Here is a 54,586-nt window from a genome sequence, read left to right on the forward strand (position 1 = left end):
AATGCCATGGCGTCAGTGTATTTGACGAGCTTTTTCTGCCGGATCAGCGCATCGGCCCCCTCTTCGGAATACGCAGCCTGCTTGTGCATGGCCTCGAAGTAGTTGCTGATGAGCGTCGCGCTCTGCAATGCGTGGGCATTCTGGCCGGCATACTTCGTCTTGCGCTCCACCGCGCTGCTGACCAGGTAGTGCAACTCGCTGGCAATGCCGATGGGGTCGGGCAGGGCAACGGCCAGCGGCGTGATATCGCGGCGTCCGTAGAGTCCGGCATGGAGGCCCTGGATGATGGCGTTGTAGTCAGGTGCGCTGTTGGGAAACTGGATCTCGCTCCACTCGAAGTGCCTGGGCGTGCTGTAGCCCCTGGGAATCAGTTCCGGGGTGGCATTGCCGACCAGCACGGCATTGAAGGCATGGGGCTGCTCAGGCCCGGCCGCGGGGTCGAGCCTGACGGCGAGGGTGTCGCGCAAGCCATCCTGATTGGTTTCGATGGCCCATAGCGCACGGTGGCTGAGCAGCGTGTCGCTGATCATCACGTACACCTGCTCGGCGATATGGCTTTCCGGGGCTTGCAGGTAGGGCCTGGCTTGCTGGACTTCGGGCACGCCCTGGCGACCCGGGGTGGCGTCGACTTCGTCGCAGCGGTCCCACCAGATGCGGGCGAAGCGGATGTCCTCGGTGACCTGATAGTGCTGGGTCCACATGCGCCCGTCCTTGAAGTAGCACAGGTAGACGTAGCTGCCAGGGCGCAATAAGCGCAGGCCATAGGCTTTACCTGAGCCAAGGGCGGGATAGCCGTCGGTGCAGAGGGTGGGGAAGATGCTGGGTTCGAGCGGCGTGTCGACGATGCCGTAGCGCAACGGGTAGATCGGGATGCTGGGTTCGCACGGCGGGTGCATGATACCGATGCCGACTTCCTTCTGATTGGGCCGGTTGGTGCCGAGGGCGATCTTGTACAGGCTCTTCATGGCTGTACCTCAAGGGTCATTGCTGTGGACGATTTCAACGAGGCGGGTCTCCAGTAAGGACGGGCCCGAGCGGTCGTCCGTGGCGTCAAGTGGCAGTGACCCTATTTAGAAGCATCGTCCGAAGCTGGAAACTGAGAACGGTCTGAGAAGCGTGCAGGAAGCATCCTGTTCTGGCGTTGGGAGGTGAAGAAGTCCTGGAAATCGGGTGGCAAATGCCTTCCAGAGGAGGGTATGCCACGTGCAGCCAAAGTGCTGACCGTGCTAGCGGCAGAGGGGCACCCCAAGACCACCTTGCGACATCTGAGCAAAACAATCATGCGCGCAGGGAGTAGGCGGCCATCACGCGGATTTGAGGATCGGAACTTGAAGTGATTCCGTTTATCAATTAATAATGAATATCATTACCCAGCAACTGGCCGATGTCGTTCATGAAAACCGTCCTCCACGAATTGCCCTACCTGGAAAACTGGCGCTGGCTCAGTCGCCGCATTCGCTGTGCCATCGAGCCTGACGAGCCGCGCCTGATCGAGCATTACCTCGCCGAAGGCCGCTACCTGGTGTGCTGCACCGAAACCTCGCCGTGGACGGTGGCGCTGACCTCGTTCCGCCTGCTGCTCGATACCGCGTGCGACCGCATGTTGCCCTGGCACTGGCGTTCTCAGTGCCTGGATCAGGCCTGGCGGCCGCTGCTCGACCTGCGCAACCTCGATCGCCGCGAGGACAACCAGCGCTGGCAGCCCTACGCTCTGCAACTGGCCAGTTGCAAGTTGCTGCCGTCGATCTCCCACGAAGAACTGATGCAAGGATTCGAACATGAGTGATACCCGTATCGAGCGTGACAGCATGGGCGAACTGCAGGTGCCGAGTCAGGCCCTGTATGGCGCCCAGACCCAGCGCGCGGTCGATAACTTCCCGGTCAGCGGTCAGCGCATGCCGGTGCAGTTCATCCGCGCACTGCTGCTGGCCAAGGCCGCGGCAGCCAAGGCCAACGTCAAGCTCGAACAGATCAGCGCCGAGCAGGGCCAGGCGATCGTCAAGGCGGTCGAACAACTGCTTGAGGGCGATTTCATCCAGCACTTCCCGGTGGATGTGTACCAGACCGGCTCCGGCACCAGCTCGAACATGAACGCCAACGAGGTCATCGCCACCCTCGCCAGTCGCGTTCAGGGTGCGCCGGTCAATGCCAACGACCACGTCAACTGCGGGCAGAGCAGCAACGACATCATCCCCACCACCATCCACGTCAGTGCCGCCCTGGCGGTGCATGAGCAACTGCTGCCGGCCTTGCAGCACCTGACCGCGACCATCGACGCCAAGGCGCAGCAGGTCCATCAGCACATCAAGACTGGCCGCACCCACCTCATGGACGCCATGCCGGTGCGCATGAGCCAGGTGCTCGGTGGCTGGTCGGCGCAAATCAAGGCTGCCCAGGCACACATCGAAGCCCTGTTGCCGGCTCTGCAAGCCCTGGCCCAGGGCGGCACGGCCGTCGGTACCGGTATCAATGCCCACCCGCGTTTCGCTGCTGGTTTCGCAGCCGAGCTGAGCGCGCTCAGCGGCATCGAGTTCACGCCCGGTAACAACCTGTTCGCCCTGATCGGCTCGCAGGACACCGCCGTGGCCTTGTCCGGGCAACTGAAGACCGCCGCCGTGGCCTTGACCAAGATCGCCAACGACCTGCGCTGGATGAACTCGGGCCCCTTGGCCGGGCTTGGCGAAATCGAGCTCGAGGCGTTGCAGCCGGGTTCCTCGATCATGCCGGGCAAGGTCAATCCGGTGATTCCGGAAGCTACCGCCATGGTCGCCGCTCAGGTGATCGGCAACGACGCGACCATCGCCATCGCCGGGCAGTCGGGCAACTTCGAACTGAACGTGATGCTGCCGGTGATCGCCCGCAACCTGCTGGAAAGCATCGAGCTGATGGCCAACGTCAGCCGCCTGCTGGCCGACAAGGCCATCGCCAGCTTCAAGGTCAATGACGCCAAGCTCAAGGAAGCGCTGTCGCGCAACCCGATTCTGGTCACCGCGCTGAACCCGATCATTGGCTACCTCAAGGCTGCCGAAATCGCCAAGACCGCCTACAAGCAGGGCCGGCCGATCATCGATGTGGCGCTGGAACATACCGATTTGTCGCGCGACCAGCTGGAAACTTTGCTGGACCCGGAAAAACTGACGGCCGGCGGCATCTGAGCTGCCTCGCACCGAGGAGGATCGTCATGCAGCACTGGAAACGCACCACGCAACTGGCCAACCACCTGTTCGAACAGGGCGAGTTGGTCGATGCTCGGGAACACTATCTGCAAGCCCTGGCCCTGGCCCAGGTGCTGTTCGAGCGCTGGCATGACGTCGATGAGGCGGTGGCGGTGTTCGTCATCGCCCACCACAACCTGGCCGACCTTCACCTGCGGCTCAACCAGCCCCATGAAAGCGCCGACTACCTGTGCTCGGCACACCAACGCCTGCTCCAGGCCAGTCAGGAAGCGCGCCTGCCACAAGCATTGCGCGAAGCGGCGCTGCGCCACAGCGCGCGGACCTACACCGAACTGCTGAATTTCATCGCCGAATATGGCCAATACCCACGCACCGAGCGGCTGCTCAACCGCAACGCCGCTGCAGCCAGCGAACTGGCAGCACAGCTCGACGTGACCTCCGCACACCCTGCCTACGGAATTCATTGAAATGTCCCATACCTTGCCTGCATTGCCTTACGCCTACGATGCCCTGGAACCGCACATCGATGCGCAAACCATGGAAATCCACCACACCAAGCACCACCAGACCTACGTCAACGGCCTCAACGCGGCGGTCGAGGGCACCGAGTGGGCTGACTGGCCGGTGGAAAAACTGGTCGGCGCGGTCAAGCAACTGCCGCAGAACCTGCAAGGTCCCGTGACCAACCACGGCGGCGGTCACGCCAACCACAGCCTGTTCTGGAAAGTCATGTCGCCCAAGGGCGGTGGTGCACCGCAAGGTCAGTCGGCTGAAGCCATCGATAAGCAATTGGGTGGCTTCGAAGCGTTCAAAGAGGCGTTCACCAAGGCCGCACTGACCCGTTTCGGCAGCGGCTGGGCCTGGCTCAGTGTCACCCCTGAGAAAAAGCTGGTCGTGGAGAGCAGCGGCAACCAGGACAGCCCGCTGATGCATGGCAACACGCCGATCCTGGGCCTGGACGTGTGGGAGCACGCTTACTACCTCAAGTACCAGAACCGCCGTCCGGAATACATCGGTGCCTTCTACAACGTCATCGACTGGGCTGAAGTCGAGCGTCGCTACCTCGACGCCCAGAAGTGAGCTGATTGCCTATGCGCTCACAGGTGATGTCAGTCAGCAGCGTGCGCCTGTTCAGGCAGGCGCTGGGTACGCTACTGGTGCTGGTCGGTACAGCGTTGTTGCTGGCACGTGGCATTGCCTGGCTCGACCTCGAGCCGCGCATGATGCGCGCGCTGGAGGGCGGGGCATTGTGCGCATTGGGCACGGCGCTTGGTGCAGTGCCGGTGCTGGTGATCCGCAACATGCCGGTTGCCGTGGCCGACACGCTGCTCGGCTTCGGTGCCGGAGTGATGCTCGCAGCCACGGCCTTCTCATTGATCATCCCGGGGCTCGGTGCCGCTCAGGCCATCGGCTACAGCCCATGGGGCGCCGGCGCATTGGTCAGCGCTGGGCTGCTGGGTGGTGCGTTGTGTCTGTTTCTGGTCGACCTGAAGGTGTCTGGGGCTTCGCCTGAGGCATTGGTCGGGCAGGGCGACGAGCCGGTGATCGCCGCGCGTATCTGGTTGTTCGTGATCGCGATCATCGCGCACAACGTGCCCGAGGGCATGGCGATCGGCGTGTCGGCGGGAGGCGGTATGCCTGATGCCGACAGCCTGGCCATGGGCATTGCCTTGCAGGATGTGCCAGAGGGTCTGGTGATCGCGCTGGTGCTTGCAGGGGCGGGCATGTCGCGCTTCAAGGCCTTCGCCATCGGCGCCGCGTCCGGGCTGGTCGAGCCGGTCGCGGCTGTGGTGTGTGCCTGGCTGGTGAACGTCGCCGAACTGTTGCTACCGTTGGGTCTGGCGTGTGCGGCGGGTGCGATGTTGCTGGTGGTCACCCAGGAAATCATTCCTGAATCACGTAGCAATGGACATCACCGGCTTGCCAGCCTTGGGCTGTGCATTGGCTTTTGTCTGATGATGGTGATGGACACCGCAATGTCCTGAACTCGTTCGACGAAGACGCTTCACTCGCCTTCGTCGAATTTGTTGTCGATCAGCTCGACCAGGGCCTGCAGCGCTTCATCGGCCTGCTCGCCTTCGGTATCGAGGTGCACCTGAGTCCCTTTGCCGGCTGCCAGCATCATCACCGCCATGATGCTCTTGCCATCGACCAGCTTGTCTGGCGCTCGACCGACCTTGACCTGGCAAGGAAAGCGCCCGGCCACGCCGACGAACTTGGCGGCCGCCCGGGCGTGCAGGCCCAGCTTGTTGATGATGGTGATTTCACGCGCGGGCATCGTTGGGTGGATCCTGTGGGCTAGAGGTCGCGGTGGCGGACCTGGACATTTTTCAGGGATTGCTGCAGGAACTGGCCGAGGCGTTCGGTGAGGTACACCGATCGATGATGGCCGCCGGTGCAGCCAATGGCGATGGTCACGTAGGCGCGGTTGCTGGCAGCGAAGCGCGGCAACCACTTGATCAGATAAGCCGAGATATCCTGGAACATCTCTTCGACGTCAGGCTGCGCGGCCAGGTAGTCGATCACCGGTTGCTCGAGGCCTGAATGATTGCGCAGCTCGGCTTTCCAGTAGGGGTTGGGCAGACAGCGGACGTCGAACACCAGATCGGCATCCACCGGCATGCCGCGTTTGAAACCGAACGACTCGACCAGGAACGCGGTACCTGGCTCGGGCTGATTGAGCAGCCGCAGCTTGAGGGAATCACGCAACTGGTAGAGGTTGAGGCGACTGGTGTCGATCTTCAGGTCAGCCAGATCGGCGATGGGCCCGAGCAGGCCACTCTCGTCGCGGATGGCTTCGGCTAGCGAGCGGTTGGCGTTGGTCAGCGGGTGGCGTCGACGGGTTTCGGAGAAACGTTTGAGCAGGGTATCTTCGTCAGCGTCCAGGTACAGCACGTCACACTGGATGTGCCGCGAGCGGGCTTCTTCGAGCAAGGCCGGAAAGCGCGACAAGTGCCCGGGCAAGTTGCGCGCGTCGATTGACACGGCAACTTTCGGTTGCTGCAGTTCGGTATTGAGCAGGATCTTCTCGGCAAGTTGCGGCAACAACCCGGCAGGCAGGTTGTCGATGCAGTAGTAGCCGTGGTCTTCGAGCACGTTCAGGGCGGTGCTTTTACCGGAGCCGGAACGGCCGCTGACGATGATCAGACGCATGCTCAGGCCTCGTTCTGCACATCCAGGACGACTTGGTACAGGGCCTCGCTGCTGTTGGCAGCACGCAGGCGTTCACGCACTTCCTTGCGATCGAGCATGCTGGCGATCTGGCGCAGCAACTCGAGATGGGCGTCGGTGGCGGCTTCTGGAACCAGCAACACGAACAGCAGATCCACTGGCGCGCCATCGATGGCATCGTAATCGATGGGTGAGTCTAGGTGCAGCAAGGCACTCACCGGAGCGCTGCAGCCGGGGAGGCGACAATGGGGGATGGCGATGCCGTTGCCAAAACCGGTAGAGCCCAGTTTTTCGCGGGCGACCAGTTTCTCGAAGATGTCCTGCATCTCAAGCTCTGGCACCTGTTCGGCAATGACCGTGGCGACCTTTTCCAGGGCGCGCTTTTTACTGCCGCCCGGCGCGTTCGCGAGGGAACGGCCGGGGGTCAGGATGGTTTCGAGTCGGATCATGGATGAGAGAGGTCAGCGGGCCCCTGCGCCTTGCAGCAGGCTTTGCTGTTTTTCCTTGTGTTTTTTCAGTTGGCGGTCGAGCTTGTCGGCCAGGGCGTCGATCGCTGCGTACATGTCTTCGTGTTCAGCATTGGCAACCACCTCACCACCTGGAATCTGCAGTGTCGCTTCGACCTTCTGCTGCAGCTTCTCGACTTTCATGGTGACCTGCACGTTGGTGATCTTGTCGAAGTGGCCCTCCAGGCGTTTGAGCTTCTGTTCTACGTAATCGCGCATCGGTGCGGTGACTTCAACATGTTGTCCACTGATGTTGACTTGCATACAGCTTCTCCTTCATTGCCGGTGCAGAAAGAGGCAGGTATTGCACCTGCCTCTGGAACACGTTGGCTGATCCGGGCGCTACATCAGTCGCTTGCGCTCGCTCGAGGGTGCAATGCCCAGAGACTCGCGGTATTTGGCGACGGTACGACGAGCGACCTGAATACCTTGTGCTTCCAGTAAACCAGCGATCTTGCTGTCACTCAATGGCTTTTTCTGATTTTCACCAGCGACCAGTTTCTTGATGATCGCGCGGATCGCCGTGGACGAGCATTCGCCTCCTTCGGCGGTGCTGACATGGCTCGAGAAAAAGTACTTCAGCTCGTAGATGCCCCGTGGCGTGTGCATGTATTTCTGTGTGGTCACCCGGGAAATGGTCGACTCGTGCATGCCCACCGCTTCGGCGATGTCGTGCAGCACCAGCGGCTTCATCGCTTCGTCGCCCTGGTCGAGAAAACCGCGCTGGTGTTCGACGATCTGCGTGGCGACTTTCATCAGCGTTTCGTTGCGGCTTTGCAGGCTCTTGATGAACCAGCGTGCTTCTTGCAACTGGTTGCGCATGAACGTGTTGTCGGCACTGGTATCGGCGCGGCGCACGAAGCCTGCGTACTGGGCGTTGACCCGCAGGCGCGGGACCGCTTCCTGGTTCAGTTCGACCAGCCAGCGCTCGTTGTGCTTGCGTACGATGACATCGGGCACGACGTACTCCGGCTCGCTCGATTCGATCTGCGAGCCGGGACGCGGGTTGAGGCTTTGCACCAGTTCGATGACCTGGCGCAGCTCGTCTTCCTTGAGCTTCATGCGGCGCATCAATTGGGTGTAGTCGCGGCTGCCGAGCAGGTCGATGTAGTCGCTGACCAGGCGCTGCGCCTCGTTCATCCACGGCGTGCGTGCGGGCAGTTGGCGCAGTTGCAAGAGCAGGCATTCGCTGAGGCTGCGCGCGGCGATGCCGGCGGGTTCGAATTGCTGGATACGGTGCAGTACCGCTTCGACTTCATCGAGCTCGATGTCCAGTTCCGGATCGAAGCCGGCGCAGATTTCATCGAGCCCGTCTTCCAGATACCCCTGCGGGTTGATGCTGTCGATGAGGGTCACGGCGATCATGCGGTCGACATCGGACATCGGTGCCAGGTTGAGTTGCCAGAGCAGGTGGCTCTGCAGGCTCTCGCCGGTGGAGGTGCGGGTGGTGAAGTCCCACTCGTCATCGTCGTTGCTGGGCAGGCTGCTGGCGCTGGTCTGGTAGATGTCTTCCCAGGCCGTGTCGACGGGCAGTTCGTTGGGGATTCGCTCGTTCCACTCGCCTTCTTCGAGGTTCTCGTTGGCAGCGGTGGTTTCCTGGAAGGAGGTCTCTTGCGTCTCGGCGGCCGGCTTGTGCTCGGCGTTGTCGGCCATCGGATCGCTGTTGTCGAAGTCCTCGCCTTCTTCCTGGCGTTCGAGCATCGGGTTGGATTCCAGGGCCTCCTGAATTTCCTGCTGCAGGTCCAGGGTAGAAAGCTGAAGCAGACGGATGGCCTGTTGCAACTGCGGGGTCATCGTCAGTTGCTGGCCCATTTTTAGGACGAGCGATGGTTTCATGGCTGGGGCTAAATACCTTGTTCGCCGGCGCACAAGCGCCATCCACTACACGAAGGCGCCGCAGCGCCCGGTCTAAGCAAGTTGTATGCCTGAAACGCGGACGTTTGCCTAGAGCGGTGTGACAATTAAAGCCGCATCCAGGCCATTGACACCCGGCTCCGGGCCTCGCCGACTGGAATCAGAGTCGGAACTCGTGACCCAGATAAACTTCCTTGACCAGATCGTTGGCCAGAATGGTGGCTGAATCACCTTCGGCAATCAGCTGACCATCGTTGACAATGTAGGCCGTTTCGCAAATGTCGAGCGTTTCCCGAACATTGTGGTCGGTGATCAGCACGCCGATGCCCTTGGCCTTGAGGTGATGAATGATCTGCTTGATATCACCCACGGAAATCGGGTCGACCCCGGCGAAGGGTTCGTCGAGCAGGATGAATTTGGGCGCAGTCGCCAGTGCTCGGGCGATTTCCACGCGACGGCGCTCACCGCCAGACAGGCTCATGCCAAGGTTGTCGCGGATATGGCTGATGTGGAATTCCTGCAACAGGCTCTCGAGCTCTTGCCGACGACCCTCCGCATCCAGCTCCTTGCGCGTCTCGAGAATCGCCATGATGTTGTCGGCCACCGACAGCTTGCGGAAGATCGAGGCTTCCTGCGGCAAGTAGCCGATGCCGGCGCGGGCGCGGCCATGCATGGGCTGGTGGCTGACGTCCAGGCTGTCGATCAGGACGCGGCCCTGATCGGCCTGAACCAGGCCGACGATCATGTAGAAGCAGGTGGTCTTGCCGGCGCCGTTGGGCCCGAGCAGGCCGACGATCTGCCCGCTGTCGATCGACAGACTGACATCGCGCACCACTTGCCGGCCTTTATAGCTCTTGGCCAGGTGCTGAGCTTTGAGGGTCGCCATTTATTCGGCCTTCTTCTTCGGCTGAATGACCATGTCGATTCGCTGACGCGGCGCGGTGACCTTGCCGCCGCGGCCTGCGGTAGCGATCTGCGACTTGGTGTTGTAGACGATTTTCTCGCCTTCGGTGGTGTTGCCTTCGTTCTCGACCTTGGCGCGATCGGTGAGCACCACCAGGTCTTTCTGCGCCTGGTACTGGATGGTCACGGCCCAGCCTTTCATCTTGTCGGGCTTGGCGGCGTTCTGCTGTTGCTCGAAGTACGCCAGGTTGCCCACCGAGGTGACGACATCGATGTCGCCTGACTGGGCGCGGGTAATGGTGACGGTGTTGCCTTTGATCATCATCGAACCTTGGGTGATGATCACATCGCCCGTATAGGTGGCGACGCCTTGTTTGTCATCCAAATGGGCGTTGTCGGCCTGGATGCGGATCGGCTTGTCACGGTCGGTCGGCAGGGCCCAAGCGCTCGCGCTTCCCAGTGCTGCGCTCAGGCTGAGCAAAAAGGGGAGGGTTTTAACGAGCCTCATACTGTCCTCTTACGTTGGACAGCAGGTCCATCCTGCCGTCTTTCAGGTACGCTTTCATTCCTTTACCCGTAGTCGTCCCACCGGCGCCGTCGATTCTAACGGCTTGCTCGGTCTGCGCATATTGCTTCTGCGGGAACACGGTCATGCGGGTGCTGGTGATCAGGGTATTGCGATTCTGTTCGTCGGTGCGCGAAATACGCACCGAGTCTATCAGTTCCACCTCGGTACCATCGGGATTGACCTCGGCCCGCTCGCTTTGCACATGCCACGGGAACGTCGTGCCTCGGTACATCTGCAGGTCAGGTTTGCTGACCAAGGTCATCTCGCTGACCTTGACGTGCTCGATCTTGTCGGCGGTCATCTCGTACTGACGTTTGCCGTCGGGCAGGAACTGCACGCTGTGGGCGTTGATTGCATAGTAGTCGATGGCGTTCTCATCGACTTGCGCTACCGGCTTGTCGTCGAGAAAACTTTCCGGGCTGACGTTCCAGTAGCCGACCGCGGCGAACAAGACGGCTATCACGCTGAACAGCGCAATGTTTCTGGCTTTTTTGCTAAGCATGTGCGGCTCTACAGGTAGTGGGCGTTGGCGAATCCGCTGGCTGCGGACTGCATGAAGGACGCACGAGGCGCCACGTCGTGCCTGGGCTCAGGGCGTTGGAGCGAGTTACCGGCGGGGAGGTTCAGTTGCTGCCGGATACGTGCGCCAAAGGGCGATGGATGAGGCATCACATTACACCTGCGCGCAGCAGATCGTGCATGTTCAGTGCGCCGATCGGGCGGCCATTGCCGTCCATCACCACCAGTGCGTTGATCTTGTGCTGCTCCATGAGTTTCAAGGCTTCGGCGGCCAGGGCCTGGGCCTGCACGGTCTTGCCATGCACGGTCATGACCTGCTCGATGGGCGTGGCGTGCACGTCGATGCTGCGATCGAGGGCGCGGCGCAGGTCACCGTCGGTGAACACCCCGGCGAGGGCGCCGTCGGCTTCGAGCACCAGGGTCATGCCCAAACCTTTGCGAGACATTTCGAAAAGCGCGTCCTTGAGCAGCGTGCCGCGCTGCACCTGGGGCAGTCTGGCGTCGGCGTGCATGACATCTTCCACCTTGAGCAGCAGGCGCCTGCCCAGCGCGCCGCCCGGGTGAGAGAACGCGAAGTCTTCGGCAGTGAAACCGCGCGCTTCGAGCAGGGCGATGGCCAGGGCGTCGCCGAGCACCAGGGCCGCGGTGGTCGACGAGGTCGGCGCCAGGTTGAGCGGGCAGGCTTCGTGTTCTACCCGCGCGTCGAGGTTGGCTTCGGCGGCCTGGGCCAGGGTCGATTCAGGGTTGCCGGTAAGGCTGATGAGTGGAATGCCCAGGCGCTTGACCAGCGGCAGCAGGGTCAGGATCTCGGCGGTGGCGCCCGAGTTGGACAGCGCCAGGATGACATCTTCACGGGTGATCATGCCCATGTCGCCATGGCTGGCTTCGGCCGGGTGAACGAAGAACGCCGGGGTCCCGGTGCTCGCCAGGGTGGCGGCGATCTTGTTGCCGATATGCCCCGACTTGCCCATGCCCAGCACGATGACTCGGCCTTTGCTTGCCAGGATCAGCTCACAGGCACGCACGAAGCTCGCACCGATGCGGGCTTCCAGGCCCTGCACGGCTTCGAGCTCCAGGCGCAGGGTGCGCTGGGCGGATTGAACAAGCTCGAGGGTTCTGCTCATGGTCGAAAATAGAGTTCGCGGGAAAGGCGGCGATTATAGCTGCAATGCACGAAACCCTCACCTTTGATCGTCAGCATGAAACTTTATAAAGCTGTCTATGGCCTGAATGACACTGGCGATAGCCTTGGGAAGGGCCTCCCAGCGGTGATATAGTTCGCGGCTATCCGGCCCGCCAGGGATGCGTGTGTCTTCCACCTGAAGGCGTGCGTCCATGAAGACGAGGCTGTATCGCAAGGAGTCTAGATGAGTGGGGATAGCGCCTACGCGGTCGAGTTGAAGGGTCTGTCCTTCAAGCGCGGTTCGCGCAGTATTTTCAACAACGTCGACATACGTATTCCTCGTGGCAAGGTGACCGGTATCATGGGTCCGTCCGGCTGCGGCAAAACCACGTTGCTGCGTCTGATGGGTGCGCAACTGCGTCCCTCGGCCGGTGAAGTGTGGGTCGGCGGGCAGAATCTGCCGAGCCTTTCGCGTAGTGAACTGTTCGATGCACGCAAACAGATGGGCGTGCTGTTCCAGAGCGGTGCGCTGTTCACCGATCTCGACGTCTTCGAGAACGTGGCCTTTCCGCTGCGCGTGCATACCGAACTGCCCGAGGAAATGATCCGCGACATCGTGCTGATGAAGCTGCAGGCCGTCGGGCTGCGCGGTGCCATCGGCCTGATGCCCGATGAGTTGTCCGGGGGCATGAAGCGCCGCGTCGCGCTGGCCCGGGCGATTGCGCTCGATCCGCAGATCCTCATGTACGACGAACCGTTCGTAGGCCAGGACCCCATCGCCATGGGCGTGTTGGTGCGCCTGATTCGTTTGCTCAACGATGCCCTGGGCATCACCAGTATCGTGGTTTCCCACGACTTGGCCGAAACCGCCAGCATCGCCGACTACATCTATGTCGTGGGTGATGGCCAAGTACTCGGGCAGGGCACCCCGGCCGAGCTGATGGGCTCGGACAACCCGCGTATTCGCCAGTTCATGAAGGGCGATCCCGACGGCCCGGTGCCGTTTCACTTTCCTGCGCCTGATTACCGCGCCGATCTGCTGGGGGCGCGTTGATGCGCAACACTTCCATACTCGAACGCATCCGCCTGTTCGGCCGCGCCGCCATCGACATCGTGGCGGTGCTGGGCCGTTCGTGCCTGTTCCTCGGCCACGCGCTGATGGGGCGCGGCGGCATCGGTGGCGGCTTCTCGCTGTTGGTCAAGCAGCTGTACTCGGTCGGCGTGCTGTCGCTGGCGATCATCGCCGTGTCGGGGGTGTTCATCGGCATGGTGCTGTCGCTGCAGGGCTACAGCATTCTCACCAAGTACGGTTCAGAGCAGGCGGTCGGGCAGATGATCGCCCTGACCCTGCTGCGTGAGCTGGGACCTGTGGTGACCGCGTTGCTGTTCGCCGGCCGTGCCGGCTCGGCGCTGACGGCGGAAATCGGCAACATGAAATCCACCGAGCAGTTGTCGAGCCTGGAAATGATCGGTGTCGACCCGCTCAAGTACATCGTCGCGCCACGTCTGTGGGCCGGCTTCATTTCCCTGCCGTTGCTGGCGCTGATCTTCAGCGTGGTCGGTATCTGGGGTGGCTCGTGGGTCGCCGTGGACTGGCTGGGGGTCTATGAGGGCTCGTTCTGGGCCAACATGCAGAACAGCGTGTCGTTCAGCGGCGACGTGCTCAATGGGGTGATCAAGAGCCTGGTATTCGCCTTCGTGGTGACCTGGATCGCCGTATTCCAAGGCTATGACTGCGAGCCCACATCCGAGGGGATCAGTCGCGCCACGACCAAGACCGTAGTTTACGCCTCGCTGGCCGTCCTGGGTCTGGACTTCATTCTGACCGCCTTGATGTTTGGAGACTTCTGATGCAAAACCGCACCCTGGAAATCGGTGTCGGCCTGTTCCTGCTGGCTGGGATTCTGGCGTTGTTGCTCCTCGCGCTCCGTGTCAGCGGGCTGTCTGCGAGCCCTGCGAGCGACACCTATAAAGTTTATGCATATTTCGACAATATCGCCGGTCTTACGGTCAGAGCCAAAGTGACCATGGCCGGTGTGACCATCGGCAAGGTCACCGCCATCGATCTGGATCGCGACAGCTACACCGGACGGGTCACCTTGCAACTGGAGCAGAGCGTCGACAACCTGCCGACCGACTCCACTGCCTCGATCCTGACCGCCGGCTTGCTGGGCGAGAAGTACATCGGCATCAGCGTCGGTGGCGAAGACCAGGTGCTCAAGGAAGGCAGTACCATCCATGACACCCAGTCCTCGCTCGTGCTCGAAGACCTGATCGGCAAGTTCCTGCTCAATTCGGTCGGCAAAGAAGCCAAAGAAGCCCCCCCAGCTAATTAAGGAGTCTCCATGATTTCGATTTTGCGACGTGGTCTGCTGGTGCTGCTGGCAAGCCTGCCCATGCTGGCGATGGCGGCACCTGGGCAATCGGCCCATGAGGTGATCACCAGCACCACCGACGCCCTGTTGTCGGACCTGAAGGTCAACAAGGAGCGCTACCGTTCCGACCCCCAGGCGTTCTACAACTCGCTCAACAGCATTCTGGGCCCAGTCGTCGATGCCGACGGCATTTCCAAGAGCATCATGACCGTCAAGTATTCGCGCAAGGCGACGCCGGCGCAGATGCAGCGCTTCCAGGAGAACTTCAAGCGCAGCCTGATGCAGTTCTATGGCAACGCATTGCTCGAGTACAACAACCAGGGCATCACCGTCGATCCTGCGCGCAGCGATGATGGCGAGCGCGCCAGCGTGACCATGAAGGTGGCAGGCAACAACGGCGCTACCTATCCGGTGCAGTACACCCTGGTCAAGCTGGGCAGCGAGTGGAAGGTGCGCAACGTGATCGTCAATGGCATCAACATCGGCAAGCTGTTCCGTGACCAGTTCGCCGACGCCATGCAGCGCAACGGCAACAATCTCGATCGCACCATCGACAACTGGGCGGGCGAAGTGGCCAAGGCCAAGCAGGCCGCCGACAGCTCGACGGACAAGGAAGTGCAATGAACGAGGCGGGCGTAAGCATGGCCGAGCCAGGCGTTCTGCGCTTGTCGGGTGTGCTGGACTATCGCAGCGGTCCTGCGCTGCGCAAGCAGGGGGCGGCATTGATTGCCGCATGCAAGGGCTCACAGGTGGTGCTCGACTGCACGGCGGTGAGCCATTCCTCCAGCGTCGGGTTGTCGTTGCTGCTGGGTTTTCTGCGCGATATCACCGGCGCCGGCAAGTTCTGCGAACTGCGTGGCTTGCCGCAGCACATGCGAGAAATCGCCGAGGTCTACGATCTCGATCAGGTGCTGGCCGACGCCTGAGTCTGCCAGCCACATAGCCCCTCGGTCAGCGCGCCCGCTGTTGGGCTTCGCAGGCGGGGGGCTTTTTTGTATCATGGCCGACCCCCGCGCACTGGGCGCCGATTGAGGTTGAGCATGCAGGCCGTAGACGTTAAGAGCTTCCTTGAAGAGAAATTGCCGGGAACCCGGGTCGAAGTTGAAGGCCAGGGCTGCAATTTCCAGCTGAACGTGATCAGCGATGAGCTGGCCGGGCAGAGCCCGGTCAAGCGTCAGCAAGCGATCTACGCTCACCTGAACCCATGGATCGCCGACGGCAGCATCCACGCGATAACCATGAAATTTTTCAGCAGCGCAGCCTGGGCTGAGCGCACCTGAGCCTAACTTTGGCGGCGAGATTGCAATGGACAAACTGATTATCACTGGCGGCGCCCGCATCGACGGCGAGATCCGCATCTCCGGGGCGAAGAACGCCGCCCTGCCGATTCTTGCAGCGACCCTGCTGGCCGATGGCCCGGTCACGGTCGGCAACCTGCCGCACCTGCACGACATCACCACCATGATCGAGCTGTTCGGGCGCATGGGCATCGAGCCTGTGATCGATGAAAAGCTCTCGGTGGAAATCGACCCGCGCACCATCAAGACCCTGGTCGCGCCCTACGAGCTGGTCAAGACCATGCGCGCCTCGATCCTGGTCCTGGGGCCAATGGTCGCGCGCTTCGGCAAGGCTGAAGTGGCCTTGCCCGGTGGCTGCGCCATCGGCTCGCGTCCAGTCGACCTGCACATCCGTGGCCTGGAAGCCATGGGCGCGAAGATCGAAGTCGAAGGCGGCTACATCAAGGCCGAGGCGCCCGAAGGCGGGCTGCGCGGCGCACACTTCTTCTTCGATACCGTGAGCGTCACCGGCACCGAGAACATCATGATGGCTGCCGCCCTGGCGCGCGGCCGCAGCGTGCTGCAGAACTCTGCCCGTGAACCGGAAGTGGTGGATCTGGCCAACTTCCTGATCGCCATGGGCGCGAAGATCCAGGGCGCCGGCACCGACACCATCACCATCGATGGCGTCGAGCGTCTGCACTCGGCCCACTACCGGGTCATGCCCGACCGCATCGAAACCGGTACCTACCTGGTGGCAGCGGCCGTCACCGGTGGCCGGGTCAAGCTCAAGGACACCGACCCGACCATCCTGGAAGCGGTGCTTGAGAAACTCAAGGAAGCCGGCGCCGAGATCACCACTGGTGAAGACTGGATCGCCCTGGACATGCACGGCAAGCGGCCCAAGGCCGTCAACCTGCGCACCGCGCCGTATCCGGCGTTCCCAACCGACATGCAGGCGCAGTTCATTTCCCTCAACGCCATTGCCGAAGGCACCGGCGCTGTGATCGAAACCATCTTCGAAAACCGCTTCATGCACGTGTATGAAATGCACCGCATGGGCGCGCAGATTCAGGTCGAGGGCAACACCGCCATCGTCACCGGTACGCCTACGCTCAAGGGCGCTCCGGTCATGGCCACCGACCTGCGCGCGTCGGCCAGCCTGGTGCTCTCGGCGCTGGTCGCCGAGGGCGACACGCTGATCGACCGGATCTACCACATCGACCGTGGTTACGAATGCATCGAGGAAAAACTGCAGATGCTGGGCGCGAAGATCCGCCGCGTACCGGGCTAGTCTGTGACCGGCGCAGGGACGCGCCAGCCGAATCGAATACGGTCGGGCCTTGGGTCCGGCCGGCTGCAGCCGCTTAAGGAACGACGCTTCCCATGTTGACCATCGCGCTATCCAAGGGCCGTATTCTCGATGACACCCTGCCGTTGCTGGCAGAGGCCGGCATCGTGCCGACCGAGAATCCGGACAAGAGCCGCAAGCTGATCATCCCCACCACCCAGGACGATGTGCGCCTGCTGATCGTCCGTGCCACCGACGTGCCGACCTACGTCGAGCACGGCGCCGCCGACCTCGGCGTGGCGGGCAAGGACGTGCTGATGGAATACGGTGGCCAGGGCCTGTACGAGCCGCTCGACCTGCAGATCGCCCAGTGCAAGCTGATGACTGCAGGCGCGGTCGGCGCCGCCGAACCCAAGGGCCGCCTGCGCGTGGCGACCAAGTTCGTCAACGTCGCCAAGCGTTACTACGCCGAGCAGGGCCGTCAGGTCGACATCATCAAGCTGTACGGCTCGATGGAGCTGGCACCGCTGATCAACCTCGCGGACAAGATCATCGACGTGGTCGACACCGGCAACACCTTGCGCGCCAACGGCCTGGAGCCGCAGGAACTGATCGCGACCATCAGCTCGCGCCTGGTGGTCAACAAGGCATCGATGAAGATGCAGCACGCGCGAATCCAGCACCTCATCGAAGCCCTGCGCCGGGCTGTCGAGTCTCGACACCGCGGCTGACTTGCGCGCGACCCGCTGGGGTCGCGCCCGTCCCTCCGCGTCACTGCCCGTCGTTCAGGTGCCCGCGCGGATTGGGTCGGTCGTTTCGGGCGCCTGAACACCCGCTAATCAATCGAGGCCCACGCCATGACCGTGTCTACTGCAATTGCCCGTCTCAACGCTGCCGATGCCGAGTTCGCCCGACATCTGGATCATCTGCTGAGCTGGGAAAGTGTTTCCGATGACGCGGTCAACCAGCGCGTGCTCGACATCATCAAGGGCGTGCGTGAGCGCGGCGACGCGGCGCTGGTGGAATACACCCAGCGCTTCGACGGCGTGCAGGCCAGCGGCATCGCCGACCTGATCCTGGGTCGCGAACGCCTGGAACTGGCGCTGACGCGCATCACCCCCGAGCAGCGCGCCGCGCTGGAAAAGGCCGCCGAGCGCGTTCGCATCTACCACGAGCGGCAGAAGCAGGACTCCTGGCAGTACACCGAAGCCGATGGCACGGTGCTCGGGCAGAAGGTCACGCCGCTCGATCGCGCCGGTCTGTACGTGCCGGGCGGCAAGGCCTCCTACCCCTCGTCGGTGCTGATGAACGCCATTCCCGCCAAGGTGGCCGGGGTTGCCGAGGTGGTGATGGTGGTGCCGACTCCGCGTGGCGAAGTCAACGAACTGGTGTTGGCCGCGGCGTGCATCGCCGGGGTCGACCGCGTGTTCACCGTTGGCGGTGCGCAAGCCGTGGCGGCGCTGGCCTATGGCACCGAGAGCGTGCCGCAGGTCGACAAGATCGTCGGCCCCGGCAACATCTACGTGGCCACCGCCAAGCGCCATGTGTTCGGCCAGGTGGGCATCGACATGATCGCCGGCCCCTCGGAAATCCTCGTGGTCTGTGACGGTCAGACCGACCCGGACTGGATCGCCATGGACCTGTTCTCCCAGGCCGAGCACGACGAGGACGCCCAGGCGATTCTGGTCAGCCCGGATGCCGAGTTCCTCGACCGCGTCGCGGTCAGCATCGACAAGCTGCTGCCGACCATGGAGCGCGCCGAAATCATCGAAAAATCCATCAATGGCCGCGGCGCGCTGATTCAGGTGCGCGACATGCAGCAGGCCATCGAGGTGGCCAACCGTATTGCGCCCGAGCACCTGGAGCTGTCGGTGGCCGATCCGCAGGCCTGGTTGCCGCACATTCGGCATGCCGGGGCGATCTTCATGGGGCGCCACACCAGCGAAGCCCTGGGCGACTACTGCGCCGGTCCCAACCACGTGCTGCCGACATCGGGCACCGCGCGCTTCTCGTCGCCACTGGGGGTGTATGACTTCCAGAAGCGTTCGTCGATCATCTACTGCTCCGAGCAGGGTGCCTCCGAGCTTGGCCAAACCGCTTCGGTGCTGGCCCGTGGCGAATCGCTCACGGCCCACGCCCGCAGCGCCGAATATCGCATCCTCGACCAAGACAAGGGGAACTGAACATGAGTCGATTCTGGAGCCCCTTCGTCAAGGACCTGGTGCCTTACGTACCGGGCGAGCAGCCCAAGCTGGCGCGGTTGATCAAGCTCAACACCAATGAAAACCCGTACGGCCCATCGCCCAAGGCGCTCGAGGCCATGCGCGACGAACTAAGCGACGATTTGCGCCTGTACCCTGACCCGAACAGCGACCGCCTCAAACAGGCGGTGGCCGGTTACTACGGCGTCGACACCGCCAAGGTGTTCGTCGGCAACGGCTCGGACGAGGTGCTCGCGCACATCTTCCACGGCCTGTTGCAGCACGACGCGCCGCTGCTGTTCCCTGACATCAGCTACAGCTTCTACCCGGTCTATTGCGGCCTGTACGGCATCGACTACCAGCAGGTGGCACTGGATGAGCAGTTCCAGATTCGCGTCGAGGACTACTGCAAGCCCAATGGCGGCATCATCTTCCCCAACCCCAACGCACCGACCGGTTGCCTGTTGCCGTTGCAGGCCATCGAGACCCTGCTGCAAGCCAACCCTGACTCGGTGGTGGTGGTCGATGAGGCCTATATCGACTTTGGCGGCGACACCGCCATCGCCCTGGTCGATCGTTACGACAACCTGCTGGTGACCCAGACGCTGTCCAAGTCGCGTTCGCTGGCCGGTCTGCGCGTGGGCCTGGCGGTAGGGCACCCTGACTTGATCGAGGCGTTGGAGCGCGTCAAGAACAGCTTCAACTCCTACCCGCTGGACCGCGCGGCGATTGCCGGGGCGAGTGCCGCGTTCGATGACCGTGACTACTTCGAGGCAACTCGGCGCAAGGTCATCGACAGCCGCGAGCGCCTGGTCGAGCACTTGCTCGCCAAGGGCTTCGAGGTGCTGCCGTCGGCGGCCAACTTCGTCTTCGCCCGCCATCCGCAGCACGACGCCGCGCAACTGGCCGCGCGCTTGCGCGAGCAGGGGGTGATCGTTCGTCACTTCAAGCAGGCGCGGATCGCCCAGTTCCTGCGTATCACCATCGGCACGCCTGAGATGAACCAGGCGCTGCTCGACGCGCTGGATTAAGCGCTGCACCTGACCCGGCTGGCGTGAAGCGAGCCGGGTCTTTGTCCCTCTATCAAGAACGGCATTGCGCCGAACCGTGCGCAGGCGTACGCTCGCACACCTTGGTTAATTCATCGGATGACTGGTTGACCCAATGTCTACCCTTATCAAGCGCTCCCTCGTCGTACAGGCCGTGGAGCAACTGCGCCAGCGCATTGCGGAAGGCGCCTGGGCCGTGGGCGACCGCCTACCCACCGAACCCGAGCTTGCGAGCGAGCTGGGCATCAGCCGCAACACCGTGCGTGAAGCCATGCGCGTGCTGGCCTTCAGTGGCCTGGTGGAAATCCGCCAAGGCGACGGCAGTTACCTGCGCACCGTGCAAGACCCCCTGCAAGCGGTGCTGGCGTTGTCGCGCTGCACCATTGAGCACGCCCGCGAAGCGCGGCATGTGCTGGAAGCCGAAGCCATCGCCCTGGCCGCCGAACGCTGCACCGCCGACGACCTGCGCGAGCTGCGCGAAGCGCTGGAGCACAGCCGTGGGCATTTTCACGGCGAGGTCGAGGCTTACCTGTGCGCCGACATGGTGTTTCACCAGCGCCTGGTCGATGCCGCGCACAACCCGGCCTTGAGCGAGCTGTACCGTTACTTCTCAGGCCTGGTACGCGCCGCGGTCGAGCACAACATGACCCGCGCCCCGCGCTGCCAGGCGACCTTCGATCTGCATGTGGAGATCGTCGATGCCCTCGAAGGCCACGACCCGCAGCAGGCCAAGCGGCTGATGCGTGCCCTTATCGAATCCTGACCGGGAGCCCGCCATGGCTGATTCACCCCTGCAACGCTCCACCGCATCGGGCCACGAGCTCGACGAACTGCTGATCGACGCCGAGGCCGACGACGATCAGGTTCAGCACACCCCAGCCCCGACCCAGCGCAGTTGGTTGCTGCTGCTGGGCCTGGTACTGGTGGCGTTGAACCTGCGCCCGGCCTTGTCGAGCATGGCGCCACTGCTCGGTGAGGTCAGCCGCAGCCTTGGCCTGAGTGCTTCGGCGGCAGGGCTGCTGACCACCTTGCCGGTGCTCTGCCTGGGCCTGTTCGCGCCATTGGCGCCCCGCCTGGCGCGGCGCTTCGGTGCCGAGCGGGTGGTGCTTGGCATTCTCCTGACCCTGGCGCTGGGCATCGTGCTGCGTAGCCTGCTCGGGGTGGCCGGGCTGTTCGCCGGCAGCCTGCTGGCCGGTGCCAGCATCGGCGTCATCGGCGTGCTGCTGCCGGGTATCGTCAAGCGCGACTTCCCCCGCCACGCCGGTATTCTCATGGGCGTCTACACCATGGCCCTGTGCCTTGGCGCGGCGCTGGCCGCCGGTGCCACGGTGCCGGTCAGTCGTTTCTTCGACGACAGCTGGGCCATCGGCCTGGGCGTGTGGATGCTGCCGGCGCTGCTGGCGATGGTGTTCTGGGCGCCACAGGCCAGGCATGGCCACGGCGCGCACAAGGTGGCTTACCGGGTGCGCGGCCTGTGGCGTGATCCGCTGGCCTGGCAGGTGACCCTGTACATGGGCCTGCAGTCATCGCTGGCCTACATCGTCTTCGGCTGGCTGCCGTCGATTCTGATCGGCCGCGGCCTGACCCCGACGCAGGCCGGGCTGGTGCTCTCCGGCTCGGTGATCGTGCAGCTGCTCAGCTCGCTCGGCGCGCCGTGGCTGGCGACCCGAGGCAAGGACCAGCGGCTGACCATCGGCTTAGTGATGCTGGCGACCCTGGCCGGGCTGTTCGGTTGCCTGTACGCGCCATTGAGCGGGCTGTGGGGCTGGGCGGTGCTGCTGGGGCTGGGGCAGGGCGGCACCTTCGCGCTGGCGCTGACCTTGATCGTGTTGCGCTCCAAGGACGCCCACGTCGCCTCCAACCTGTCGAGCATGGCCCAGGGGGTGGGTTACACCCTGGCCTCGATGGGCCCGTTCGCGGTCGGCCTGGTGCACGATCTCACCGATGGCTGGGCGGCAGTGGGCTGGATCTTCGCTGTAGTCGGCGTGGGCGCGTTGATGTTCGGCATGAAGGCGGGTCGAGCGTTGCACGTGCAGGCGGTGAGCGAGCGGGTGTAGGCATTCACGATGAAAATCAACGTGGCATGGGCCGCCGCGACGGATTATCGTGCGCATCCGACAGCCTGGAAGGAATGCTCCTATGAATGACGCCAATCGCGCAGTGGTCGAGCGCTTCTACCACGCCTTCGTCCAGCGCGATGCCGAAGCGATGGTGGCCTGCTACAGCGATGACATCGTCTTCAGCGACCCGATCTTCGGCACTTTGCGCGGTCTTGATGCCGGCGACATGTGGCGCATGTTGGTCAGTCGTGCCGAGCAGCTCGAGGTGAGTGTCGATGACGTGCGTGCCTGCGGCGACAGCGCCAGCGCGCACTGGCGGGCCAGTTATCGTTTCGGGCCGCGCGCGCGCAGGGTGGTCAACGACGTACAGGCACGCTTCCAACTGCGAGATGGCCTGATCTGCCGCCATGAAGACAGCTTCGCGCTGTGGAGCTGGTCGCGCCAGGCCCTGGGCCTGCCGGGGCTGTTGCTGGGCTGGTCACCACTGTTGCAGGGCAAGGTACGCCGCCAGGCGTTTCAAGGCCTGCGCAGCTATCAGCAGCGCCGTGGCTGAGTTGGCGGCGGGCAAGCCGTGGTACGTATACCTGGTGCGCGCCGCCAACGGTTCGTTGTACTGCGGCATCAGCGACGATCCGCAGCGCCGTTTCGAGCGGCACTGCAAGGGCCAGGGCGCGCGCTACTTCAAGACCAGCCCGGCGCAGGCGCTGGTGTATGTCGAGCAGTGGCCGGACAAACCCGAAGCGCTGCGTCAGGAACGGCTGGTGAAGAAGCTGCGCAAGTGCGCCAAGGAAGCCCTGGTCGCCAGCTACCAGGGCCTGCCGCTCAGTCCTTGCGACGCTTGAGCTGATCGATCAGTTGCGTCGGTAGGCCCTTGATCACCAAGGTGCCGGCCTCTTCGTCGTATTCCACCTTCGACCCTAGCAGGTGTGCCTCGAAGCTGATCGACAGGCCTTCGGCGCGGCCGGTGAAGCGGCGGAACTGGTTGAGGGTGCGTTTGTCGGCGGGGATTTCCGGCGACAGGCCGTAGTCCTTGTTGCGGATATGTTCGAAGAACGCTCGCGGACGGTCCTCGTCGATCAGGCTGGACAGCTCGTCGAGGGTCACCGGTTCTCCGTTCTTGGTTTGCGTGGTGGCGTAGTCGACCAGGGTCTGGGTCTTTTCGCGCGCCACTTCCTCGGCCAGGTCTTCACTTTCCACGAAGTCGCTGAAGGCCTTGAGCAAGGTGCGGGTCTCGCCCGGGCCGTCGACGCCTTCCTGGCAGCCGATGAAGTCACGGAAATACTCCGAGACCTTCTTGCCATTCTTGCCCTTGATGAAGGAAATGTACTGGCGTGAGTTGGGGTTGTTCTGCCATTCCGACAGGTTGATGCGTGCAGCCAGGTGCAGTTGGCCCAGATCGAGGTGGCGTGATGGCGTGACATCCAGCTCGGCGTTCACCGCCACGCCTTCGCTGTGGTGCAGCAGGGCAATGGCCAGGTACTCGGTCATGCCTTGCTGGTAATGGGCGAACAGCACATGGCCGCCGGTGGACAGGTTGGATTCGTCCATCAGCTTTTGCAGGTGCTCGACCGCGGTGCGGCTGAAGGCAGTGAAGTCCTGGTCGTTGTCCAGGTAGCGCTTGAGCCAGCCGCTGAACGGGTAGGCGCCGGATTCGCCATGGAACAGACCCCAGGCTTTGCCCTGCTTGGCGTTGTAGCTGTCGTTGAGGTCGCCCAGCAGGTGTTCGATGGCATCCGAAGCGCTCAGCTCGGCCTCTCGGGCATGGAGCACGGCGGGCGTGCCATCGGGCTTCTTGTCGATCAGGTGAACGATGCAGTGACGGATTGGCATGAAGATCTCGCTCAGGTGGAGGCGGAACGTGGCCCGCGCGACAGGCCGCAGAGTTTAACCCAGGGAGGCTGCGCCGCAGTGGCCAGATCGTGGCAGAAATGGCAGTTGCTTATTTATTGAGCAAAAAACCGTTTTTTTTCCGCAAACCCCTGAAAAACCTGACCAGAAGCGCAGTCTTGAGCGGAATTCGCTGACAGCCTGTGGTAGTTTTGCCCGGTCTTGCGCCCCATCGGTGGCGCATTGCCGGCAACCCGCTGGGGTCGTGTCGAACCAAACGCTTGAATGGGTATCTACATACCCATTGGTGCGGCCCGCCATCTGTATTCGGGCAGGCCCGATAACGATCCGGCACGTTGCTTAATCACTGATTTGATAGGGAAGGAACATCACCATGGCTTTGACCAAAGACCAACTGATTGCTGATATCGCCGAAGCTGTCGATGCGCCGAAGACCACCGCCAAGCACGCTCTGGAGCAACTGGGCCAGATCGTTGCCGACCAACTGGAAAACGGCGCTGAAATCACCCTGCCAGGCATCGGCAAGCTGAAAGTCTCTGAGCGTCCTGCCCGTACCGGCCGCAACCCTTCGACTGGCGCTGCCATCGAAATCGCTGCCAAGAAAGTCGTCAAGTTCGTACCTGCCAAGGTTCTGACCGACTCCATCAACAAGTAATTGTCGATGCGTTGAAAGCCGCGTCCGCTTGCCGGACGCGGCTTTTTTCATGGCTGCGATTTACCGCGGGCATGCCAGGCGCGACGCGCTGCCAGGTCATGGAAGCTCCAGGCCACCATGCGGCTGCGTTTTTGCCCCTGGCCCATTTCCACCACCTGCCGCGCGGCGACCCCGGCCTTGTCCAGCGCTGCCTCGATGCCGGGCAGGTTGCTGGCCTTGGACACCAGGCTGGTGAACCACAACACCTGCCCGGCGCAGGCCACGCTCTCGGCGATCAGCTGGCTGACGAAGCGAATCTCGCCGCCGCTGCACCACAGTTCATTGTTCTGCCCGCCGAAGTTCAGCACCGGCAGGCGACGCTTGGGGTCTTGCTTGCCGAGGCTTTTCCACTTGCGCGAGCTGCCGCGGGTGGCCTCTTCCCGCGAGCTGTGGAAGGGGGGGTTGCACAGGGTGAGGTCGAAGCGCTCGTCCGCTTGCAGCAAGCCGCTGAGGATCGCGGTGGGGTTGCCTTGCTGGCGCAGGCCGATGGCTTTGCCCAGGCCGTTGGCCTGAACGATGGCCTTGGCCGAGGCGAGGGCGACGGCATCGATGTCCGAGCCGACGAAGCGCCAGCGGTAATCGCTGTGGCCCAGCAGCGGATAGATGCAGTTGGCGCCGACGCCGATGTCCAGCACGCGCACCTGGGCGCCGCGCGGAATCTGGCCACCGGCATCCTCGCCGAGCAGGTCGGCCAGGACATGGATGTAGTCGGCCCGGCCCGGAATGGGCGGACACAGGTAATCGGGCGGAATGTCCCAATGGACGATGCCGTACTGCGCCTTGAGCAGGGCGCGGTTGAACACCCGCACGGCTTCAGGGTTGGCGAAGTCGATGCTGGGTTTGCCGTGGGGATTGGTGAGGGTGAAGCGGCCCAGCTCGGGATGCGCCTTGATCAGCGCGGGGAAGTCGTAGCGGCCCTGATGGCGGTTGCGCGGATGCAGGGTAGGTTTGTTCTCGGTCATTGCGGGTCCGGGTTGTGGACTGTCCGCCCCTGCACAGCCAGCAGGGGCGGACGAGGCCAGATTACAGCGCAGCGATGCGTGCGTGCTGCTCGGTGAAGTTGGCCAGGGCCTGTTCGGCCTCGGCCAGCTTGGCCCGTTCCTTGTCGATCACCGCAGGCGGCGCCTTGTCGACGAAGGCCGCGTTGGACAGCTTGCCGCCCACCCGCTGCACTTCGCCTTGCAGGCGCTGGATTTCCTTGTTCAGGCGCGCCAGTTCGGCATCCTTGTCGATCAGCCCGGCCATCGGCACCAGCACTTGCAGATCGCCCACCAGTGCGGTGGCCGACAGCGGCGCCTCTTCGGCCTCAGCGAGCACGGTGAAGGACTCGACCTTGGCCAGCTTCTTCAGCAGCGCTTCGTTTTCCTGCAGGCGGCGCTGGTCTTCGGCGCTGGCATTCTTGAGGAACAGCGGCAGTGGCTTGCCAGGACCGATGTTCATCTCGGCGCGGATGTTGCGCAGGCCGACCATCAGCTCCTTGAGCCACTCGATGTCGCCCTCGGCAGCGCTGTCGATGCGCGCCTCGACCGCCACCGGCCATGGCTGCAGCATGATGGTCTTGCCGTCGATGCCCGCCAGCGGCGCGATACGCTGCCAGATTTCCTCGGTGATGAACGGCATGAACGGATGTGCCAGGCGCAGCGCCACTTCCAGCACTCGAACCAGCGTACGGCGGGTGCCGCGGGCGCGTTCGACCGGTGCGTGCTCATCCCACAGCACTGGCTTGGACAGCTCCAGATACCAGTCGCAGTACTGGTTCCAGATGAACTCGTACAGCGCCTGGCTGGCCAGGTCGAAGCGGAACTGCTCGAGCTGACGGGTCACCTCGGCTTCGGTGCGCTGCAGCTGCGAGATGATCCAGCGGTCGGCCAGCGACAGCTCGTAGGCCTCGCCGTTCTGGCCGCAGTCCTCGCCCTTGTCCAGCACGTAGCGGGCGGCGTTCCAGATCTTGTTGCAGAAGTTGCGGTAACCCTCGACCCGGCCCATGTCGAACTTGATGTCGCGGCCGGTGGAGGCCAGCGAGCAGAAGGTGAAGCGCAGGGCGTCGGTGCCGTAGCTGGCGATGCCTTCGGGGAACTCGGCCTTGGTCTGCTTGGCGATCTTTTCCGCAAGCTTGGGCTGCAGCAGACCGCTGGTGCGTTTTTCCAGCAGCGCATCGAGGGTGATGCCGTCGACGATGTCCAGCGGGTCAAGCACGTTGCCCTTGGACTTGGACATCTTCTGTCCCTGGCCATCGCGCACCAGGCCGTGTACGTACACGGTCTTGAACGGCACCTGCGGGGTGCCATCCTCGTTCTTGACCAGGTGCATGGTCAGCATGATCATCCGGGCGACCCAGAAGAAGATGATGTCGAAGCCGGTGACCAGTACGTCGGTGGAGTGGAATTTCTTCAGGAATTCGGTCTGCTGCGGCCAGCCGAGGGTGGAGAAGGTCCACAGCCCCGAGCTGAACCAGGTGTCGAGCACGTCGTCGTCCTGGCGCAGCGCGACGTCATCGCCCAGACCATGCTTGGCGCGTACTTCGGCCTCGTTGCGACCGACATAGACACGACCCGAAGCGTCGTACCAGGCCGGAATGCGGTGGCCCCACCACAGCTGACGGCTGATGCACCAGTCCTGGATGTCGCGCATCCACGAGAAGTACATGTTCTCGTACTGCTTGGGCACGAATTCGATACGGCCGTCTTCCACCGCAGCGATGGCGGGCTCGGCCAGGGGTTTGGTCGACACGTACCACTGGTCGGTCAGCCATGGCTCGATGACGGTGCCGGAACGGTCGCCCTTGGGCACCTTCAGGGCATGGTCATCGATGCTCACCAGCAGGCCCAGGGCGTCGAGGTCGGCGACCACTTGCTTGCGCGCGACGAAGCGGTCGAGGCCGGCGTACTGCGCGGGCAGGGCGGTGTCGACCTGCTCGTTGAGGCTGCCGTCGAGGTTGAAGGCTTGTGCGGCGCCGAGCACGCAGGCGTTCTTGTCGAAGATGTTGAGCAGCGGCAGGTTGTGACGCTTGCCCACTTCATAGTCGTTGAAGTCGTGCGCCGGGGTGATCTTCACGCAGCCGGTGCCGAACTCCGGGTCGCAGTAGTCGTCGGCGACGATCGGAATGCGCCGGCCCACCAGCGGCAGGTCGACGAAGCTGCCGATCAGCGCCTGGTAGCGCTCGTCGTTGGGGTTGACCGCAACCGCGGCATCGCCCAGCAGGGTTTCCGGACGGGTGGTGGCGACCACCAGGTAAGCCTCGCCATCGGCGGTGGTGGCGCCGTCAGCCAATGGGTAGCGCAGGTTCCACAGGTGACCGCGCTCGTCATGGCTTTCCACTTCCAGGTCGGAAATGGCCGTGTGCAGCTTGGTGTCCCAGTTGACCAGGCGCTTGCCGCGGTAGATCAGGCCATCTTCGTGCAGGCGCACGAAGGCTTCCTTGACCGCATCGGACAGGCCGTCGTCCATGGTGAAGCGCTCGCGGGTCCAGTCCACCGACGAGCCCAGGCGGCGGATCTGCCGGCTGATGTTGCCGCCGGACTGTTCTTTCCATTCCCAGATCTTTTCCAGGAACGGCTCGCGGCCCAGATCGTGACGGTTCTGCCCCTTGGCTTCGAGCTGACGCTCGACCAGCATCTGCGTGGCGATACCGGCGTGGTCGGTGCCCGGTTGCCAAAGGGTGTCGCGCCCCTGCATGCGACGGAAGCGGATCAACGCATCCATGATGGCGTTGTTGAAGCCGTGACCCATGTGCAGGCTGCCGGTGACGTTCGGCGGCGGGATCATGATGGTGTACGACTCACCTGCACCTTGTGGGGCGAAGTAGTTTTCGGCCTCCCAGGTGGTGTACCAGGAAGTTTCGATGGCGTGCGGCTGGTAGGTCTTATCCATGCGCGGCGGGACCCTTAGGCATTAATTCGGGAAAGCCGGGAAGTATAACCAAGCTAGGCCCCGCGGCGACAGGGGCAAGCTGAGCGCCGAGCCCCGGTCATCCGCTGCAACACCGTTCAGATCAGATGCAGATGGTTGTCCCACAGCCCCGAGGGCAACTTCAGCGGCTGGCCGATCAGTTCTGCCTTGCGGCAGTCGTACAGGCGGCAGCGGCCCTGGCCGGAGGTAACGACGAAGCCATCGTTCACCGCCGCTACCCCGGCGCAGTCCGGCATCGGTGCATCCAGGCGCACCGCGCCGCTGTCCAGCTCCCAGATGAACAGACGGTTGGCCCGCGGCGCGGTCAGCGCCACCAGGCGCAGCTCGTCATGCACGGCCACACTGGCGGTGTAGTGGGCCATGCTCTGCAACTGGCTCGCGGCCACCGGGAATGCCTGGAACGGCTGTCCCGGACGCTTGATCGCCAGCAGCTCCGGAGTGTCTTCGGCGGCGCCCATATACTGCTGACAGGCGAGCACCGTGCCGTCTCGGGCAATGGCCAGGTGGCGCACGCTGTTCATCTGCTGGCTGAGGGTTTCCTGGCTGAGCAGGGTGCCGTCGCGCTGCATCAGCACCAGGCTTGGCTGCATGGCGTCGAGGTTCATCTCGACGCGGCTTTCGGCCTCGGTGCGGATGCCGCCGTTGGCCACCACCAGGGTTTCGCCATCGGGCAGCCAGGCCAGTTCATGGGGGCCGATGCCGTGGGTGGGAATCTCGCCGGTGTAGTGCAATCGGTCGCCTTCGAAGCGGTACACCCCGAGCACGCCACGACCGGGGTCGGTGGTGTCGTTCTCGGTGGCGTACAACCATTCGCCGTCCTTGTGCAGAACGGCGTGGCCGTAGAAGTGCCGGTTGGGCTGCGAGGTGAGGGTCTGCAGCAGGCGGCCATCGCGCAGGTCGATCAGGTAGCTCTCGGTGCCCGGGCGGCGGGCGACGAACAGTGCCAGCGGCTTGCTCGGGTGATTGACGATGGCGTGGCAGCGCTGGTTCACCGCAGTGGCGAACACCTCGCTGCCGTCGAGCCGATAGCCGACGGCGTAGTGTTTGCCGTCGCTGTCGTCTCGCGCCGAGAGCAGCAGCGGGGTGCTGCCGGCGTTGCGCGCCAGGCTCCAGCCACCCAGGTTCAGGGCGCTGAGCAGGGCGCTACCGAGTTTCAGGGCCTGGCGTCGCAGCATGTCAGTCACCGTCGTTGGCGTTGAAGCCCAGTTGAATGTTCAAGGCCTTGGCCAGTTCGCCTTCGTGCAGACGGTGGACGACGTTGAGGCTGTCGTAGATCTGGTTCAGACGCTGTTTGCCGGCATCGTCGGCCAGCAGTTCGCCGAGGGTCTGCTGGTTGTCTTCGAGCAGCTTGATCGAGGTGGCGTAGGCGTCGTCGATCTTCTGCGCCAGGGCTTCCTGGTCTTTGCCGAGCAGGCCGCGCAGGCCTTTGTTGTCGACCCCGAGCCAGACCGCCTGGGCCGCCTTGAGGCTGGCCTCGAGGCTTTTCATCGAGCTGTGGCTGCGCCAGGCTTCGGCTTGCAGTGGCTGGGCGATGCCCTTGCTCTGACGGCCCATCGGTGCGCCGAGTTTTTTCTTCAGGGTATCCAGGGCGGTGACCTGGGCACGCAGCAGGTCGGCGATCGCCTCGTGGGAGTCGGCGTAGCGCTGGTTGGGGAACTTGGTCATCTGCGAGAGCATGCCGTCGGTGCTGTTCCAGCCCTTGAGGATCTCTTCGGCCAGGGCCTTCTGGTGCTCGGCGATGGCCACCAGCAGCGGGCAGTAACGGGCTTTCTGCTCGTCAGTGGCGATATCCGGCTTGCTGTCGAAGAGGATGTACTCGTAGGCCGACAGGCCGCGCACCACGACGCTGGATTTGCCCAGGGTCTGCGCATCGACGGGTTTGTCACCATTGACCAACTGCTCGACCTGACGGCCGACCAGGTTCTTCTTGTCGGGCCAGAACTGCACTTGCCAGGGGCGGTTGCCCTCGGCCAGCGGACCGACCAGCAGCGGCTGCAGCTCAGACCAGGCCTTGTGCGCGTTGAGGTAGTCGGCGCGGGCTTTTTCCAGCGATTCCTTGCCCTCGCAGAAGGCCAGGGCGCTGGCGGCCAGCTGCTTGTCGGCTTCGACCCAGCGGCTGTAGGTGGGCAGGATCACTTGCTTGGCGATGGCGGCCGAGGTGACTGCTTGCGGGTCCTGCGGCGAGCAGGCGCCGAGGGCGAGTGCGGCGAGGCTGGTGAACAACAGTTTGGGTCGGAACATGCCCGGCTCCTTGCGCGTTTTAAAGTGAGTTCAGGAACGCCAGCAGCGCGGCGCGCTGCTCGGCATCGAAGGTCAGCACATGCTGGCGGGCTTTTTCTGCCTCGCCGCCGTGCCAGAGCACGGCCTCGAGCAGCGTGCGGGCACGGCCATCATGGAGAAACTGAGTGTGGCCACTGACGTTCTGGGTCAGGCCGATGCCCCACAGCGGCGGGGTGCGCCAGTCTTGCCCGCCTGCGGCGAACTCGCTGCGGTTGTCGGCAAGGCCTGGGCCCATGTCATGCAATAGCAGGTCACTGTAGGGGCGAATCACCTGGCCGGCCAGTTCCGGCTCGGCGGCATCGCCGGCCGTGGTGAACTGCGGGGTATGGCAGCCCTGGCAGCCGGCCTGGAAGAACAGGTTCTTGCCGGCCAGCACTTGGGCATCGCCGACGTTACGTCGCGCCGGCACGCCGAGGTTGCGGGTGTAGAACGTCACCAGGCGCAGGATGTTGTCGCTGACTTCCTTCTCGCCGTTTTCGCCGTCGCCATTGGGCGCGGCGCGGCAGTCGGTCTGCGCTGCAGTGCAGTCGTCGACCGGCTGCAAGGTGGTGGTCAGGCCCATGTCGCCTGCGAAGGCGTGCACGTTCTGCTGATTGACATTGGGCTGGCCGGCCTTCCAGCCGAAGCGCCCGAGCACGGTTTTCTGCTGGGCCTGATCCCACACAAGGTTCGGCCGGCCGCGAATGCCATCGCCGTTGCGGTCATCCGGGTCGGCGTTGGCGAGGATGTCCTTCTCGGCAATCGCCTCGAGCAAACCCAGGCCGATCATCGGCGGCGCAATGCGCGCCGAGAAGCGCGTGTCCGGGTGCATCGGGCCATAGCCGAGCTGGGTGATCTGCAACTGCGGCTGGCGCAACTCAACGCTGTGGCCGTCGGCGAAGTTCACCGTGTGCGTGGTGTACGCGACCCGCACCTTGCCCTCGGGGCGCACGCCGGGAATGGCCATGTCCTGCAACTGCGTGCCATACACCGGCTCCGGCACCACACCCAGGCGCTTGATTTCTTCCACGTAGGCCGGCTGGTCAGGGATCGACAGGCGCACCAGCATCGACACGGCGTTGCTGGCGTCAGGCTCGGGTGGATGGCCACGACCGTCACGGATGTGGCAGTTGATACAGGCGTTGGTGTTGAACAACGGCCCCAGCCCATCGCGCGCCGTGGTGGTGGAGGGGGCGATCACCCACGGGTTGCGGAAAAAGCTGTTGCCCACCGCAAAATCCAGACGCCGCTCGTGGGAAAGGTTCGCCGCCGGCAGAGAAAACGCATTTCGATCGCCACGCTTGACCGTCGTCTCACCCCCCGACAACGCTTCGCCCGGCTCGGCCTCAGTGAAACGCGGCGGCGCGTCATCACAGGCAGCCAGGGCAGCGGCCAGCAGTAGGGGGGAGAGACGAAGCAGAGACATCCACGGTCCTGGACTTGAGCTTAAAATCGGCGAGCAAGCTTAGCAGGCTGTAGATATTTGAATAAGAGCAATTTGCAATTGGCGGATGAAACTGGTGTTAGGTGCAAGAGCGTCTTCAGTTGCGATGGGCGGCAAAGCCGGCCCAACCCAGCCGACTGAGATGTGCCTGTTAGCCCTCTTTCGCGCATGTCGGGCCGGCTTTGCCGTCCATCGCGGCTTGCGCCGCTCCTACACCCAGCCAGCCCGGTCACCGCTTCGGCATCGCTGGCGCTGGCCCATGAGGTCTGGTCCATAGCGGCCTGCTCAATCGAAGAAAACGCTCATAAAAAAAGCGGCCCGAAAGCCGCTTCTTCCAGCACCTCAACCGCGGATCAGAACTCGTGATCAGCCGTATCCGGGTTCAGGTTGGTGATGCCCAGCTTGCCTGCAGCCTGCTCGATGGCGCCGGTCTGTTTGACCAGGGCAGCGATGGCGTCGCGCACGATCTGGTTGCCGGCGGTGTTGTCGGCGGCGATCAGTTGGTCGTAGTGCTCGCCTTTCTCGGCGTGATCGACGATCACCTGAATCTTCGCTTCGGTGGCTTGCAGGTCGGCCTTGAGGGTGTTGTCGGTAGCAGGGTCGACCTTGGCCACCAGCGAGGACAGGCTCGGGCCGGTCAGCTTGCTGCCGTCGGTGCGGGTGTATTCGCCGAGGTAGACGTTGCGAATGCCCTTGGCGTCGTAGAAGTGCGACCAGTGGGTGTTGTCGCTGAAGCAATCGTGCTCGTCTTCCGGCGAGTTGGCTTCCAGCGAAACCTTCATGCGCTCGCCAGCCAGTTCACCCAGCGACAGGCTGCCCATGCCGAACAGCATCTTGCGCAGGCCGTCGTTGACCGGCTCGCCTTCGAGGGTGGCGCGGTAGTTGTCGGAGACGTTCGGTGCCCAGTTGCCGACCATTTCTTCGAGGTCGGTGACCAGCAGGTCGGTGACCGCTTTCAAGTAGGTGCGGCGACGGTCGTTGTGCCCGCCGGTGGCGCCTTCGCCTTCCAGGTAGTCGGAAGCAGGGCGGTTGCCCGCGCCTGGACCGGTGCCGTTGAGGTCCTGGCCCCAGAGGAGGAATTCGATGGCGTGGTAGCCGGTGGCGACGTTGGCCTCGGAACCGCCCAGCTCGTTGAGGCTGGCGAGTTTTTCCGGGGTGATGTCCTTGACGTCGATCTTGTCTTCGCCGACCTGGATTTCGGTGTTGGCGATGATGTTGGCGCTGGCTGCCGGGTTGCCCAGGGCGTGCTCGTAGCTGGAATCGACGTAGTCGATCAGGCCTTCGTCCAGCGGCCAGGCGTTCACCTGACCTTCCCAGTCGTCGATGATGGTGTTGCCGAAGCGGAACGCTTCGCTCTGCAGGTAGGGAACGCGCGAGGCGACCCAGGCGTCACGGGCAGCCTTCAGAGTTTGATCGTTGGGCGAGGCGAGGAACGCGTCGATGGCGCCCTGCAGGGTTTTCGCGGTGCTCAGCGAGTCGCTGTAGACGGCATGGACCATGTCCGCGTAGTGCTTGACCACCGCCTTGGCGGCCGCTTCGTCGACCGCGCCGGGGGCGGTGGCGGTGCTGCTGGCGGCAGCAGGGGCCTGGGCTTGAGGTGCGGCGGCCTTGTCGTCCTTGCTTTCACCGCAACCGGCCAAGGCAATGGCAATGGCCAACAGACTGGCGGAGGCCAGAGGCATACGAATCATTATTGGTTTCCTGCGTCGTGGGTTGGACTGGTGTGCCGGAGCACGCGAAAACGCAACATCATGCGAAAGATTTGCATTCGCTGTAAAGGGGCGGCATGTAATTGCTGGTAATGGCACCGTGCGCTCAGTGCAGCGCTTCGCTGTTGCGCTGCGCCTGGCGCAGGAAGGCCGTCAGCTCGCGGGCGGGCAGCGGCTTGCTGTAGTGGTAGCCCTGACCCTCATGACAGCCCTGGGCGATGATGTAGGCCTCCTGCTCGGCGCTTTCCACACCTTCGGCGATGACCTGCATGCCCAGGCTCTTGCCCAGCTGGATGATCGCCCGAACGATGGTCGCATCGTCGTCATCGTCGAGCAGATCCTGGACGAAACTCTTGTCGATCTTGATCTTGTCCAGCGGCAGCGACTTGAGGTAGCTGAGCGACGAATAGCCGGTACCGAAGTCGTCGATGGCGATCATCGCCCCCGACCTGCGCAGGCTTAGCAAGTGCTGGGCGGCGGTGCTGATGTCTTCCATCAGGCCAGTCTCGGTGACTTCCAGCTCCAGGCTGCGCGGCGGCAGGCGGTAGACCTGCAGCAGGTTGTTGACCACCCGCGGCAGCTCGTTGTGGTGCAATTGCACCGTCGACAGGTTGACCGCCATGCGCAGTTGGCTGAAGCCCAGATCGTGCCATTCACGCAGTTGCTTGCAGGCCTGGTCGAGCACCCATTCACCGATGGCGATGATGCTGCCGTTCTGCTCGGCCAGCGGGATGAACTGATCGGGCGGCACCAGGCCCAGTTCGGGATGCTGCCAGCGCAGCAGCGCTTCGACGCCGACCACCTGTTTGTCGAGGTAGCTGATCTGCGGCTGGTAGACCAGGTACAACTGATTGCGCGGCAGGGCCTCGCGCAGGTCTTTTTCCATTTCGCGGCGCCGGCGCATCTCGCTGTCGACGCTGGCGATGTAGAACTGGTAGCGGTTGCGCGAGCGGGCCTTGGCCAAGGTCATGGTCTGCTCGGCCTTTTGCAGCAGTTTCTCGGTGCTGTCGCCATCTTCTGGGAACAGCGTGATGCCCACCGTGGCGCGCAGGCGAATCAGCTGGTGGTCGAGGTCGAAGGGCTGTTCCAGATCGTCGAGAATGCTCTGCGCCAGCTCCGCGGCTTCATAGGGTTGCTCGATGTTGGCCTGGACCAGGGCGAACTGATCGCCACCAAGCCGCGCCAGGGCACCGAGCCGACCACTGTGGGCGCGCAGGCGATCGGCCAGGGCCAGCAGCAGTTGGTCGCCGACCTGGTAGCTGAACTGTTCGTTGATGCCCTTGAAGTCATCCAGGCCCACGCACAGCACCGCCACGCGGTGTTGCAGGCGGCCACCATCGACCAGAATCTTGTCCAGTTGTGCTTGCAGTTGCTGGCGGTTGGGCAGGCCGGTGAGGAAGTCGTACTGAGCCATGCGTTGCAGGCTGTTTTCCGCCTCGTGGCGCAAATGGGTATTGCGCTCGATGGAGGCCAGCAACTGGTTGGCGGTGTTGACCCAGATCCCCAGTTCGTTTTTCTCGTGCCCCTTGAGCTGCGGAATCTGGTGCTGGCTGGGGCGGTCGGGGTTGATCTGGGTCAGGTGCTCGATGATCCGCGACAGCGGCTTGGTCAGCAGCCAGTGGTAGACCAGGTACAGCACCAGGCCCATGGCCAGCGCGCGCAACACGCCGGCGATGAAGATGATCACCGCATTGACCAGGAAGGTCTCGCCATAGGAGGCGGTATCGAGGGTGATGTTGAGATCGCCGTAGTATTCGCTGTAAGGGCCGCGGCCGACCAGGGGCGTGGAGAAGGTGCGTTCCTGGCCGAGAATCAGGTCGGTCAGCCAGCGCATCGACATGTCCTGCAAGGGCCGGTTCTTTTCCGCCAGCAGGGTTTCGTTGGGATGGCCGATGGAGGCCATGCGCACCGACTGGTCCTGGAACAGCCCCTCCATGACCTGCATGCCCATTTCCCGATCCAGGCTGTACACCGCCTGGGTGGAAGGGTCGCGGAACATGTCGAGGATCCGCTGGGCATCGCTGCTGACCGCCTGACGCGTCTTGTAGGCGTCATAGATGATCTGTGCACAGCTGAGGACAACGCCCACGGCCAGTGCCGAGAGCAGTACCACCCGGAGCAGCTTCACCGTCAGGCTATGCCGAAATTCCAGCTTCAAAGGGGTTTCCTTAATCCATGCGCCCGGCAGCATTCTGCCAGCAACCTGGGCAATGCACTATTGGCCTAATGCCATGCCCGTTCCAATGATCCTTGGCCGATCTACCGCACTGTATCGGTAGCGCGACGGGTGTACTTGAATGCGTCTTCAATGTCGCTAGACGCTTATAGAGTAGTGGCGTGCCGCCAGTCGGCAACTTGCCGCGCTCTGGTCATGGGCGAAAAAAAACCCGGCGTTGGCCGGGTTTCTCGTGCAAGGCGGCTGAGTTGATCAGGCCTTGAAGGCAGTGCCTTCGAACTGCTGGGCAACGAAGTCCCAGTTGACCACATTCCAGAACGCCTCGACGTATTTCGGACGCACGTTGCGGTAGTCGATGTAGTAGGCGTGCTCCCAGACGTCGCAGGTCAGCAGCGGGGTGTCGCCTGCGGTCAGCGGGCAGCCGGCGCCGATGGTGCTGGCCAGGGCCAGGGAACCGTCAGCTTTCTTCACCAGCCAGCCCCAGCCGGAGCCGAAGGTGCCGACGCTGGTCTTGGTGAACTCTTCCTTGAACTTGGCGAACGAGCCGAAGGCTGCGTTGATCGCCTCGGCCAGGGCGCCGGTGGGCTCGCCGCCGCCGTTGGGCGACAGGCATTCCCAGTAGAAGGAGTGGTTCCAGATTTGCGCAGCGTTGTTGAACACGCCGCCCGAGGAGGTCTTGATGATTTCTTCGAGGGTTTTGCCTTCGAATTCGGTGCCCGGGATCAGGTTGTTCAGGTTCACGACATAGGTGTTGTGGTGTTTGTCGTGGTGGAACTCCAGGGTTTCCTTGGAGATGTGCGGTGCCAGGGCATCATGGGCGTAAGGCAGCGGAGGCAATTCAAAAGCCATGGTTGATTCTCCTCATTCAGGTCTGGTTTGCGGTATACGCAAGGCCGATCACGGGCGGCCCGATCGCGTCGGCGGGTCTTTACCCTTTGCGACGCAAGGGGCCGATCATAGCACCGGCCCCTACGCTTAACCACGCAACAAGTATAGGGATTAAGGGTTCCCCGGCACTTGCCTGAGCACGACCGATGGCGCTCAGCCGATGATCAATTGCGCCGCCACACTGAACATCATCAGCGCCACCATCAGATCGAGCAGGCGCCAGGTGGCCGGACGCGCCAGCCACGGCGCCAGCCAGGCCGCGCCCAGCGCCAGGGTCGAGAACCACAGCAGCGACGCGCTGGCAGCGCCGGCCACATAGGCCCCGGGCACGCTCTGCTGCGCACCGAGCGAGCCGATCAACAGCACCGTGTCGAGGTACACATGGGGGTTGAGCAAGGTCACCGCCAGCGCACTGAGCAGCACCGCGCGACGTGAGCGCGTGCCCTGGCCCTGCTGGCGTTGCAGGCTTTGCGCTGAACAGGCGCTGCGCAGTGCCTTGGCGCCATACCACAGCAGAAAGGCCGCGCCGCCCCAGCGCGCCACTGCCAGCAGGGTCGGGCTGCTGGCCAGCACCGTGGCCAGGCCGAACACGCCAGCCGCGACCAGCAGGGCATCGCAGACGATGCACAGCGCCGCCACCGGCAGATGGTGTTCGCGGCGCAGGCTTTGCGCGAGGACGAAGGCGTTCTGTGCGCCGATGGCGATGATCAGGCCCAGGGCGACCAGCATGCCGTTGAAATAGCTTTGCCACATGGCGGGGGTGTCTCCAGTCAGGCGGGCAAGCCGGTTGTAGCGGGTTGCCGGGGAAAGAATGCTGGCGAGTGTGACGAGCGGCGGGGTATAAGCAAAACAAATAAACCTGATCAGTCATTAGGAAAATCGATGTTCGACTACAAGCTGCTCGCCGCCCTGGCTGCGGTGATCGAACAGGCCGGCTTCGAGCGCGCCGCGCAGGCCCTGGGCCTGTCGCAATCGGCGGTGTCGCAGCGCATCAAGCTGCTCGAAGCGCGGGTTGGACAGCCGGTGCTGATTCGCGCCACGCCGCCGGTGCCGACCGAGGTGGGCCGGCAGTTGCTCAACCACGTGCAGCAGGTGCGCCTGCTCGAACGCGATGTACAACGCCAGGTGCCGGCACTGGATGAGCCGGGTCTGCCCGAGCGTCTGCGCATCGCGCTGAACGCCGACAGCCTGGCGACCTGGTGGGCGCAGGCGGTCGGCCCGTTCAGTGCCGAGCAACCGGTGCTGTTCGATCTGTTGGTGGAAGACCAGGACGTTGGCCTCAGGCGCATGCAAGGCGGCGAGGTGGCCGCGTGCCTGTGTAGCAGCGAGCGCCCGGTGGCCGGCGCGCGCAGCCTGGCCCTTGGGGCGATGCGCTACCGTGCGTTGGCCAGCCCAGCGTTCATGGCACGGCATTTTGCCAAGGGCTTTGTGTTGCAGCGTCTGCTGCGCACGCCCGGTATCGTCTTCGGACCGGACGATTACCTGCAGCACCGCTACCTCGCATCGCTGGGCATCGAGGAAGGTTTCCTGCACCACTTGTGCCCGTCTTCCGAGGGTTTCGTGCGCATGCTCGAAGCGGGCATGGGCTGGGGGCTGGTGCCTGAGTTGCAGGCCAGCGAGCAATTGCGCAGCGGCAGTTTGGTGGAAATCTGCACCGATACGCCCATCGATGTGCCGTTGTACTGGCATCATTGGCGCAACGGCGGGCAACTGCTCACGCAACTGACCGAACACCTGCGACGCACGGCGTCGCGATGGCTGGTGCCCTGGTAGGCGCGGGCAGCGTCAGTTGCATCTGAAATCTGGCAAGGCGGAGTCTTACATGCGAATTCTGGTCACGGGCGCGAGCGGCTTCATTGGTGGGCGCTTCGCCCGCTTCGCCCTCGATCAAGGCCTGGACGTGCGGATCAACGCCCGTCGTGGCGAGGCCGTCGAGCACCTGGTCAAGCGTGGTGCGCAGTTCATCCCGGGCGATCTGGCCGATGCCGAGCTGGCCCGGCGCCTGTGTCAGGGTATGGAAGCGGTGGTGCATTGCGCAGGCGCGGTAGGCACCTGGGGGCGCTATCAGGATTTTTACCAAGGCAATGTGGTGCTCACCGAGAACATCGTCGAAGGCTGCCTGAAGGAGCATGTGCGGCGCCTGGTGCACGTGTCGTCGGCGTCGATCTACTTCAATGGCCGCTCGCGTACCGAGATCAGCGAGCAACAGGTGCCGCGGCGCTTCCACGACCACTACGCGGCCACCCGGCATCTTGCCGAGCAGAAGGTCTTCGGCGCCGGCGAGTTTGGCCTGGAAGTGCTGGCGTTGCGTCCGCGCATGGTGGTCGGTGCAGGTGATCGCAGCCTGTTGCCGCGCTTGCTGGCGCAGCAGGCCAAGGGGCGCATGGCGATCATCGGCAATGGTCTGAACAAGGCCGATTTCACCAGCGTGCACAACCTCAACGAAGCGCTGCTCAGCGCCCTGTTCGCCGGCGACCAGGCGCTGAACCAGGCCTACAACATCAGCAACGGTCAGCCGCTGCCGCTGTGGGATGTGCTCAACTACGCGTTGCGCCAGGTGCAGATGCCGCAGGTCACGCGCTATCGATCGGCCAGCGCCGCCTACACCTGGGCCGCGCTGAACGAGGCGGCCTGCCTGCTCTGGCCCGGGCGGCCGCAGCCACGCAGCACTCGTACGGCAGTACAAACGCTCAGCCGCGACTTCACCCTCGACATCGGCCGCGCCCGGCAACTGCTCGACTACCGCCCAAGTGTGAGCCTGTGGAGTGCGCTGGATGAGTTCTGCCACTGGTGGCAGGGCCAGCGCCCACAGCCCTGAGCCGCTTTGCCCGAGGCCGCGACAGACATTCATCAGCCGGCCAGGCAAGCGGTTTATACTCTCGCCTCCCAGCTCCTACCGTGGTTGAACTTCCCCATGCGCAACGATGACCGTGACGACTTCGACAATGTACCGACCCTGCGCGCCGGTACCCGCGATGACGACGAACTGCTGCCCGCCCATGTCAGCCGCACCCGGCAGAAGGCTGCCAAGCCGGCGTCAACCGGGGCGCTGTGGGCCTTGCTCGGTGCCGCCTTCATTGCCTTGGGCGTGCTGGGCTGGTGGAGCGTGCAGCAGATTTCCCTGCTCGAACAGCAACTGGTGGCCACCCAGGAATCCTTCGCCCGCATCAGTGAAGAAGCCGCGGGGCGATTGCAGGCGATCAGCGGCAAGATGGCGGCCAGTGAGTCGAATGTCAGCACCGGCAGCGAGGCGTTGAAGTTGCAGATCCGTCAGTTGCAGGCCAGCCTCGCCGAGCAGGACAAACAGCAGCAAGGCGTTGCCGGGCAGGCCGGCGATCTGGGCAAGCGCCTGGAGCAGGTGCTGGCCGACACCCGTCAGCAACAACAGGCCGTCACTGAGTTGCAGGGCCAGTTACAGGCTCAGCTCAAGGCAGTGAACGGTGAACTGGCGGCGCTGAAGTCGGGCCAGCTCGATGGCGGCAAGCTCGAAGGGCAGGTCAAGAGCCTGAGCAGTGATGTCGCGGCGCTCAAGCAGAACAATCCGCGGGCAGCTCTAGAGAGCCTGGAACAGGACGTGCTGGTGCTCAAGAGCCAGGCCGACAAGGCCCCGGCTGCCAACACTTCGGGCGCCTCGGTGCAAGAGTTCGATGCCTTCCGTGGGCAGACAACCCGCACCCTCAATACCCTGCAAAGCCAGGTGCAGAATCTGCAACAGCAGATCAATGCGCGGCCTTGAGGGGAGCAGGGGGTTGCGGTGGGGGGGCGATGGCCGGCGTTGCCGGCCATCGCGGCTGAACCGGAGCGCCTTCAGCCGCGAATGGCCGGTCCAACCTTGGGGCTAGTTCAGTTCAACACCTTCGCAGCCTTTACAGCCGCGGATAGTCGATATAACCCTCCGCACCATGGCTGTAGAAGGTGTTGGAGTCGGCCTCGTTCAGCGGCGCGTCGTCGCGCAGTCGGGCGGGCAGGTCGGGGTTGGCGATGAACGGCACGCCGAAGGCCACGGCATCGGCGGTGCCGGCGGCGATGGCAGCGTTCGCGCTGGCCTTGTCGAAGCTTTCGTTGACGATGTAGACACCGCCGAACGCCTGCTTCAGACGCGGCGCCAGGCTGTCCGCCGCCTCATGCTCACGGGCGCAGATATAGGCGATACCGCGCTTGCCCAGCTCGGTCGCGACGTAGGTGAAGGTTTCCGCCAGGTTGGCATCACCCATGTCGTGCAGGTCGGCGCGTGGCGACAGGTGCATGCCGACACGCCCGGCGCCCCACACCTCGACCACCGCATCGGTCACTTCCAGCAGCAAGCGCGCGCGATTCTCAATCGAACCGCCATAGGCGTCGGTGCGCTGGTTGGTGCTGCTCTGCAGGAACTGATCGAGCAAGTAACCGTTCGCACCGTGGATTTCCACTCCGTCGAAGCCTGCCGCCTTGGCGTTCTCGGCGCCGGCGCGATAGGCCTCGACGATGTCGGCGATTTCTTCGGTAGCCAGTGCCCGTGGCGTCGGGTAGTCGACTTTCGGACGAACCAGGCTGACATGTCCGGCCGGCTGAATGGCACTGGGCGCCACCGGCGCTTCGCCGTTCAGGTACAGCGAGTGGGAAATGCGCCCGACGTGCCACAGCTGCAGGGCGATGCGCCCGCCGGCCTTGTGCACGGCGCTGGTGACGTTGGTCCAGCCGCGTACCTGTTCGCTGCTCCAGATGCCTGGGGTTTGTGGGTAGCCGACGCCCATGGGCGTCACCGAGGTCGCTTCGCTGAGAATCAGTCCGGCGCTGGCGCGTTGTACGTAGTACTCGGCCATCAGTGCGTTGGGCACGCGGCCTTCGTCGGCGCGGCAGCGGGTCAGCGGGGCCATGATGATGCGGTTGGGCAGCTCGAGGTCGCCCAGGGTGATTGGATCGAACAGCGTAGTCATAGGTTTACCTTAAGGGGTGGGGAATGGGTGAGGGGTACCGTCACAGTTCTTCGCTCATTTGCGCGAGGAAGGCCTGGATGGTGGCTTCGTTGCGTTGGAAAAAGTGCCATTGGCCGATCTTCTGGCTGCTCACCAGGCCGGCGCGTTGCAAGGTCGCCAGATGCGCCGACACGGTCGACTGCGACAGCCCGCAGCGCTGGTCGATCTGCCCGGCGCAGACCCCGTGCTCGGTGCTGTGGTACTGGTCGGGAAACTGCACGGCGGGGTTTTTGAGCCAGTGCAGGATGTCGCGGCGCACGGGGTGGGACAGGGCTTTGATGATTTCGTCGAGGTCGAGGGGCATGGGCTTGGCAACGCATGGCTGAATATCGGGTTGGGACGAAATATAGATCGTTGGTTTCCGATATGGAAAGACCGTATGGCGCTAGGTTCAGTTAATTTCGCTATATCGGGTTATAACGATACGCGTGCTAGACTCGCCCACATGAATTATCTGGCTCACCTACACCTGGGCGGCGATCAGCCCCAGCAACTGCTCGGCAGCCTGTATGGCGACTTCGTCAAGGGCAGTCTGGAAGGGCGTTTTCCGCCTGCCGTCGAGGCGGCCATTCGCCTGCATCGGCGCATCGACAGTTTCACCGACCAGCACCCGCTGGTGCTGACCGCGCTGGCGCGCTTTCCCCGCGAGCGTCGGCGCTTTGCCGGCATTGCCCTCGATGTGTTTTTCGATCATTGCCTGGCACGTCATTGGCGCGATTATGCCGACGCCCCGCTGGCCGACTTCACCCAGCGCTTCTACCGCGTACTGCTCGCCGAGCCGGCCTTGCCAGGGCGCCTGGCGCGCATGGCGCCATTCATGGCGGCGGATGATTGGCTGGGTAGCTATGCCGATTTCGCTGTGCTCGAGCAGGTGTACGACGGTATCGCCCGACGCCTGTCGCGGCCCGAAGGGCTGCGCGGCGTCATGGCTGAGATCGAGGCGCTGTATGAGCCGCTGCTGGAAGACTTTCGCCACTTCTACCCGCAGTTGCAGGCCTTTGCCGCGCAGGCGCAACCTGCTTGATGCAGCTCAGGCCGCCTGGGCACGCGGCGCTGGAGTGACGGCGCTGGGCGCGACGCCGAACAGCGCCAGGTACACCGCCTGCTGGGCTTGCAGCGCCAGTACCGCGCGCTCCCTGCCGCGGCTTTCGATCGGTTCGAGCAGATGAATGCGTACCTGCCCGCGAGGCAGGGCGAACAGCCGTAGCAGGTGCGACAGCAGATCGTCATCGCCGACGAAAGGCGCCAGTCGATCGGCCTTGCCGTCACGCCGGTACTCGATGGCCACCGGTTGCACCGGCGTGCCGCTGTCGATGGCGCCGGCCAGCAGGCGACCGTGGAAGGTGCGCAGCTCGCGGCCGTCGGTGGTGGTGCCCTCGGGGAAAATCAACAGCGGTTGCGCGCTGTGCAACTGCTCGGCGATCTGCCCGCGCAGGCGCTGGGCATCGCCACCGCCGCGGCGGATGAACAGGGTGCCGGCCTTTTCTGCCAACCAGCCGGCCAACGGCCAGTGGCGCACCTCGGCCTTGGACAAGAACGACAGCGGCGTGAGCATGCCCAGCAGCGGGATGTCAGTCCACGACACATGGTTGCTCAGCCACAGCATCGGCCGTTGCGGCAGCGTGCCGATCACCTCGACCTGAAACGGCAGGGCCGCCACCAGGTGCCGCATGAAGCGCCGGCTCCAGCGCTGGCGGCGCTGCAGCGAAGGCTTGAGGCCGAGGCGCTCGGCGGCGGCCATGGCACTGGCCATGCCGATGCCCAGGCCGAGCACCGCCAGCAGCCGCGCCAGGCGCGCGGTCACGCGCAGACGGCGCATCACACCGCAGCCTTGAAGTGGCGGGCGTAGCGTGGGCAGAGTTGGTCGCGTTTGAGCAGGATGAACACGTCGGCGACCTGGAAGTCTTCGTCCCAGCACGGCTCGCCGCAGATCTTCGCGCCCAGGCGCATGTAGGCCTTGAGCAGCGGCGGCAGTTCAGCGGTGACGTTGCTCGGCAAGGCCAGGTTCGGCAAAGGATTCTTCGGCTCGGCGCGCAGGTGCTGGTTGCACAGGTAGCGCTCGCGCAGGCGCTGCATCACCGCATGCGCCTGCACTCCGCCATCCTGCATGGGAATGCTGGCGCAGCCCATCAGGTAGCTGTAGTTGCCTTCGTTGAGCACCTCGGCCAGTTCGCTCCACAGCACTGCGATGGTGCCGCCGTTGCGGTAGGCCGGGTCGACGCAGGTGCGTCCCAGTTCGAGGATCGGGCCTTGCAACTGCCCAAGGCCGTGGAGGCTGAATTCTTCTTCGCTGTAGAAGCGCCCCAGGTTGTTGGCGGCCTGGTGGTCGAGCAGGCGGGTGGTGGCGACCAGCTTGCCGGTGTTGAGGTCGCGCACACCGATGTGGCGGCAATGGATGTCGTAGTCGTCCGTGTCCAGACCCTGCTCGGCGCCGTTCAGACGCGCCTGGAATTCGCTGCTGAATACGGTGTAGCGCAGCGCCTGGGCTTCCTCCAGGGCGGCGGGGCCGACCAGGCGTTCGGCGTGCAGACGGCGTTCGGTGCAGGTGTCGCCAGAGCGAGCGATCCGAGTCATTACGAGTCTCCATGTGCCAGCCTTGGAAGCGGGCAGGGCGGCTTGTTGTAGGCAAACTCAGGCTAGGCAGGGCCAATGTCACCCCCATGAAGCTTTGGTGATGCTTGCGTGACAGGCCGCGCGGCGTGCTGATGGGCGAGTTGTCATCAAGTGGCGGCATGCTGCAGAGCCATCGCACGAGCAGGAGAAGCCGGCATGCGCAGGCTGTGGCAAGGGGTTGGATTGATGCTGCTGTGCGCCTGCGCCGCGGCGCAGGAGGTGTGGCCGGTGCCGGACTGGCAGCGCGCAGACAACGCCTTGAACTGGCAGGCGCTGGATGACTATGCCTTTCCCACGCTGGCGGCATCCGGCCGGGCAGGGGTGCGCAGCGATGCGCTGCTGGTGATCCGTGACGGACGCATCCTCTATGAACGCTACCGCGCACCGACCCGTGCAACCACACCGCACCTGACCTGGTCGGTGAGCAAGAGCGTGTTGGCGACGCTGCTGGGGGTGGCTTACGGGCAGCAGCGCTTCCAGCTTGCCGACCCAGCCCTGCGCTATTACCCGGCGCTGCACCAGCACCCCGACGTTCGTTTGATCGACCTGCTGCACTGGGCCAGCGGCCTGGACTGGCAGGAAGACTACGAGTACGCCCCGCTCAACTCCTCGGTGGTCGCCATGCTCTATACCCGTGGCCGCCAGGATATGGCCGGCTACACCGCCGCGCGTCCGGCCGCGGTAGCGCCGGGCACGCGCTTTCTCTATTCCAGCGGCGACAGCAACCTGCTGGCCGCAGCCCTGCGCGGCATGCTCGCTGACCAGGACGCCGGGGACTACGCAAGGCGGGCACTGTTCGACCCGCTGGGCATCCGCAGTGCGGTTTGGGAGCGCGATGGCGCCGGCACCCTGGTGGGCTCTTCCTACCTCTACCTCAGCGCCCGTGACCTGGCGCGCATCGGCCTGTTGCTGCTGCGCGACGGGCGCTGGCAAGACCAGCAACTGCTGCCCAAGGGCTGGGTTTCTTTCAATCGCACACCGTTCGCGCCGGCCCAGGCCGCTGCCGCGCCGGGCGAGCCAATCGCCGGAGGGCACTGGTGGCTCAACCAGCCGGCTGCCGGGCGTGCTCGGCCGTGGCCGGATGCGCCGGCCGACACCTACGCGGCGCTGGGGCACTGGGGGCAGGCGCTGTACGTGGTGCCCAGCGAGCGATTGCTGATCGTGCGCTACGGCGATGATCGCGATACCAGCTACAGCCACAACGCTTTGCTGGCACGGGTGCTGGCGGTGCTGGCCGAGGAGGCGCGATGAAACGTTGGCTGCGGTTCGCGGCGCTGCTGCTGGTGGGTGGCGCTGGGCTGTGGGTGTGGAGTGCGCGTCAGGCGCTGCATGACTTTCCCGACATCCTGCCGGCGTACTCGGCCAAGGAGTACTGTTCCTGCCGCTTCGTCATGGGCTTTGACGCTGCCTATTGCCGGCGTTACGTCGAGCAGTACCTGCCGCTTGCCAGCCTGGAAGAAGACACCGCTCGGCAGTCGGTCAGCGCGCAGGGTCTGGGCCGGCGCCAGCAGGCGGCAGTGCAGGGGGCGGGCGAGGGCTGTCGCTTGCTGCCGTGAAGGCCTGCGGGTAAGGTTGGCGATCTTGTTTCGCGAGATTTCCCATGTTCAATTTGCCCCGCCTGCTGCCTGCGCTGTTGCTCTTCCTGTGCCTGCCCGCCCATGCCAACTGGCATCTGGATGGCGAGTCGTCGCGTCTGTCGTTCGTCACCGGCAAGAATGGTGACGAGGTCGATGTGCACCGCTTCCTGGTGCTGCATGGCTCGGTCGACACCAAGGGCGCAGCCGGGTTGAGCATCGAAATGGATTCGGTCAGCAGCGGCACGCCGTTGCTCGATGAGCGTATGCGCGAAAGCCTGTTCGAGGTGCGCAACTTCCCCGATGCGACCATCAAGGCGCAGATCGATCTGCGCCCGATCAACGACCTGGCCAATGGCGCCCAGGTCGAGCTGCGCCTGCCGTTGACGGTCACCCTGCACGGCAAGTCGCAGCGCTATCAGGCGCAACTGCTGGCCACGCGTCTGGATGAAAGGCGCTTCCAGGTGGTCACCCTCGAGCCGTTGCTGCTGCGCGCCGAGGACTTCGGCCTGCTACCGGGCCTGGAAACCCTGCGCAACGCCGCCAAGCTCAAGACCATCAACCCGTCGGTACCGGTCAATGCGGTGCTGATCTTCACGGCGCGCTGAAGTGGCCGGGCCGGTTTTCCCTTGGCGTGAAGGCAATCAGTTCGAGCTGCTGATCGACGGTCCGGCATTCTTTCCACGCATGCTGCTGGCCATCGTGCGCGCCGAGTTTCAGGTCGACCTTGAGCTGTACCTGGTCGAGGCCGGGGCTTGCGCCGATGCGGTGGTCGAGGCGCTGGAGCAGGCCGCGCAGCGCGGCGTGCAGGTGCGCTGCCTGTTCGATGACTACGGCTCGCAAGCCTTTGGCCGGCCGCTGCGCGAGCGCTTGCTCAATGCTGGCGTGGAGCTGCGCTGGTACAACCGCATCCACTGGCGCCGCGGCCTGCGCAACCTGTACCGCGACCACCGCAAGCTGCTGCTGGTGGACGAGCGCCTGGCGGTGGTCGGCGGCACCGGGGTCACCGATGAATTCTGGGTGCCGCAGGACGATTTCAGCCAGTGGCATGAGGTGATGGTGGCCATCGAAGGGCCGCTGGTGAGCGACTGGCAATTGCTCTTCGACCGCCAGTGGCATGCCAACCAGCAGCGCAGCGCCTGGCGCCCGCCTAAGGATTTCGATGGCCTGGCACGGGTGCCCAACCAGCCGGCGCAAGGCCAGGGGCTGGGCCGGGTGGCTTACGCCGACGCCCGGCAGCACCGCGACATCCTGCGTTCACTGGTGCGTGCGCTGAACGCCGGGGAACGCCGCATCTGGCTGGCGACGCCGTACTTCCTGCCCACCTGGAGCGTGCGCCGCTCGTTGCGCCGCGCTGCGCAGAAGGGCGTGGATGTGCGCCTGCTGCTCACCGGGCCGCGCACCGACCATGCGGCGGTGCGTTACGCCGGGCACCGCTACTACCCACGGCTGCTGCGCGCCGGGGTGAAGATCTTCGAATACCAGCCGCGCTTCCTGCACCTGAAGATGGTGCTGGTGGATGACTGGGTGAGCGTCGGTTCCTGCAATTTCGATCACTGGAACCTGCGCTTCAACCTGGAAGCCAATCTAGAGAGCCTCGACCCGGTGCTCACCGCTGAGGTCGCCGCCAGCTTCGACCGTGATTTCGCCCTGAGCGAGGAAGTCGACCTCGCCAGCTGGCGCGCGCGGCCACTGTGGCGGCGGGTCAAGCAGCGCCTGTGGGGCTGGCTCGATCGGATCGTGGCGAACCTGCTCGACCGCCGCGCCTGAGGCCGGCCTTCAGGCGACCTGCTCGACCCAGTCGTTGAGGTTGTAGTAGTTGGTCACCCGGGCGATCTTGCCGCAGTGAATGTAGAAAAACGCGCCGGCCGGCAGCACGTAGGTCTGGCCGTCGGCTGCAGGCAGGCCTTCGTCATTGGCCAGGTACTCGCCATGCACGGTGAATTCGGCAGCAGCGCGATTGCCCTCGGCGTTCTGCATGACCACGATGTCGGCCAGACGCTCGCGGTAGCAACGGTTCATTTTCTCCATGAAGCTGGCGAATTTGGCTTTGCCCATCTGCCGTTCGCCCTGGTTGATGTCGTGAATCACATCTTCGCTGAGCAGCGCGAGAAAGCCGGGCATGTCGCCGGCGTTGAAGGCGGCGTAGTAGGCCTGGACGAGTTCGGTAGCGGTCATGGCAAAGTTCCTGTCGTGTAGGGGCAAGGGATCGACGTTGGCCGGATGATAGGGTTTCCCCTCAGGCCCGGCTTAGCCGAGCGCGTCATCCACATCGACAAAACGACCTCTTCGCATGGAAATCCGCCTGTTGCACGGCGCTGCGATCGCGCCCTACATCGATGACCTCGCTCGCCTGCGCTTGACGGTGTTTCGCGAGTTCCCCTACCTCTACGACGGCTCGCTGGACTACGAGGCCGATTATCTGGCCGCCTATGCCCGCTCAGGGCGCAGCCTGCTGGTGCTGGCGCTGGACGACGGCAAGGTGGTCGGCGCCTCGACCGGCCTGCCGCTGGTCGACCAAGTGCCGGAGTTCCAGCAGCCGTTCCTCGACCAGGGCCGCGACCCCAACGCGGTGTACTACTTCGGCGAGTCGCTGGTGCTGCCGGAGTACCGCAACCAGGGCCTGGGCGTGCGCTTTTTCATCGAGCGCGAGTCGTACGCACACAAGCTGGCCGAGTTCGACTACTGCGCCTTCTGCGCCGTGGAACGGCCCTCCGGCCACCCGTTGCGCCCCGCCGACTACAAACCACTGCAAGGCTTCTGGCGCAATCGCGGGTTTCTTCACGAACCCTCGCTGCGCACACGTTATGCATGGCGTGATCTGGATGAGGCCGAGGAGTCGGACAAGATCATGTCGTTCTGGCTCAAGGCCCTGCCGGCATGATCCGCCTGGCGGCGTGCCAGTACGCCATCGAATTGCTGGAAACCTGGGACGCCTACGCCGAGCATCTGCAGGCGTTGTGCGCCGAGGCGGTGCACGGCGGGGCACAATTGCTGCTGTTGCCGGAGTACGCCGGGCTGGTGCTCAGTGGCCAGTTGCCCGCTGCGCAGCGCGGTGATCTACACGGCTCGATCAGCGGCATCCAGCCGCTGATTCCACGCTGGTTGGCGCTGTGTGAAGGCATCGCCCGCGAGCATGGGGTGTACCTGCAACCCGGCAGCCTGCCGGTGCTCGACGGCGATGGGCGCTATCGCAACCGGGCGTGGCTGTTCGGGCCGGAAGGGGTGCTGGGTCATCAGGACAAACTGATGATGACCCGCTTCGAGAAGGAACAGTGGGACATCAGCGCCGGCAGCGGGCTGAAGGTGTTCGAGACGGCACTCGGCCGACTGGGCATTCTGATCTGCTACGACAACGAATTTCCCATGCTCGCCCGGCGCCTGGCCGAGCAGGGCGCCGACCTGATTCTGGCGCCCAGTTGCACCGACACCGAGGCCGGTTACCACCGGGTACGCATCGGCGCCCAGGCGCGGGCGCTGGAGAACCAGATCGCCGTATTGCAAAGCCCGACCGTGGGCCTGGCGCCGTGGTCACCGGCGCTGGACGAAAACGTCGGCTGCGCCGGCCTGTACGTGCCGCCGGACTATGGCATGCCGGCCGATGGTGTAGTCGCGCAGAGCAGCATCATGAGCCCAGCGAGTAGCCAATGGCTGTTCACCCTGCTGGATATCGGCGCTGTCCGCCGCGTGCGAGACGTGGGCCAGGTTTTGATTCGGCGCGATTGGCCGGATCAGTTCGCGCTGTGACCACCGCTGCCGCGCACCCTACTTGACACCTGGCAGGAAGAGATTCCAGACAGCGTCGACATACTCCTGCCTTGGGAGTTTGCCCTGCAGGTGGCGGGGCAGCGTCGAGCGTTTCGAGAGTATCCGACCATAGCCTTGACCAAGAAGCATGCTTTGTTGGGTGTCAAAAAACCTTGGGACCTGCGCTTCACCCAGCGGGCTGATTACCGGTATGCCTAAGGTATTGCTGACGCGATGCGCTGCCCCTGAGTTGCCGCTATGGCAAGCGATCAGAACCAGCGGGCCTTCCGGATTGGTTTTGCCTGCCATTGCATAGTCGACGATTTCTGGGCCGATCAAATCCTGGGCGAGGGTTTCAGCCGGCACGAATTTGCCCTCCAGATCCATCAAGTTGCCATGCTGATCGCCGTGGGTGATGAAAGCGGGGGTCTTCTTGCCATCGTAGTTGGGATAAAAGCTGACAACTTCGATGGGTTGGTCATTGCCAGGCAGGCTGACACTCGTTCCGGCCTTACCTGTGAGCTTGGTACTTCGCGTACTTGTGCGGGTCTTGTTCATCAGCTTGCCTGCACGGCGCCCAATCTTTGCCATGGAGGATGCAGCTTTGGGCGCCATCTCCAGCCCACTCCCCAACAGGCCTGTGCCCAGCGAAATCCAACCCAGAATGCTGGCCGCCTTGGAATCCTTGTCCACCGCTTCCAGTACGGTGGAGGCGATCCCGGTGCCCAGTGACACAGCGCCCAATGTGGCGGCGCCCATGGCCATCGCGCCACTGGCGGTCAGGGCCGAAATTCCGCCGGCATACACTGCCGCGAACGCCGGGGCTGCTGCACCAAAGGTCGCCACGGTGGCCACCACGCCCAGGGCCAGGCCGACGCCGGCGATGACCCATGTCCACCAGCTGTGACCATCCGGGTCGATACGATTCACCGGATCGCCTGCGCAGTAAGCGTAAGCGTTCAGGCCTCCACGACTGAACGGGCTGGTGCTGTCCGGTGCGAGGAAGATCATCAGCAGTGGATCGTATGGGCGGTAGCCGCCGGGAATGTACCAGCCGGTCAGCGGCTCACGACGCTCACCGGCGAATCCGAACTGCATGCCATCGAGCGGTGGTGCGTCGTGCTCGGCGCCGTGGGCGGTGTAGCGGCGCGCACGTAGCTGTCGCTCGGCTTCGACGCGCACGCTGCCCTGCGCATCGCAACCATAGAGCGTGACATTGCCCTGGCGCACGCCATCCCGCAGCCGCTCCAGTCCCAGCAACTGACCGCCATCGCCGAGCGGACGAAGGGTGTGGGCGCCGCGTTGCTCATGGGTCAACTGTCCGGCGCTGAAGAACCCACGTGCCAGCGCCCCGTCCACCGTACGGTCGCACAGATTGCCACTGGGATCGTAGCCATAGCGGCATGTCTGGCCGCGATACTCGACCTGAGTCACCCGGTCCTGCGCGTCCCATTTCACTGTGCGGCCGAGGCTGTCGCTTTCCAGGCGACCGCAGGCGTCGTAGTTCAGGCGAATCGATGAGGGCCAGGTTGCGTGGGTATGGCCGATAGCGCTGACTTGGCAGGGATCGAGCGAGTTGTCGTAGGTATAGGTAGCGCAGTCTTCGCTGCCGTCGGCGAAGGTGCTGACGATTTGCTCATAGCCATCGAGTGCGTTGAGGGAGAACACCTGCCTGACGACCCGGTTACCGAATGGATCGGTAGGCGCGATCGCGGCATCGGCGGTATACAGGCTCAGACGGCCTAGCAGGTCATAGCCGAAGGTTTCCTGGCCGGTGTGAACATCATCCTGCCAGTGTCGCGTGCTGACTTGGTTCAGGTCGGTGTAGGTCAGCGTTTGTACCGAGGTCTGCGTGATGCCATCGGCGATGGCAGTGAAACGACGGCGGTGTTCACGGCCCAGATCATCGTAGTCGATGGCCTGCACTACGCTGCGTCCGCCAACCTGATCGAGCGTGGTGTACGTGCAGGGCCGAGAGAACTCGTCGTAGGTGATGTCGCAGCGGATCTCACCGACCACGATCTGGCACAGCCGGCCATGGGCATCGTGGGCGCGGCGATGATCTGCACCGTCGGCATCGACATAACCGAGCAATTGTCCGCCCAGGCTGTACTGCCAGAGCGTGACATGCTCCACGCCGTCGATCTGCCAAGTGTCGCTTTCAGGCTGACCGCTGGCCGTGTAGGTCATCAATTGGCTGCCCAATGGACCTTCGCTGCGTTGCACCATGCCCAGTTTGGGGTGGTAGCTGAACTGGTTGGCCGGCTCGCCGGTTGGCAGAATCGCTGCGATGGCATTGTGCAGCGCGGCGACATAGGTGAAGTCGACCCGCTCGCCGTTGGCCAATGTATTGGCGCAGGGAGGCAGTTGCGCCGGTCGGTAGTGGTAGGCAGTGACGCGACCCCCGGCCTCGACGGTCAGTTGACGGCCCAGGCCGTCGAAGGTCTGTCTGCCAAGGAGGGTATCGGTCATGGCTGATAGGGACGTCATGGCTGTTCTCCGACACTCACGGCAGTGGAAATGGATTCGGGATGGTCACCGTCACTGTGCGCGGCGTAGGTGAACGCGACCGTGCGGACGCGCGGTCGATCCTGTTCGGTGAAGTGCTGATGACGCTTGCAGATGCGCCCGTAGTGGTCGTACTCGAAACGCGTGACCTGGGCACCGCCATCGCGTGGAGTGACCCGCTGTTCGATGAGCCGATCGAGTCCGTCGCGCAGGGAATCCTGGGTGCGTACGCTTTGTCCCTGGGAGTCGTAGAGCACGCTCTGAACGGGGCTGCCAGCGACATTCAGGGTGGTGAGTTGCCTGGCCGACCGGGCGCCGCCAGGGCTTTGCTGCCAATGCTCCATGCAGCGCCGGGACGGATCATTGCGGGTGTGCGTGACCACGCCGCTTGGGGCGGTCAGGCGACAGACGTTGCCCCACTCGTCGTAGTCGGTGGTCTGCGTCAGGCTGAACAGCAGATCGCCCTCGGGCGACCAGTCCTGGGAGCGTTGTTCCACCACGCGTCCCCAGGCGTCGTAGCGGATACGCTTGATGTCGCGGAACACGCCTGGTCGGTGGTCGAGGTCTTCGAGTTGCATCAGCACCAGGCGACCGCTGCCGTCGAGCCAGGAACGTTTGCGCTGGCCGGTAGCGTCGGTTTCTTCCAGTGCCACATGAGCTTCGAGTTCATCGCCCAGGCGTGTGGCGTGCTCGGCGACGAACTCGTCGTCCAGGTGATACGCGCAGGTCCGGGCTGTTTCGTAGTCGGTGCCGCTGGCGATCACCGTACGTACTGCCCGTCCCAGCGCATCGTAGGCATACACCGTCTGGCTGCCATCGGCACTGACGTCGGAATGAGTCAGTCCGGTGATGAGCGAGCGCGTGTCTGCGCTGGCCGATCGGCTCACCTCGGTATTCTCGAAGCCATCGATCTGTGTGCGGGTTTCGAGCAGCGCAGGCGCCCCAGGTGCGCGTACCACGCGGTAGTCGTAGCGGGTAGTGGTGGTCAGGCCGTTCAAGGTGCTCAGCACCAGTCGTTGTCGGCCGTAGTGGGTCTTCTCCTGCCTTTCGTAGGTTTGCGAGGTGCTTTCCAGAACCGTGTCGCTGCGCACATCCACCAGTTCCTCCAGGCAGACCACCGCATGATCCGGATCACCGTCGATCAACGACGCCAACGCCTCGTATTCATAGCGTGTGCGCAGAACCGGCGCATCACCGGGGCAACCCGGTGCGGGATGCACCGTTCTTGACTTGAGATACCGCACCATCCCCGAGGCGTCGACGGGACAACCCATCAGCTCGCCGGAGGCAGGATAGTAGTCGTTGAACTCGAGCACTCCAGTAGGGAAGGAGGTTTGCAGGGTGTTACCAAACACATCGTAGGTGTAGGAGGTTTCCTCACTGCAGCGGCTGCCTGCCGTGTGATCGATGTAGGTGGTGCAAGTGAGGTGAGGTAACTGGCATTGAGGGGGTTGCGCCAGCCAAGGTTGGTCATAATCGACGCCATACACCGTCTCCTGGAGGGTTTCGCAATCGCCGCTGACGGTGACCTCGCGAATTTGCAGGTGATGTCGGTCCCAGGTCCGAGTGATGGTGGTGCTGGGTACGACGCCCCGTTGCCTGTGCTCAGCCAGTAGGGCATCCAGATCGTTCCGCGCACCCTGTTCGGTGTTTCGTTCGCTGAGCTGAAACGCCTGCAGTAGCGCCAGGTCGCCAGCACTCTGGTACTCGATGCACTGGTATTCATAGCGATTGCCGAGCCGATACAACGAGTCACGGCCCAACTCCCAGTCGAAACCTTGCGGGCTTGCGCCGCCCAGATAGTTGTTCGAACCGACCCAGCCATAGGTTCGCAGCAACGCCGATGCGCCAGGGCCGTCTGTGTGCAACCAACTCGTCACACGCGGCATGTAGGCGATTGGCGCGTTGTTGGGCAGACGGTGAGACGCCTCGAGGGTCTGGCTCCAGTTGACGTGGTCGGTTGCCCCAAGCGGCCCGGAAACCTGTGTAGGCAAACGCAAGCGCTGATTGCCTACCGCCTGATCGAGGTAGCCGAATGTGAAGGGGTCATTGATTTCCGGGACAACCAACCGCGTCAACTCCTGATTGCTCAGGATGAACTGAAACTGTGACTGCTCGGAAGAGCCCGGCTCCAGGGTCAGGACACGCTGCTGCCTGTCGTAGCGCGCCAGTGTTCGCTGCCCGTCGCG

At 63.8% G+C, this 54,586-nt stretch carries 57 protein-coding genes (1 of these 57 cut by a window edge); 30 read left to right on the forward strand and 27 right to left on the reverse strand.

Going from position 1 to position 54,586, the window contains the following annotated elements:
- A partial coding sequence (locus tag H618_RS21610; protein ID WP_033727652.1) for a toxin VasX occupies positions 1-965 on the reverse strand: 965 nt, incomplete at its 3' end.
- A 419-nt stretch (positions 966-1,384) separates the two neighbouring features.
- On the opposite strand from H618_RS21610, the gene H618_RS0111275 reads away from it, so the two are divergent.
- From H618_RS0111275 to H618_RS0111295, 5 genes are read left to right on the forward strand one after another with little or no spacing between them, the layout of a single operon-like run.
- Positions 1,385-1,786, forward strand: coding sequence for a FagA protein (locus tag H618_RS0111275; RefSeq protein ID WP_154660651.1), 402 nt, complete (start codon positions 1,385-1,387; stop codon positions 1,784-1,786).
- Positions 1,779-3,155 carry a class II fumarate hydratase gene (locus tag H618_RS0111280; protein ID WP_028695167.1) on the forward strand — a complete coding sequence of 459 codons (1,377 nt, stop codon included), beginning with the start codon at positions 1,779-1,781 and terminating at the stop codon, positions 3,153-3,155. The genes H618_RS0111275 and H618_RS0111280 overlap by 8 nt, the downstream gene beginning before the upstream one ends.
- Before the next feature lie 26 nt (positions 3,156-3,181).
- On the forward strand, positions 3,182-3,643 hold the full coding sequence (locus tag H618_RS0111285) for a DUF2753 family protein (RefSeq protein ID WP_028695168.1): 462 nt from the start codon (positions 3,182-3,184) through the stop codon (positions 3,641-3,643).
- A gap of 1 nt (position 3,644) precedes the next feature.
- Complete coding sequence (locus H618_RS0111290; protein ID WP_028695169.1) at positions 3,645-4,256, forward strand: superoxide dismutase; 612 nt, start codon at positions 3,645-3,647, stop codon at positions 4,254-4,256.
- 11 nt (positions 4,257-4,267) lie between these two features.
- Positions 4,268-5,161 (forward strand): ZIP family metal transporter, encoded by an 894-nt coding sequence (locus H618_RS0111295; RefSeq protein ID WP_028695170.1) that lies wholly within the window; start codon positions 4,268-4,270, stop codon positions 5,159-5,161.
- Positions 5,162-5,181: 20 nt separating this feature from the next.
- Here H618_RS0111295 and H618_RS0111300 read toward each other — a convergent pair whose 3' ends face one another.
- The 9 genes from H618_RS0111300 to H618_RS0111340 form a co-directional block, all read right to left on the reverse strand.
- Entirely contained in the window at positions 5,182-5,454 is a 273-nt protein-coding gene (locus tag H618_RS0111300) for an HPr family phosphocarrier protein (RefSeq protein WP_028695171.1), read from the reverse strand.
- Positions 5,455-5,474: 20 nt separating this feature from the next.
- On the reverse strand, positions 5,475-6,329 hold the full coding sequence (gene rapZ / locus H618_RS0111305) for an RNase adapter RapZ (RefSeq protein ID WP_028695172.1): 855 nt from the start codon (positions 6,327-6,329) through the stop codon (positions 5,475-5,477).
- 2 nt (positions 6,330-6,331) lie between these two features.
- Entirely contained in the window at positions 6,332-6,796 is a 465-nt protein-coding gene (gene ptsN, locus H618_RS0111310) for a PTS IIA-like nitrogen regulatory protein PtsN (RefSeq protein ID WP_028695173.1), read from the reverse strand.
- Between the two features lie 12 nt (positions 6,797-6,808).
- A complete protein-coding gene (gene hpf / locus H618_RS0111315; RefSeq protein WP_028695174.1) occupies positions 6,809-7,117 on the reverse strand; it encodes a ribosome hibernation-promoting factor, HPF/YfiA family in 309 nt (102 codons plus the stop codon).
- A gap of 78 nt (positions 7,118-7,195) precedes the next feature.
- On the reverse strand, positions 7,196-8,689 hold the full coding sequence (locus tag H618_RS0111320) for an RNA polymerase factor sigma-54 (RefSeq protein WP_028695175.1): 1,494 nt from the start codon (positions 8,687-8,689) through the stop codon (positions 7,196-7,198).
- Positions 8,690-8,867: 178 nt separating this feature from the next.
- A complete protein-coding gene (lptB, locus tag H618_RS0111325; protein ID WP_028695176.1) occupies positions 8,868-9,593 on the reverse strand; it encodes an LPS export ABC transporter ATP-binding protein in 726 nt (241 codons plus the stop codon).
- Positions 9,594-10,118, reverse strand: a complete 525-nt coding sequence (gene lptA, locus H618_RS0111330; RefSeq protein ID WP_028695177.1) for a lipopolysaccharide transport periplasmic protein LptA — start codon at positions 10,116-10,118, stop codon at positions 9,594-9,596.
- Positions 10,105-10,680, reverse strand: coding sequence for an LPS export ABC transporter periplasmic protein LptC (gene lptC, locus H618_RS0111335; protein WP_028695178.1), 576 nt, complete (start codon positions 10,678-10,680; stop codon positions 10,105-10,107). Before lptC ends, lptA begins: the two co-directional genes overlap by 14 nt.
- 166 nt (positions 10,681-10,846) lie before the next feature.
- A complete protein-coding gene (locus tag H618_RS0111340; RefSeq protein WP_028695179.1) occupies positions 10,847-11,821 on the reverse strand; it encodes a KpsF/GutQ family sugar-phosphate isomerase in 975 nt (324 codons plus the stop codon).
- A gap of 243 nt (positions 11,822-12,064) precedes the next feature.
- Between H618_RS0111340 and H618_RS0111345 the strand changes: the two genes are divergently transcribed.
- From H618_RS0111345 to H618_RS0111415, 14 genes are all read left to right on the forward strand, one after another.
- Entirely contained in the window at positions 12,065-12,874 is an 810-nt protein-coding gene (locus H618_RS0111345) for an ATP-binding cassette domain-containing protein (RefSeq protein WP_028695180.1), read from the forward strand.
- Complete coding sequence (gene mlaE, locus H618_RS0111350) at positions 12,874-13,671, forward strand: lipid asymmetry maintenance ABC transporter permease subunit MlaE (RefSeq protein WP_028695181.1); 798 nt, start codon at positions 12,874-12,876, stop codon at positions 13,669-13,671. Before H618_RS0111345 ends, mlaE begins: the two co-directional genes overlap by 1 nt.
- Positions 13,671-14,156, forward strand: coding sequence for an outer membrane lipid asymmetry maintenance protein MlaD (mlaD, locus tag H618_RS0111355; RefSeq protein ID WP_028695182.1), 486 nt, complete (start codon positions 13,671-13,673; stop codon positions 14,154-14,156). The genes mlaE and mlaD overlap by 1 nt, the downstream gene beginning before the upstream one ends.
- Positions 14,157-14,165: 9 nt before the next feature.
- Positions 14,166-14,819, forward strand: a complete 654-nt coding sequence (locus H618_RS0111360) for an MlaC/ttg2D family ABC transporter substrate-binding protein (RefSeq protein WP_028695183.1) — start codon at positions 14,166-14,168, stop codon at positions 14,817-14,819.
- Positions 14,816-15,121 carry an STAS domain-containing protein gene (locus H618_RS0111365; RefSeq protein ID WP_028695184.1) on the forward strand — a complete coding sequence of 102 codons (306 nt, stop codon included), beginning with the start codon at positions 14,816-14,818 and terminating at the stop codon, positions 15,119-15,121. Before H618_RS0111360 ends, H618_RS0111365 begins: the two co-directional genes overlap by 4 nt.
- Positions 15,122-15,235: 114 nt before the next feature.
- Positions 15,236-15,475, forward strand: coding sequence for a BolA family protein (locus H618_RS0111370; protein ID WP_028695185.1), 240 nt, complete (start codon positions 15,236-15,238; stop codon positions 15,473-15,475).
- A gap of 25 nt (positions 15,476-15,500) precedes the next feature.
- Positions 15,501-16,766 carry a UDP-N-acetylglucosamine 1-carboxyvinyltransferase gene (gene murA, locus H618_RS0111375; RefSeq protein ID WP_028695186.1) on the forward strand — a complete coding sequence of 422 codons (1,266 nt, stop codon included), beginning with the start codon at positions 15,501-15,503 and terminating at the stop codon, positions 16,764-16,766.
- Between the two features lie 92 nt (positions 16,767-16,858).
- Entirely contained in the window at positions 16,859-17,494 is a 636-nt protein-coding gene (gene hisG, locus H618_RS0111385) for an ATP phosphoribosyltransferase (protein ID WP_028695187.1), read from the forward strand.
- 126 nt (positions 17,495-17,620) lie between these two features.
- Positions 17,621-18,946 (forward strand): histidinol dehydrogenase, encoded by a 1,326-nt coding sequence (hisD, locus tag H618_RS0111390; RefSeq protein ID WP_028695188.1) that lies wholly within the window; start codon positions 17,621-17,623, stop codon positions 18,944-18,946.
- Positions 18,947-18,948: 2 nt separating this feature from the next.
- Entirely contained in the window at positions 18,949-19,995 is a 1,047-nt protein-coding gene (hisC, locus tag H618_RS0111395) for a histidinol-phosphate transaminase (protein WP_028695189.1), read from the forward strand.
- 133 nt (positions 19,996-20,128) lie between these two features.
- Entirely contained in the window at positions 20,129-20,776 is a 648-nt protein-coding gene (locus tag H618_RS0111400; protein WP_028695190.1) for a FadR/GntR family transcriptional regulator, read from the forward strand.
- Positions 20,777-20,789: 13 nt separating this feature from the next.
- Positions 20,790-22,070, forward strand: a complete 1,281-nt coding sequence (locus tag H618_RS0111405; RefSeq protein ID WP_028695191.1) for a CynX/NimT family MFS transporter — start codon at positions 20,790-20,792, stop codon at positions 22,068-22,070.
- Between the two features lie 82 nt (positions 22,071-22,152).
- Positions 22,153-22,626: a nuclear transport factor 2 family protein gene (locus H618_RS0111410; protein ID WP_028695192.1), complete on the forward strand. Its 474-nt coding sequence runs from the start codon at positions 22,153-22,155 to the stop codon at positions 22,624-22,626.
- The gene (locus H618_RS0111415; RefSeq protein WP_245586777.1) at positions 22,619-22,915 is read left to right on the forward strand and encodes a GIY-YIG nuclease family protein; all 297 of its coding nucleotides are present in this window, start codon (positions 22,619-22,621) and stop codon (positions 22,913-22,915) included. Before H618_RS0111410 ends, H618_RS0111415 begins: the two co-directional genes overlap by 8 nt.
- Here the strand turns inward: H618_RS0111415 and yejK are convergent.
- Entirely contained in the window at positions 22,896-23,903 is a 1,008-nt protein-coding gene (yejK, locus tag H618_RS0111420; RefSeq protein ID WP_028695194.1) for a nucleoid-associated protein YejK, read from the reverse strand. The two genes, H618_RS0111415 and yejK, sit on opposite strands and share 20 nt — an antisense overlap.
- A 391-nt stretch (positions 23,904-24,294) precedes the next feature.
- On the opposite strand from yejK, the gene H618_RS0111425 reads away from it, so the two are divergent.
- Positions 24,295-24,576 carry an HU family DNA-binding protein gene (locus H618_RS0111425; RefSeq protein ID WP_028695195.1) on the forward strand — a complete coding sequence of 94 codons (282 nt, stop codon included), beginning with the start codon at positions 24,295-24,297 and terminating at the stop codon, positions 24,574-24,576.
- A 47-nt stretch (positions 24,577-24,623) separates the two neighbouring features.
- On the opposite strand, the gene rlmF is transcribed toward H618_RS0111425, so the two are convergent.
- From rlmF to H618_RS0111470, 9 genes are all read right to left on the reverse strand, one after another.
- Positions 24,624-25,577: a 23S rRNA (adenine(1618)-N(6))-methyltransferase RlmF gene (gene rlmF, locus H618_RS0111430; protein ID WP_028695196.1), complete on the reverse strand. Its 954-nt coding sequence runs from the start codon at positions 25,575-25,577 to the stop codon at positions 24,624-24,626.
- Between the two features lie 61 nt (positions 25,578-25,638).
- Positions 25,639-28,485 carry a valine--tRNA ligase gene (locus H618_RS0111435; protein WP_028695197.1) on the reverse strand — a complete coding sequence of 949 codons (2,847 nt, stop codon included), beginning with the start codon at positions 28,483-28,485 and terminating at the stop codon, positions 25,639-25,641.
- A gap of 116 nt (positions 28,486-28,601) precedes the next feature.
- Positions 28,602-29,699: a DUF1513 domain-containing protein gene (locus tag H618_RS0111440; protein WP_028695198.1), complete on the reverse strand. Its 1,098-nt coding sequence runs from the start codon at positions 29,697-29,699 to the stop codon at positions 28,602-28,604.
- 1 nt (position 29,700) lies between these two features.
- Complete coding sequence (locus tag H618_RS0111445) at positions 29,701-30,765, reverse strand: imelysin family protein (RefSeq protein WP_028695199.1); 1,065 nt, start codon at positions 30,763-30,765, stop codon at positions 29,701-29,703.
- A gap of 19 nt (positions 30,766-30,784) precedes the next feature.
- The gene (locus tag H618_RS0111450; RefSeq protein WP_028695200.1) at positions 30,785-32,209 is read right to left on the reverse strand and encodes a di-heme oxidoreductase family protein; all 1,425 of its coding nucleotides are present in this window, start codon (positions 32,207-32,209) and stop codon (positions 30,785-30,787) included.
- A gap of 371 nt (positions 32,210-32,580) precedes the next feature.
- Positions 32,581-33,918 (reverse strand): imelysin family protein, encoded by a 1,338-nt coding sequence (locus tag H618_RS0111455; RefSeq protein WP_028695201.1) that lies wholly within the window; start codon positions 33,916-33,918, stop codon positions 32,581-32,583.
- A 124-nt stretch (positions 33,919-34,042) separates the two neighbouring features.
- The gene (locus tag H618_RS0111460) at positions 34,043-36,094 is read right to left on the reverse strand and encodes a putative bifunctional diguanylate cyclase/phosphodiesterase (RefSeq protein WP_028695202.1); all 2,052 of its coding nucleotides are present in this window, start codon (positions 36,092-36,094) and stop codon (positions 34,043-34,045) included.
- Between the two features lie 270 nt (positions 36,095-36,364).
- On the reverse strand, positions 36,365-36,961 hold the full coding sequence (locus tag H618_RS0111465; protein ID WP_028695203.1) for a superoxide dismutase: 597 nt from the start codon (positions 36,959-36,961) through the stop codon (positions 36,365-36,367).
- Between the two features lie 192 nt (positions 36,962-37,153).
- Positions 37,154-37,753 carry a LysE/ArgO family amino acid transporter gene (locus H618_RS0111470; RefSeq protein WP_028695204.1) on the reverse strand — a complete coding sequence of 200 codons (600 nt, stop codon included), beginning with the start codon at positions 37,751-37,753 and terminating at the stop codon, positions 37,154-37,156.
- Between the two features lie 129 nt (positions 37,754-37,882).
- Between H618_RS0111470 and H618_RS0111475 the strand changes: the two genes are divergently transcribed.
- The 3 genes from H618_RS0111475 to H618_RS0111485 all read left to right on the forward strand — a co-directional run bounded on the left by H618_RS0111475 (position 37,883) and on the right by H618_RS0111485 (position 40,736).
- Positions 37,883-38,773 carry a LysR family transcriptional regulator ArgP gene (locus H618_RS0111475; protein WP_028695205.1) on the forward strand — a complete coding sequence of 297 codons (891 nt, stop codon included), beginning with the start codon at positions 37,883-37,885 and terminating at the stop codon, positions 38,771-38,773.
- Positions 38,774-38,822: 49 nt separating this feature from the next.
- Positions 38,823-39,818: an NAD-dependent epimerase/dehydratase family protein gene (locus H618_RS0111480; protein WP_028695206.1), complete on the forward strand. Its 996-nt coding sequence runs from the start codon at positions 38,823-38,825 to the stop codon at positions 39,816-39,818.
- 96 nt (positions 39,819-39,914) lie between these two features.
- Positions 39,915-40,736 (forward strand): hypothetical protein, encoded by an 822-nt coding sequence (locus H618_RS0111485; protein ID WP_028695207.1) that lies wholly within the window; start codon positions 39,915-39,917, stop codon positions 40,734-40,736.
- Positions 40,737-40,866: 130 nt separating this feature from the next.
- Here the strand turns inward: H618_RS0111485 and H618_RS0111490 are convergent, their stop codons facing one another.
- Both H618_RS0111490 and H618_RS0111495 read right to left on the reverse strand, forming a co-directional pair.
- On the reverse strand, positions 40,867-41,916 hold the full coding sequence (locus tag H618_RS0111490; protein ID WP_028695208.1) for an alkene reductase: 1,050 nt from the start codon (positions 41,914-41,916) through the stop codon (positions 40,867-40,869).
- A gap of 40 nt (positions 41,917-41,956) precedes the next feature.
- The gene (locus tag H618_RS0111495; RefSeq protein WP_028695209.1) at positions 41,957-42,259 is read right to left on the reverse strand and encodes an ArsR/SmtB family transcription factor; all 303 of its coding nucleotides are present in this window, start codon (positions 42,257-42,259) and stop codon (positions 41,957-41,959) included.
- 141 nt (positions 42,260-42,400) lie between these two features.
- On the opposite strand from H618_RS0111495, the gene H618_RS0111500 reads away from it, so the two are divergent.
- Positions 42,401-42,979, forward strand: coding sequence for an acyl carrier protein phosphodiesterase (locus tag H618_RS0111500; RefSeq protein WP_028695210.1), 579 nt, complete (start codon positions 42,401-42,403; stop codon positions 42,977-42,979).
- Between the two features lie 6 nt (positions 42,980-42,985).
- Here H618_RS0111500 and H618_RS0111505 read toward each other — a convergent pair whose 3' ends face one another.
- Complete coding sequence (locus H618_RS0111505) at positions 42,986-43,774, reverse strand: lysophospholipid acyltransferase family protein (protein ID WP_028695211.1); 789 nt, start codon at positions 43,772-43,774, stop codon at positions 42,986-42,988.
- Entirely contained in the window at positions 43,774-44,529 is a 756-nt protein-coding gene (olsB, locus tag H618_RS0111510; protein ID WP_028695212.1) for an L-ornithine N(alpha)-acyltransferase, read from the reverse strand. The genes H618_RS0111505 and olsB overlap by 1 nt, the downstream gene beginning before the upstream one ends.
- Positions 44,530-44,724: 195 nt before the next feature.
- Here olsB and H618_RS0111515 point away from each other — a divergent pair, with 195 nt between their 5' ends.
- From H618_RS0111515 to H618_RS0111530, 4 genes are read left to right on the forward strand one after another with little or no spacing between them, the layout of a single operon-like run.
- Complete coding sequence (locus H618_RS0111515) at positions 44,725-45,819, forward strand: serine hydrolase domain-containing protein (RefSeq protein WP_028695213.1); 1,095 nt, start codon at positions 44,725-44,727, stop codon at positions 45,817-45,819.
- The gene (locus tag H618_RS0111520) at positions 45,816-46,124 is read left to right on the forward strand and encodes a hypothetical protein (protein ID WP_028695214.1); all 309 of its coding nucleotides are present in this window, start codon (positions 45,816-45,818) and stop codon (positions 46,122-46,124) included. Before H618_RS0111515 ends, H618_RS0111520 begins: the two co-directional genes overlap by 4 nt.
- Positions 46,125-46,168: 44 nt before the next feature.
- Positions 46,169-46,750: a YceI family protein gene (locus H618_RS0111525; RefSeq protein ID WP_028695215.1), complete on the forward strand. Its 582-nt coding sequence runs from the start codon at positions 46,169-46,171 to the stop codon at positions 46,748-46,750.
- A gap of 1 nt (position 46,751) precedes the next feature.
- Positions 46,752-47,912, forward strand: coding sequence for a phospholipase D-like domain-containing protein (locus H618_RS0111530; RefSeq protein WP_028695216.1), 1,161 nt, complete (start codon positions 46,752-46,754; stop codon positions 47,910-47,912).
- Positions 47,913-47,921: 9 nt separating this feature from the next.
- Here H618_RS0111530 and H618_RS0111535 read toward each other — a convergent pair whose 3' ends face one another.
- On the reverse strand, positions 47,922-48,320 hold the full coding sequence (locus H618_RS0111535; protein WP_028695217.1) for a nuclear transport factor 2 family protein: 399 nt from the start codon (positions 48,318-48,320) through the stop codon (positions 47,922-47,924).
- 115 nt (positions 48,321-48,435) lie between these two features.
- On the opposite strand from H618_RS0111535, the gene H618_RS0111540 reads away from it, so the two are divergent.
- Positions 48,436-49,026, forward strand: coding sequence for a GNAT family N-acetyltransferase (locus H618_RS0111540; protein ID WP_028695218.1), 591 nt, complete (start codon positions 48,436-48,438; stop codon positions 49,024-49,026).
- Positions 49,023-49,889 carry a carbon-nitrogen hydrolase family protein gene (locus H618_RS0111545; protein ID WP_028695219.1) on the forward strand — a complete coding sequence of 289 codons (867 nt, stop codon included), beginning with the start codon at positions 49,023-49,025 and terminating at the stop codon, positions 49,887-49,889. Before H618_RS0111540 ends, H618_RS0111545 begins: the two co-directional genes overlap by 4 nt.
- Before the next feature lie 18 nt (positions 49,890-49,907).
- Here H618_RS0111545 and H618_RS0111550 read toward each other — a convergent pair whose 3' ends face one another.
- Complete coding sequence (locus tag H618_RS0111550) at positions 49,908-52,379, reverse strand: RHS repeat domain-containing protein (protein ID WP_081673765.1); 2,472 nt, start codon at positions 52,377-52,379, stop codon at positions 49,908-49,910.
- On the reverse strand, positions 52,376-54,586 hold the 3' portion of the coding sequence (locus tag H618_RS0111555) for an RHS repeat domain-containing protein (RefSeq protein WP_028695221.1). Its footprint extends 597 nt past the window's final position; 2,211 of the gene's 2,808 nt are visible here — the last part of the coding sequence; the start codon falls outside the window, past its right edge; its stop codon occupies positions 52,376-52,378. Before H618_RS0111555 ends, H618_RS0111550 begins: the two co-directional genes overlap by 4 nt.

This window comes from Pseudomonas cremoricolorata DSM 17059 = NBRC 16634 (assembly GCF_000425745.1).
GTDB lineage: Bacteria > Pseudomonadota > Gammaproteobacteria > Pseudomonadales > Pseudomonadaceae > Aquipseudomonas > Aquipseudomonas cremoricolorata.

Excerpts from the sequence above, each read along its gene's own strand:
- H618_RS0111405 (WP_028695191.1), top strand. The coding sequence starts at position 20,790 with ATGGCTGATTCACCCCTGCAACGCTCCACCGCATCGGGCCACGAGCTC.
- H618_RS0111515 (WP_028695213.1), top strand. The coding sequence starts at position 44,725 with ATGCGCAGGCTGTGGCAAGGGGTTGGATTGATGCTGCTGTGCGCCTGC.
- H618_RS0111435 (WP_028695197.1), bottom strand. The coding sequence starts at position 28,485 with ATGGATAAGACCTACCAGCCGCACGCCATCGAAACTTCCTGGTACACC.
- hisC (WP_028695189.1), top strand. The coding sequence starts at position 18,949 with ATGAGTCGATTCTGGAGCCCCTTCGTCAAGGACCTGGTGCCTTACGTA.
- H618_RS0111285 (WP_028695168.1), top strand. The coding sequence starts at position 3,182 with ATGCAGCACTGGAAACGCACCACGCAACTGGCCAACCACCTGTTCGAA.
- lptB (WP_028695176.1), bottom strand. The coding sequence starts at position 9,593 with ATGGCGACCCTCAAAGCTCAGCACCTGGCCAAGAGCTATAAAGGCCGG.
- yejK (WP_028695194.1), bottom strand. The coding sequence starts at position 23,903 with ATGCCAATCCGTCACTGCATCGTTCACCTGATCGACAAGAAGCCCGAT.
- H618_RS0111475 (WP_028695205.1), top strand. The coding sequence starts at position 37,883 with ATGTTCGACTACAAGCTGCTCGCCGCCCTGGCTGCGGTGATCGAACAG.
- H618_RS0111450 (WP_028695200.1), bottom strand. The coding sequence starts at position 32,209 with ATGTCTCTGCTTCGTCTCTCCCCCCTACTGCTGGCCGCTGCCCTGGCT.
- H618_RS0111360 (WP_028695183.1), top strand. The coding sequence starts at position 14,166 with ATGATTTCGATTTTGCGACGTGGTCTGCTGGTGCTGCTGGCAAGCCTG.
- H618_RS0111535 (WP_028695217.1), bottom strand. The coding sequence starts at position 48,320 with ATGACCGCTACCGAACTCGTCCAGGCCTACTACGCCGCCTTCAACGCC.
- olsB (WP_028695212.1), bottom strand. The coding sequence starts at position 44,529 with ATGACTCGGATCGCTCGCTCTGGCGACACCTGCACCGAACGCCGTCTG.
- H618_RS0111410 (WP_028695192.1), top strand. The coding sequence starts at position 22,153 with ATGAATGACGCCAATCGCGCAGTGGTCGAGCGCTTCTACCACGCCTTC.
- murA (WP_028695186.1), top strand. The coding sequence starts at position 15,501 with ATGGACAAACTGATTATCACTGGCGGCGCCCGCATCGACGGCGAGATC.
- H618_RS0111320 (WP_028695175.1), bottom strand. The coding sequence starts at position 8,689 with ATGAAACCATCGCTCGTCCTAAAAATGGGCCAGCAACTGACGATGACC.
- H618_RS0111550 (WP_081673765.1), bottom strand. The coding sequence starts at position 52,379 with ATGACGTCCCTATCAGCCATGACCGATACCCTCCTTGGCAGACAGACC.
- H618_RS0111345 (WP_028695180.1), top strand. The coding sequence starts at position 12,065 with ATGAGTGGGGATAGCGCCTACGCGGTCGAGTTGAAGGGTCTGTCCTTC.
- H618_RS0111340 (WP_028695179.1), bottom strand. The coding sequence starts at position 11,821 with ATGAGCAGAACCCTCGAGCTTGTTCAATCCGCCCAGCGCACCCTGCGC.
- mlaE (WP_028695181.1), top strand. The coding sequence starts at position 12,874 with ATGCGCAACACTTCCATACTCGAACGCATCCGCCTGTTCGGCCGCGCC.
- rapZ (WP_028695172.1), bottom strand. The coding sequence starts at position 6,329 with ATGCGTCTGATCATCGTCAGCGGCCGTTCCGGCTCCGGTAAAAGCACC.
- lptA (WP_028695177.1), bottom strand. The coding sequence starts at position 10,118 with ATGAGGCTCGTTAAAACCCTCCCCTTTTTGCTCAGCCTGAGCGCAGCA.
- H618_RS0111485 (WP_028695207.1), top strand. The coding sequence starts at position 39,915 with ATGCGCAACGATGACCGTGACGACTTCGACAATGTACCGACCCTGCGC.
- H618_RS0111470 (WP_028695204.1), bottom strand. The coding sequence starts at position 37,753 with ATGTGGCAAAGCTATTTCAACGGCATGCTGGTCGCCCTGGGCCTGATC.
- H618_RS0111490 (WP_028695208.1), bottom strand. The coding sequence starts at position 41,916 with ATGACTACGCTGTTCGATCCAATCACCCTGGGCGACCTCGAGCTGCCC.
- H618_RS0111300 (WP_028695171.1), bottom strand. The coding sequence starts at position 5,454 with ATGCCCGCGCGTGAAATCACCATCATCAACAAGCTGGGCCTGCACGCC.
- lptC (WP_028695178.1), bottom strand. The coding sequence starts at position 10,680 with ATGCTTAGCAAAAAAGCCAGAAACATTGCGCTGTTCAGCGTGATAGCC.
- H618_RS0111425 (WP_028695195.1), top strand. The coding sequence starts at position 24,295 with ATGGCTTTGACCAAAGACCAACTGATTGCTGATATCGCCGAAGCTGTC.
- rlmF (WP_028695196.1), bottom strand. The coding sequence starts at position 25,577 with ATGACCGAGAACAAACCTACCCTGCATCCGCGCAACCGCCATCAGGGC.
- H618_RS0111505 (WP_028695211.1), bottom strand. The coding sequence starts at position 43,774 with ATGCGCCGTCTGCGCGTGACCGCGCGCCTGGCGCGGCTGCTGGCGGTG.
- ptsN (WP_028695173.1), bottom strand. The coding sequence starts at position 6,796 with ATGATCCGACTCGAAACCATCCTGACCCCCGGCCGTTCCCTCGCGAAC.
- H618_RS0111520 (WP_028695214.1), top strand. The coding sequence starts at position 45,816 with ATGAAACGTTGGCTGCGGTTCGCGGCGCTGCTGCTGGTGGGTGGCGCT.
- H618_RS0111525 (WP_028695215.1), top strand. The coding sequence starts at position 46,169 with ATGTTCAATTTGCCCCGCCTGCTGCCTGCGCTGTTGCTCTTCCTGTGC.
- H618_RS0111290 (WP_028695169.1), top strand. The coding sequence starts at position 3,645 with ATGTCCCATACCTTGCCTGCATTGCCTTACGCCTACGATGCCCTGGAA.
- H618_RS0111275 (WP_154660651.1), top strand. The coding sequence starts at position 1,385 with ATGTCGTTCATGAAAACCGTCCTCCACGAATTGCCCTACCTGGAAAAC.
- H618_RS0111540 (WP_028695218.1), top strand. The coding sequence starts at position 48,436 with ATGGAAATCCGCCTGTTGCACGGCGCTGCGATCGCGCCCTACATCGAT.
- H618_RS0111400 (WP_028695190.1), top strand. The coding sequence starts at position 20,129 with ATGTCTACCCTTATCAAGCGCTCCCTCGTCGTACAGGCCGTGGAGCAA.
- hisG (WP_028695187.1), top strand. The coding sequence starts at position 16,859 with ATGTTGACCATCGCGCTATCCAAGGGCCGTATTCTCGATGACACCCTG.
- H618_RS0111440 (WP_028695198.1), bottom strand. The coding sequence starts at position 29,699 with ATGCTGCGACGCCAGGCCCTGAAACTCGGTAGCGCCCTGCTCAGCGCC.
- H618_RS0111495 (WP_028695209.1), bottom strand. The coding sequence starts at position 42,259 with ATGCCCCTCGACCTCGACGAAATCATCAAAGCCCTGTCCCACCCCGTG.
- H618_RS0111365 (WP_028695184.1), top strand. The coding sequence starts at position 14,816 with ATGAACGAGGCGGGCGTAAGCATGGCCGAGCCAGGCGTTCTGCGCTTG.
- H618_RS0111295 (WP_028695170.1), top strand. The coding sequence starts at position 4,268 with ATGCGCTCACAGGTGATGTCAGTCAGCAGCGTGCGCCTGTTCAGGCAG.
- mlaD (WP_028695182.1), top strand. The coding sequence starts at position 13,671 with ATGCAAAACCGCACCCTGGAAATCGGTGTCGGCCTGTTCCTGCTGGCT.
- H618_RS0111280 (WP_028695167.1), top strand. The coding sequence starts at position 1,779 with ATGAGTGATACCCGTATCGAGCGTGACAGCATGGGCGAACTGCAGGTG.
- H618_RS0111445 (WP_028695199.1), bottom strand. The coding sequence starts at position 30,765 with ATGTTCCGACCCAAACTGTTGTTCACCAGCCTCGCCGCACTCGCCCTC.
- hpf (WP_028695174.1), bottom strand. The coding sequence starts at position 7,117 with ATGCAAGTCAACATCAGTGGACAACATGTTGAAGTCACCGCACCGATG.
- H618_RS0111480 (WP_028695206.1), top strand. The coding sequence starts at position 38,823 with ATGCGAATTCTGGTCACGGGCGCGAGCGGCTTCATTGGTGGGCGCTTC.
- hisD (WP_028695188.1), top strand. The coding sequence starts at position 17,621 with ATGACCGTGTCTACTGCAATTGCCCGTCTCAACGCTGCCGATGCCGAG.
- H618_RS0111370 (WP_028695185.1), top strand. The coding sequence starts at position 15,236 with ATGCAGGCCGTAGACGTTAAGAGCTTCCTTGAAGAGAAATTGCCGGGA.
- H618_RS0111500 (WP_028695210.1), top strand. The coding sequence starts at position 42,401 with ATGAATTATCTGGCTCACCTACACCTGGGCGGCGATCAGCCCCAGCAA.
- H618_RS0111545 (WP_028695219.1), top strand. The coding sequence starts at position 49,023 with ATGATCCGCCTGGCGGCGTGCCAGTACGCCATCGAATTGCTGGAAACC.
- H618_RS0111455 (WP_028695201.1), bottom strand. The coding sequence starts at position 33,918 with ATGATTCGTATGCCTCTGGCCTCCGCCAGTCTGTTGGCCATTGCCATT.
- H618_RS0111465 (WP_028695203.1), bottom strand. The coding sequence starts at position 36,961 with ATGGCTTTTGAATTGCCTCCGCTGCCTTACGCCCATGATGCCCTGGCA.